The sequence below is a fragment of the Citrobacter sp. wls714 genome (assembly GCF_005281025.1).
In the GTDB taxonomy this organism is placed as follows: Bacteria; Pseudomonadota; Gammaproteobacteria; order Enterobacterales; family Enterobacteriaceae; genus Citrobacter; species Citrobacter werkmanii.
Genome location: NZ_SZWZ01000002.1, coordinates 1 through 56,835 on the forward strand (window position 1 = coordinate 1; position 56,835 = coordinate 56,835).

General features: G+C 49.1%; 57 protein-coding genes, 3 tRNA genes and 3 pseudogenes (1 of these 63 only partly in view). 31 read left to right on the forward strand and 32 right to left on the reverse strand.

Going from position 1 to position 56,835, the window contains the following annotated elements:
- Window positions 1-27: 27 nt before the first annotated feature.
- A pseudogene (locus FDX11_RS00010) lies at window positions 28-591 on the reverse strand (porin); the annotation flags it as partial.
- 440 nt (window positions 592-1,031) lie between these two features.
- On the opposite strand from FDX11_RS00010, the gene FDX11_RS00015 reads away from it, so the two are divergent.
- From FDX11_RS00015 to FDX11_RS00025, 3 genes are all read left to right on the forward strand, one after another.
- Window positions 1,032-1,724: a phosphohydrolase gene (locus FDX11_RS00015; RefSeq protein ID WP_137397244.1), complete on the forward strand. Its 693-nt coding sequence runs from the start codon at window positions 1,032-1,034 to the stop codon at window positions 1,722-1,724.
- A gap of 76 nt (window positions 1,725-1,800) precedes the next feature.
- The gene (locus FDX11_RS00020) at window positions 1,801-3,231 is read left to right on the forward strand and encodes a DNA cytosine methyltransferase (protein ID WP_137397245.1); all 1,431 of its coding nucleotides are present in this window, start codon (window positions 1,801-1,803) and stop codon (window positions 3,229-3,231) included.
- Window positions 3,212-3,679: a very short patch repair endonuclease gene (locus FDX11_RS00025; protein WP_061382611.1), complete on the forward strand. Its 468-nt coding sequence runs from the start codon at window positions 3,212-3,214 to the stop codon at window positions 3,677-3,679. The genes FDX11_RS00020 and FDX11_RS00025 overlap by 20 nt, the downstream gene beginning before the upstream one ends.
- Here FDX11_RS00025 and yedA read toward each other — a convergent pair.
- Window positions 3,671-4,591 carry a drug/metabolite exporter YedA gene (gene yedA, locus FDX11_RS00030; RefSeq protein ID WP_042307659.1) on the reverse strand — a complete coding sequence of 307 codons (921 nt, stop codon included), beginning with the start codon at window positions 4,589-4,591 and terminating at the stop codon, window positions 3,671-3,673. The two genes, FDX11_RS00025 and yedA, sit on opposite strands and share 9 nt — an antisense overlap.
- A gap of 175 nt (window positions 4,592-4,766) precedes the next feature.
- On the opposite strand from yedA, the gene FDX11_RS00035 reads away from it, so the two are divergent.
- Both FDX11_RS00035 and FDX11_RS00040 read left to right on the forward strand, forming a co-directional pair.
- The gene (locus FDX11_RS00035) at window positions 4,767-5,681 is read left to right on the forward strand and encodes a DUF808 domain-containing protein (protein ID WP_170975577.1); all 915 of its coding nucleotides are present in this window, start codon (window positions 4,767-4,769) and stop codon (window positions 5,679-5,681) included.
- Between the two features lie 77 nt (window positions 5,682-5,758).
- A complete protein-coding gene (locus tag FDX11_RS00040; RefSeq protein WP_137365960.1) occupies window positions 5,759-5,941 on the forward strand; it encodes a YodC family protein in 183 nt (60 codons plus the stop codon).
- A 205-nt stretch (window positions 5,942-6,146) separates the two neighbouring features.
- On the opposite strand, the gene yodD is transcribed toward FDX11_RS00040, so the two are convergent.
- Window positions 6,147-6,374 (reverse strand): YodD family peroxide/acid resistance protein, encoded by a 228-nt coding sequence (gene yodD / locus FDX11_RS00050; RefSeq protein WP_042307665.1) that lies wholly within the window; start codon window positions 6,372-6,374, stop codon window positions 6,147-6,149.
- 163 nt (window positions 6,375-6,537) lie between these two features.
- Here yodD and dsrB point away from each other — a divergent pair, with 163 nt between their 5' ends.
- Entirely contained in the window at window positions 6,538-6,726 is a 189-nt protein-coding gene (dsrB, locus tag FDX11_RS00055) for a protein DsrB (protein ID WP_038641589.1), read from the forward strand.
- A gap of 54 nt (window positions 6,727-6,780) precedes the next feature.
- Here dsrB and rcsA read toward each other — a convergent pair whose 3' ends face one another.
- From rcsA to fliF, 14 genes and pseudogenes are all read right to left on the reverse strand, one after another.
- Entirely contained in the window at window positions 6,781-7,404 is a 624-nt protein-coding gene (gene rcsA, locus FDX11_RS00060; RefSeq protein WP_137349992.1) for a transcriptional regulator RcsA, read from the reverse strand.
- Between the two features lie 287 nt (window positions 7,405-7,691).
- Window positions 7,692-8,477 carry a flagellar biosynthetic protein FliR gene (fliR, locus tag FDX11_RS00065; RefSeq protein ID WP_042307668.1) on the reverse strand — a complete coding sequence of 262 codons (786 nt, stop codon included), beginning with the start codon at window positions 8,475-8,477 and terminating at the stop codon, window positions 7,692-7,694.
- A gap of 8 nt (window positions 8,478-8,485) precedes the next feature.
- The gene (fliQ, locus tag FDX11_RS00070; protein WP_032939600.1) at window positions 8,486-8,755 is read right to left on the reverse strand and encodes a flagellar biosynthesis protein FliQ; all 270 of its coding nucleotides are present in this window, start codon (window positions 8,753-8,755) and stop codon (window positions 8,486-8,488) included.
- Between the two features lie 9 nt (window positions 8,756-8,764).
- Window positions 8,765-9,502 (reverse strand): flagellar type III secretion system pore protein FliP, encoded by a 738-nt coding sequence (gene fliP, locus FDX11_RS00075; protein ID WP_137397247.1) that lies wholly within the window; start codon window positions 9,500-9,502, stop codon window positions 8,765-8,767.
- Complete coding sequence (gene fliO / locus FDX11_RS00080; protein ID WP_094301050.1) at window positions 9,502-9,879, reverse strand: flagellar biosynthetic protein FliO; 378 nt, start codon at window positions 9,877-9,879, stop codon at window positions 9,502-9,504. Before fliO ends, fliP begins: the two co-directional genes overlap by 1 nt.
- Complete coding sequence (gene fliN / locus FDX11_RS00085; RefSeq protein WP_005127761.1) at window positions 9,879-10,292, reverse strand: flagellar motor switch protein FliN; 414 nt, start codon at window positions 10,290-10,292, stop codon at window positions 9,879-9,881. The genes fliO and fliN overlap by 1 nt, the downstream gene beginning before the upstream one ends.
- Window positions 10,289-11,293, reverse strand: coding sequence for a flagellar motor switch protein FliM (gene fliM, locus FDX11_RS00090; protein ID WP_038641580.1), 1,005 nt, complete (start codon window positions 11,291-11,293; stop codon window positions 10,289-10,291). Before fliM ends, fliN begins: the two co-directional genes overlap by 4 nt.
- Window positions 11,294-11,297: 4 nt before the next feature.
- Window positions 11,298-11,765 (reverse strand): flagellar basal body-associated protein FliL, encoded by a 468-nt coding sequence (gene fliL, locus FDX11_RS00095; protein ID WP_137397248.1) that lies wholly within the window; start codon window positions 11,763-11,765, stop codon window positions 11,298-11,300.
- Window positions 11,766-11,869: 104 nt separating this feature from the next.
- Window positions 11,870-13,084, reverse strand: coding sequence for a flagellar hook length control protein FliK (gene fliK, locus FDX11_RS00100; RefSeq protein ID WP_137397249.1), 1,215 nt, complete (start codon window positions 13,082-13,084; stop codon window positions 11,870-11,872).
- On the reverse strand, window positions 13,081-13,524 hold the full coding sequence (fliJ, locus tag FDX11_RS00105; RefSeq protein WP_003834052.1) for a flagellar export protein FliJ: 444 nt from the start codon (window positions 13,522-13,524) through the stop codon (window positions 13,081-13,083). The genes fliK and fliJ overlap by 4 nt, the downstream gene beginning before the upstream one ends.
- A 21-nt stretch (window positions 13,525-13,545) precedes the next feature.
- Window positions 13,546-14,916 (reverse strand): flagellar protein export ATPase FliI, encoded by a 1,371-nt coding sequence (fliI, locus tag FDX11_RS00110; protein WP_003030440.1) that lies wholly within the window; start codon window positions 14,914-14,916, stop codon window positions 13,546-13,548.
- Window positions 14,916-15,623 carry a flagellar assembly protein FliH gene (fliH, locus tag FDX11_RS00115; RefSeq protein ID WP_003834049.1) on the reverse strand — a complete coding sequence of 236 codons (708 nt, stop codon included), beginning with the start codon at window positions 15,621-15,623 and terminating at the stop codon, window positions 14,916-14,918. Before fliH ends, fliI begins: the two co-directional genes overlap by 1 nt.
- Window positions 15,616-16,611, reverse strand: coding sequence for a flagellar motor switch protein FliG (gene fliG / locus FDX11_RS00120; protein WP_079939972.1), 996 nt, complete (start codon window positions 16,609-16,611; stop codon window positions 15,616-15,618). The genes fliH and fliG overlap by 8 nt, the downstream gene beginning before the upstream one ends.
- Window positions 16,604-18,252: pseudogene (fliF, locus tag FDX11_RS00125) on the reverse strand (flagellar basal-body MS-ring/collar protein FliF). Before fliF ends, fliG begins: the two are co-directional and overlap by 8 nt.
- Window positions 18,253-18,468: 216 nt before the next feature.
- On the opposite strand from fliF, the gene fliE reads away from it, so the two are divergent.
- Window positions 18,469-18,783 (forward strand): flagellar hook-basal body complex protein FliE, encoded by a 315-nt coding sequence (fliE, locus tag FDX11_RS00130; RefSeq protein WP_003030448.1) that lies wholly within the window; start codon window positions 18,469-18,471, stop codon window positions 18,781-18,783.
- A 54-nt stretch (window positions 18,784-18,837) separates the two neighbouring features.
- On the opposite strand, the gene yedF is transcribed toward fliE, so the two are convergent.
- Together yedF and yedE are read right to left on the reverse strand one after the other, a co-directional pair.
- Complete coding sequence (yedF, locus tag FDX11_RS00135) at window positions 18,838-19,071, reverse strand: sulfurtransferase-like selenium metabolism protein YedF (RefSeq protein ID WP_000790504.1); 234 nt, start codon at window positions 19,069-19,071, stop codon at window positions 18,838-18,840.
- Window positions 19,068-20,273, reverse strand: a complete 1,206-nt coding sequence (yedE, locus tag FDX11_RS00140; protein ID WP_079939970.1) for a selenium metabolism membrane protein YedE/FdhT — start codon at window positions 20,271-20,273, stop codon at window positions 19,068-19,070. The genes yedF and yedE overlap by 4 nt, the downstream gene beginning before the upstream one ends.
- A gap of 185 nt (window positions 20,274-20,458) precedes the next feature.
- Here yedE and yedD point away from each other — a divergent pair, with 185 nt between their 5' ends.
- Entirely contained in the window at window positions 20,459-20,872 is a 414-nt protein-coding gene (yedD, locus tag FDX11_RS00145; RefSeq protein WP_003030454.1) for a lipoprotein YedD, read from the forward strand.
- Window positions 20,873-20,912: 40 nt separating this feature from the next.
- Here yedD and amyA read toward each other — a convergent pair whose 3' ends face one another.
- From amyA to fliD, 4 genes are all read right to left on the reverse strand, one after another.
- The gene (amyA, locus tag FDX11_RS00150; RefSeq protein ID WP_123267427.1) at window positions 20,913-22,400 is read right to left on the reverse strand and encodes an alpha-amylase; all 1,488 of its coding nucleotides are present in this window, start codon (window positions 22,398-22,400) and stop codon (window positions 20,913-20,915) included.
- 71 nt (window positions 22,401-22,471) lie between these two features.
- Window positions 22,472-22,840 carry a flagella biosynthesis regulatory protein FliT gene (fliT, locus tag FDX11_RS00155; RefSeq protein WP_123267426.1) on the reverse strand — a complete coding sequence of 123 codons (369 nt, stop codon included), beginning with the start codon at window positions 22,838-22,840 and terminating at the stop codon, window positions 22,472-22,474.
- Window positions 22,840-23,247, reverse strand: a complete 408-nt coding sequence (fliS, locus tag FDX11_RS00160) for a flagellar export chaperone FliS (RefSeq protein WP_137397250.1) — start codon at window positions 23,245-23,247, stop codon at window positions 22,840-22,842. Before fliS ends, fliT begins: the two co-directional genes overlap by 1 nt.
- Before the next feature lie 15 nt (window positions 23,248-23,262).
- The gene (fliD, locus tag FDX11_RS00165; protein ID WP_137397251.1) at window positions 23,263-24,669 is read right to left on the reverse strand and encodes a flagellar filament capping protein FliD; all 1,407 of its coding nucleotides are present in this window, start codon (window positions 24,667-24,669) and stop codon (window positions 23,263-23,265) included.
- Between the two features lie 255 nt (window positions 24,670-24,924).
- Here fliD and FDX11_RS25660 point away from each other — a divergent pair, with 255 nt between their 5' ends.
- The 8 genes and pseudogenes from FDX11_RS25660 to sdiA all read left to right on the forward strand — a co-directional run bounded on the left by FDX11_RS25660 (window position 24,925) and on the right by sdiA (window position 32,269).
- Complete coding sequence (locus FDX11_RS25660) at window positions 24,925-26,391, forward strand: flagellin (protein ID WP_137397252.1); 1,467 nt, start codon at window positions 24,925-24,927, stop codon at window positions 26,389-26,391.
- A 162-nt stretch (window positions 26,392-26,553) separates the two neighbouring features.
- Window positions 26,554-27,273 (forward strand): RNA polymerase sigma factor FliA, encoded by a 720-nt coding sequence (locus FDX11_RS00175; RefSeq protein WP_137397253.1) that lies wholly within the window; start codon window positions 26,554-26,556, stop codon window positions 27,271-27,273.
- A 57-nt stretch (window positions 27,274-27,330) separates the two neighbouring features.
- A complete protein-coding gene (fliZ, locus tag FDX11_RS00180) occupies window positions 27,331-27,882 on the forward strand; it encodes a flagella biosynthesis regulatory protein FliZ (RefSeq protein ID WP_137397254.1) in 552 nt (183 codons plus the stop codon).
- Window positions 27,883-27,982: 100 nt separating this feature from the next.
- Window positions 27,983-28,783 carry a cystine ABC transporter substrate-binding protein gene (gene tcyJ / locus FDX11_RS00185; RefSeq protein WP_003030469.1) on the forward strand — a complete coding sequence of 267 codons (801 nt, stop codon included), beginning with the start codon at window positions 27,983-27,985 and terminating at the stop codon, window positions 28,781-28,783.
- A gap of 107 nt (window positions 28,784-28,890) precedes the next feature.
- Window positions 28,891-29,877, forward strand: coding sequence for a D-cysteine desulfhydrase (gene dcyD / locus FDX11_RS00190; RefSeq protein ID WP_137397255.1), 987 nt, complete (start codon window positions 28,891-28,893; stop codon window positions 29,875-29,877).
- A gap of 21 nt (window positions 29,878-29,898) precedes the next feature.
- On the forward strand, window positions 29,899-30,567 hold the full coding sequence (gene tcyL / locus FDX11_RS00195) for a cystine ABC transporter permease (RefSeq protein WP_003030474.1): 669 nt from the start codon (window positions 29,899-29,901) through the stop codon (window positions 30,565-30,567).
- On the forward strand, window positions 30,564-31,316 hold the full coding sequence (gene tcyN, locus FDX11_RS00200; RefSeq protein WP_137397256.1) for an L-cystine ABC transporter ATP-binding protein TcyN: 753 nt from the start codon (window positions 30,564-30,566) through the stop codon (window positions 31,314-31,316). The genes tcyL and tcyN overlap by 4 nt, the downstream gene beginning before the upstream one ends.
- Window positions 31,317-31,546: 230 nt before the next feature.
- Window positions 31,547-32,269 (forward strand): annotated as a pseudogene (sdiA, locus tag FDX11_RS00205) (transcriptional regulator SdiA).
- Window positions 32,270-32,335: 66 nt separating this feature from the next.
- On the opposite strand, the gene FDX11_RS00210 reads toward sdiA, so the two are convergent.
- On the reverse strand, window positions 32,336-32,560 hold the full coding sequence (locus FDX11_RS00210) for a DUF2594 family protein (protein ID WP_003030482.1): 225 nt from the start codon (window positions 32,558-32,560) through the stop codon (window positions 32,336-32,338).
- A gap of 459 nt (window positions 32,561-33,019) precedes the next feature.
- Here FDX11_RS00210 and uvrY point away from each other — a divergent pair, with 459 nt between their 5' ends.
- From uvrY to FDX11_RS00240, 6 genes are all read left to right on the forward strand, one after another.
- Window positions 33,020-33,676: a UvrY/SirA/GacA family response regulator transcription factor gene (gene uvrY / locus FDX11_RS00215; RefSeq protein ID WP_003834023.1), complete on the forward strand. Its 657-nt coding sequence runs from the start codon at window positions 33,020-33,022 to the stop codon at window positions 33,674-33,676.
- Window positions 33,673-35,505, forward strand: a complete 1,833-nt coding sequence (uvrC, locus tag FDX11_RS00220; protein WP_003834021.1) for an excinuclease ABC subunit UvrC — start codon at window positions 33,673-33,675, stop codon at window positions 35,503-35,505. The genes uvrY and uvrC overlap by 4 nt, the downstream gene beginning before the upstream one ends.
- A gap of 55 nt (window positions 35,506-35,560) precedes the next feature.
- On the forward strand, window positions 35,561-36,109 hold the full coding sequence (pgsA, locus tag FDX11_RS00225) for a CDP-diacylglycerol--glycerol-3-phosphate 3-phosphatidyltransferase (protein WP_003030490.1): 549 nt from the start codon (window positions 35,561-35,563) through the stop codon (window positions 36,107-36,109).
- Between the two features lie 151 nt (window positions 36,110-36,260).
- A tRNA-Gly gene (locus FDX11_RS00230) sits at window positions 36,261-36,336 on the forward strand.
- Window positions 36,337-36,387: 51 nt separating this feature from the next.
- Window positions 36,388-36,461, forward strand: a tRNA-Cys gene (locus FDX11_RS00235).
- A 12-nt stretch (window positions 36,462-36,473) separates the two neighbouring features.
- A tRNA-Leu gene (locus FDX11_RS00240) sits at window positions 36,474-36,560 on the forward strand.
- 240 nt (window positions 36,561-36,800) lie between these two features.
- Here the strand turns inward: FDX11_RS00240 and FDX11_RS00250 are convergent.
- Complete coding sequence (locus tag FDX11_RS00250; protein ID WP_137397258.1) at window positions 36,801-37,541, reverse strand: hypothetical protein; 741 nt, start codon at window positions 37,539-37,541, stop codon at window positions 36,801-36,803.
- 80 nt (window positions 37,542-37,621) lie between these two features.
- Here FDX11_RS00250 and FDX11_RS00255 point away from each other — a divergent pair, with 80 nt between their 5' ends.
- From FDX11_RS00255 to FDX11_RS00275, 4 genes are all read left to right on the forward strand, one after another.
- The gene (locus tag FDX11_RS00255; protein WP_001721489.1) at window positions 37,622-38,824 is read left to right on the forward strand and encodes a site-specific integrase; all 1,203 of its coding nucleotides are present in this window, start codon (window positions 37,622-37,624) and stop codon (window positions 38,822-38,824) included.
- Window positions 38,825-39,200: 376 nt separating this feature from the next.
- Window positions 39,201-39,572 carry a hypothetical protein gene (locus FDX11_RS00265; RefSeq protein ID WP_249360703.1) on the forward strand — a complete coding sequence of 124 codons (372 nt, stop codon included), beginning with the start codon at window positions 39,201-39,203 and terminating at the stop codon, window positions 39,570-39,572.
- 25 nt (window positions 39,573-39,597) lie between these two features.
- Window positions 39,598-40,107, forward strand: coding sequence for a hypothetical protein (locus FDX11_RS00270; RefSeq protein WP_137397259.1), 510 nt, complete (start codon window positions 39,598-39,600; stop codon window positions 40,105-40,107).
- Window positions 40,108-40,200: 93 nt separating this feature from the next.
- Window positions 40,201-40,635 (forward strand): DUF2787 family protein, encoded by a 435-nt coding sequence (locus FDX11_RS00275; protein ID WP_047741667.1) that lies wholly within the window; start codon window positions 40,201-40,203, stop codon window positions 40,633-40,635.
- Window positions 40,636-41,245: 610 nt separating this feature from the next.
- On the opposite strand, the gene FDX11_RS00280 is transcribed toward FDX11_RS00275, so the two are convergent.
- Both FDX11_RS00280 and FDX11_RS00285 read right to left on the reverse strand, forming a co-directional pair.
- Window positions 41,246-42,064 (reverse strand): DUF726 domain-containing protein, encoded by an 819-nt coding sequence (locus tag FDX11_RS00280; RefSeq protein WP_000710655.1) that lies wholly within the window; start codon window positions 42,062-42,064, stop codon window positions 41,246-41,248.
- Window positions 42,065-42,125: 61 nt separating this feature from the next.
- Window positions 42,126-43,028, reverse strand: coding sequence for a YafY family protein (locus tag FDX11_RS00285; RefSeq protein WP_000515819.1), 903 nt, complete (start codon window positions 43,026-43,028; stop codon window positions 42,126-42,128).
- A 379-nt stretch (window positions 43,029-43,407) separates the two neighbouring features.
- Here FDX11_RS00285 and FDX11_RS25035 point away from each other — a divergent pair, with 379 nt between their 5' ends.
- Window positions 43,408-43,734, forward strand: coding sequence for a hypothetical protein (locus FDX11_RS25035; RefSeq protein ID WP_000280683.1), 327 nt, complete (start codon window positions 43,408-43,410; stop codon window positions 43,732-43,734).
- Between the two features lie 48 nt (window positions 43,735-43,782).
- Here FDX11_RS25035 and FDX11_RS00290 read toward each other — a convergent pair whose 3' ends face one another.
- From FDX11_RS00290 to FDX11_RS00310, 5 genes are all read right to left on the reverse strand, one after another.
- Complete coding sequence (locus tag FDX11_RS00290; protein ID WP_137397260.1) at window positions 43,783-46,383, reverse strand: hypothetical protein; 2,601 nt, start codon at window positions 46,381-46,383, stop codon at window positions 43,783-43,785.
- Window positions 46,384-46,434: 51 nt separating this feature from the next.
- Window positions 46,435-47,073, reverse strand: a complete 639-nt coding sequence (locus FDX11_RS00295; protein WP_000256735.1) for a hypothetical protein — start codon at window positions 47,071-47,073, stop codon at window positions 46,435-46,437.
- On the reverse strand, window positions 47,063-47,263 hold the full coding sequence (locus FDX11_RS00300; protein WP_072001266.1) for an AlpA family transcriptional regulator: 201 nt from the start codon (window positions 47,261-47,263) through the stop codon (window positions 47,063-47,065). The genes FDX11_RS00295 and FDX11_RS00300 overlap by 11 nt, the downstream gene beginning before the upstream one ends.
- 142 nt (window positions 47,264-47,405) lie before the next feature.
- Window positions 47,406-48,542 carry a site-specific integrase gene (locus FDX11_RS00305; RefSeq protein ID WP_088543193.1) on the reverse strand — a complete coding sequence of 379 codons (1,137 nt, stop codon included), beginning with the start codon at window positions 48,540-48,542 and terminating at the stop codon, window positions 47,406-47,408.
- Between the two features lie 148 nt (window positions 48,543-48,690).
- A complete protein-coding gene (locus FDX11_RS00310; RefSeq protein WP_034167528.1) occupies window positions 48,691-49,833 on the reverse strand; it encodes a hypothetical protein in 1,143 nt (380 codons plus the stop codon).
- 308 nt (window positions 49,834-50,141) lie between these two features.
- Here FDX11_RS00310 and FDX11_RS00315 point away from each other — a divergent pair, with 308 nt between their 5' ends.
- The 4 genes in view from FDX11_RS00315 to FDX11_RS00330 are tightly spaced (at most 52 nt apart) and all read left to right on the forward strand, a layout consistent with a single transcriptional unit that may run on beyond the window.
- Window positions 50,142-51,665, forward strand: coding sequence for a type I restriction-modification system subunit M (locus tag FDX11_RS00315; RefSeq protein WP_047630957.1), 1,524 nt, complete (start codon window positions 50,142-50,144; stop codon window positions 51,663-51,665).
- Window positions 51,655-52,878: a restriction endonuclease subunit S gene (locus FDX11_RS00320; protein WP_074480792.1), complete on the forward strand. Its 1,224-nt coding sequence runs from the start codon at window positions 51,655-51,657 to the stop codon at window positions 52,876-52,878. Before FDX11_RS00315 ends, FDX11_RS00320 begins: the two co-directional genes overlap by 11 nt.
- The gene (locus tag FDX11_RS00325) at window positions 52,875-53,558 is read left to right on the forward strand and encodes a YecA family protein (protein ID WP_061358901.1); all 684 of its coding nucleotides are present in this window, start codon (window positions 52,875-52,877) and stop codon (window positions 53,556-53,558) included. Before FDX11_RS00320 ends, FDX11_RS00325 begins: the two co-directional genes overlap by 4 nt.
- 52 nt (window positions 53,559-53,610) lie before the next feature.
- Window positions 53,611-56,835: the 5' portion of a type I restriction endonuclease subunit R gene (locus tag FDX11_RS00330; protein WP_137397295.1), read on the forward strand. Its footprint extends 60 nt past the window's final position; 3,225 of the gene's 3,285 nt are visible here — the first part of the coding sequence; its start codon is at window positions 53,611-53,613; its stop codon lies beyond the right edge, outside the window.

The window sequence follows — 56,835 nt, forward strand, 5'->3', positions numbered from 1 at the left end:
GGTGTCTGTTAAACCCGTGGCGATTCAGTTACCAGAACCTTCCTGACCTAAGCTGCTACCTTCGTTATTACCCTGATACTGCAGGGCGAAGTTCAGGCCATCAACCTGACCAAAGAAGCCTTTATTGCGATAGGTGGCCACGCCGTTGGTACGACCTAGCATATACACATCGGTCTGGGTGTAAGTATCGCCGCCAAATTCCGGCAGCATATCGGTCCAGGCTTCTACGTCGTAGACGACGCCATAGTTACGACCATAGTCAAAGGTACCGTTCTGGCCAAAACCTAAACCAGCGAAAGCCAGACGAGTCCATGAATCGCCTTTGTCACCTTCAGTACCGTTTGCCTGAATGTTATATTCCCACTGACCATAACCAGTCAGCATATCGTTGATCTGGGTTTCGCCTTTAAAGCCCACACGAGCATAGGTCTGATCGCCATCACTGCCAGCATCGTCAGAGAAATAACGCAGACCATCAACTTTACCGTACAGATCCAGTTTATTGCCGTTCTTATTATAAATTTCAGCCGCATTTACTGCGCCTGCAGCTAATAAAGCAGGGAGGAGAAGTGCCAGTACTTTTCTTTTCATTATGTATTCCCTTATGATAATAATTAATATGAATATGTAGTACTATCCGAAAGACTACATTTTGATACTATCTATGAAGTTCATTTTATTTAAAATATAACGTGTAACAAATATATTTAAAATATTTCAAATTGTTTCATGTTTGTCTTTTTATAACTATATGTGTATGTTTTTGATAAAGCCATTCATTGTATAAATTGATATTTATCAGTAAGTTATGGTTTTTGGTTTTTTATTTGCATTGTTTATTTTATTGCTGTCGATTATTTGTTATTCGATAACGAGTAATGACCGAGAGATATTCATTACACGAGATAATTAATTCCTTGGGGTTATGTAAATATAAAAATAATAATATATAGATATAAATCGCAGCGCTAGCAGTAGTCTGAAATGGAAATTGTTGTTAAGGTGGTTTTCTTTCTGCAAAGAGAGACCCTATGGAACTACAGGACTGGCAGTCAAAATTTGAAGCCTGGCTACGTGATAACCACTCCGGGCAGGATGCTGCCCATGATATCTCTCATTTTCGTCGCGTGTGGAAGACCTCGCAAAAGCTAAGTCCAGATGCGAGCGTAGACTGGCTGGTGGTGCTGACGGCGTGCTACTTCCATGATCTTGTTAGCTTACCGAAAAACCATCCGGATCGTCATCGCTCGTCAGTATTGGCAGCCAAGGAAACACGTCGTGTTTTGATGCGCGATTTTCCGGATTTTCCACAACAGCGGTTATCGGCAGTGTGTCATGCCATTGAGGCGCACAGTTTTAGCGCCAAAATCGCGCCAGAAACCCTTGAAGCGAAAATCGTGCAGGACGCAGACCGGCTTGAGGCGCTGGGTGCCATTGGGTTAGCGCGCGTGTTTGCCGTGTCTGGTGCGTTAGGCGTGGCGCTATTTGATGCGGAAGATCCGTTTGCCCGTCAGCGTGGTCTTGACGATAAACAGTACGCGCTCGATCACTTCCAGACCAAGTTATTGACGTTGCCATCGACGATGCAAACTGAACAAGGCCGCCATTTAGCGCAGCATAATGCTGACTTCTTACTGACGTACATGGCGAAGCTGAGTGCGGAGTTAAAAGGAGAGTATGAAAAGCTGGATCTTGACGCGATTCAACCCCTTAAAGCAGGTTAGCCGCCAGTACAGCCGCGACGTCAACCGCGCTGTTTTATGTTAATCTGTCGGTTATCCATTTCGGCCGGTTAAATGTATGCAGGATAATTTTTCAGTAGCAGGCTCCATGAACCCTATGACAGATGATAACAAGGCCACCGCGCAGGTGATTTTGGCTAAGTTGCTTGAAATATATGACGTGAAAACCCTGGTTGCTCATCTGAATGGTGTTGGCGAGAACCGCTGGAGTCCGGCCATTTTTAAGCGAGTGATGGTGAACGAAACATGGCATCGCCTCAGCGACAATGAGCTTACTCATCTGCATTCCTTACTGCCGACGCCACCTGCGCATCATCCGCATTATGCCTTTCGATTTATCGATCTGTTTGCCGGCATTGGCGGGATTCGTCGCGGCTTTGAAGCGATTGGCGGGCAGTGCGTGTTTACCAGCGAATGGAACAAGCATGCGGTGCGTACCTACAAAGCGAACAATTATTGCGATCCACTCCAGCATCACTTTAATGAAGATATTCGCGATGTCACGCTGAGTCATCATGATGGGGTGAGCGACCAGCAGGCGGCGGAACATATTCGTCAGCACATTCCAGAACATGATGTGCTGCTGGCGGGATTTCCTTGTCAGCCCTTCTCCCTGGCTGGGGTATCAAAGAAAAATGCGTTAGGGCGGGCCCACGGCTTTGCCTGTGATACACAAGGCACACTCTTTTTTGATGTGGTGCGCATTATCGACGCGCGTCGACCAGCCATATTTGTGCTCGAAAACGTTAAAAACCTGAAAAGTCACGACCAGGGTAAAACGTTTCGTATCATCATGCAGACGCTGGATGAGCTGGGTTATGACGTCGCGGATGCGGCGGATAATGGACCTGACGATCCGAAAATTATCGATGGACAACATTTTTTGCCGCAGCATCGCGAACGTATTGTGCTCGTCGGATTTCGACGCGATCTGCAATTGAAATCAGACTTCACGCTGCGCAATATTGTCACTCGCTATCCGCAGCGGCGTACGACGCTGGCGGAGTTGCTTGAGCCGACCGTCGATGCGAAATATGTGCTGACGCCGGTGTTGTGGAAATATCTCTATCGCTATGCGAAAAAGCACCAGGCGCGGGGCAATGGGTTTGGCTATGGCATGGTATACCCCGATAATCCCGATAGCGTAACCCGCACATTATCGGCACGCTATTATAAAGATGGCGCCGAGATCCTTATCGACCGCGGCTGGGATATGGCGCTGGGTGAAAAGGATTTTGACGATCCGTTGAACCAGCAGCACCGTCCGCGCCGGCTTACACCACGGGAGTGTGCGCGCCTGATGGGATTTGAATCACCACAGGGCTATCAATTCAGGATCCCGGTGTCAGATACTCAGGCTTATCGCCAGTTTGGTAATTCGGTGGTCGTTCCGGCATTCGCGGCGGTTGCCAGACTGTTGGAGCCGAAAATCAAACAGGCGGTTGCTATTCGCGAGAAAGAGAACCTGCATGGCAGACGTTCACGATAAAGCAACGCGTAGTAAAAATATGCGGGCGATAGCAACCCGCGATACTGCCATTGAAAAACGCCTTGCCAGCGTACTGACAGAGCAGGGCGTAACGTTTCGCGTGCAGGATGCGACGTTACCTGGTCGCCCCGATTTCGTGGTCGATGATTACCGTTGTGTGATCTTTACCCATGGCTGTTTCTGGCATCATCACAACTGCTACTTGTTTAAAGTCCCCGCAACACGGACGGAATTCTGGCTGGAAAAAATTGGCAAAAATGTCCAGCGTGACGTGCGGGACTGTGAAATGTTGCAGGCGCTGGGCTGGCGTATACTGATTGTCTGGGAATGCGCCCTGCGTGGGCGCGAAAAACTCGGCGATGACGCGTTATCTGAACGTGTCATCGAGTGGATCTGCGGCGGCGGTGCCAGCGCGCAGATCGACACTCTCGGTATTCATTTACTGTAACGTCTTTTCCGACGGGGTCGCAACGGCATCCGCTTTCATGGGGAATAAGTATTTACCCAAGGTGACCAATACCACCGCAAATACGATAACGCCGAGCGCCAGCCATTCGATGAGCGCCAGACTTTCTCCTCCCAGACCGGTACCTAGCAGCACGGCGACAACTGGATTAACGTAGGCATAGCTGGTGGCGAGCGCCGGACTGACGTTGCGGATCAGGTACATATACGCGTTAATGGCAATGATAGAGCCAAACAGGGCCAGGTACGCCACCGCCATAAATCCTGAAAATGTCGGCATAGTGGTCAGTTTTTCCCCGGAGACCAGTGACGCGCACATCAGCACAACTCCGGCGGCTAACATTTCAATGGCTCCGGCCATCATGCCAACGGGTAACGTTATGCGTGAGCCGTACACCGAGCCAAACGCCCAACTCATCGAACCTATCAGGATTAAAACAGCACCCCAAGGATTACCGCTTAAATTACCGCCGCTGTTCAGCATGATGATACCTGCCAACCCAATGGCTATTCCCATCCACTCCAGCTTACGCGTTTTAATACCAAAAAAGTGGCTAAAGCACAGCGTAAACAGCGGAACGGTAGCAACCACCACGGCGGCGATACCGGAAGGCACATTTTGATGCTCTGCGACGGTGACCAGCCCATTACCCACAGCCAGCAGCAGGATACCAATTAACGCGGCGTTCAGGAGCTGGCGTAGAGGCGGCAGTTTATGCCCGCGAATTAGTAAGAATGCGGTTAACAAAATGCCCGCGGAGAGAAAACGCACGCCAGCCATCATCAACGGCGGCCAGCTTTCAACGCCAATGCGAATAACGAAGTAGGTGGAACCCCAAATGATGTACAGCGCGAAAAGCGCACTGAAAAGCGGTAGCAATTGCCTGAAACGCATAATCCCTCACGGTGGAAATAAAAAGGTGCAACATAGTAAACGTCAAAACTATCGTGCTGGCGAGATTTATAATTGCATGCCATTGTTAAATATTTGTTGACCAGAAAGGCCAGTTTCCGCATGGCGTGTTTTACTTCATACTTAATACTGCAAAAAAATAATATTGAGGGTTAACATTTTGGCAGGAAGTAGCTTACTGACCTTACTCGATGATATCGCAACCTTATTGGACGATATCTCGGTCATGGGAAAACTGGCCGCGAAAAAAACCGCGGGTGTCTTGGGAGATGACTTATCGCTTAACGCGCAACAGGTGTCGGGCGTGCGGGCAAATCGCGAACTCCCGGTGGTCTGGAGCGTGGCTAAAGGGTCGTTTGTTAACAAAGTTATTCTTGTGCCGTTGGCGCTATTGATTAGCGCCTTCATTTCCTGGGCGATCACCCCCTTATTAATGGTAGGCGGGGCGTTTCTCTGTTTTGAAGGGGTGGAAAAAGTTCTTCACACCCTGGAAGCGCGTAAACACAAAGAGACCCCGAAAGAACGCCAGCAGCGTCTGGCATCTCTGGCGGAGCAGGATCCACTGACCTTTGAGAAAGATAAAATCAAAGGAGCGATACGTACCGACTTCATTTTATCTGCTGAGATTGTCGCCATCACCCTCGGCATTGTGGCGGATGCGCCGTTGTTGAATCAGGTGCTGGTGTTATCAGGCATCGCGTTAGTGGTGACCGTGGGCGTGTATGGCCTGGTGGGGATTATCGTTAAGCTTGATGATATCGGCTACTGGCTGGCAGAAAAGCGCAGCATGCTTGCTCAAACTCTGGGTAAAGGACTGCTGGTTGTTGCTCCCTGGCTGATGAAAACACTTTCGGTGGTTGGCACGCTGGCGATGTTTTTAGTGGGGGGCGGGATTGTTGTACATGGAATATCACCGCTGCATCATGCGATAGAACATTTTGCCCAGCAGCAAAGCTCATTGATTGCGCTAATGCTTCCAACCCTGCTTAATCTGGTGCTCGGCTTTATCATTGGTGGAATAGTCGTTCTGCTGGTAAAAACCGTTGCCAGACTGCGCGGAGTTTCGCACTAATTGTCGTCGGATTAATTACGCAAAAAGTCTCTTTGTCGTCTAAGGTGTAAAGGTTTCTCTTGATACAGGAGGCAGGTATGGTCTTTTCTGTCAGTGAGGAAGTCACCTCGAAAGAGGGTGGCCCACGCATGATCGTTACCGGGTATGCCAGCGGAATGGTGGAGTGTCGCTGGTACGACGGCTTTGGCGTTAAACGGGAAGCATTCCGTGAAGATGAACTGGTGCCCGGCGAGCAAAGATCGCGCTGCCAGGACGCCTGACATTGGGTATGATCGTAACCTGGTGAGCTCTCAACCATTAGTTATATTTATCATTTTGGTGAGAATTATTTACTTGTCAGGCAAAAAAATTGCAGATAAGGTTTGTTTCACATCAGATTTCCTGGTGTAACGAATTTTCAAGTGCTTCTTGCATAAGCAAGCTTGATCCCGGCCCGATGAGGGCCGGGATTTTTTTCGCCCTCAGTCAGCGATTGATTTCCGACACGCTAAAATCATGGATATCAAGCTCGAACGCGTCGGCCAGTTCATGCCATGTATGGAAATCACGCCCGTCGATGCTGACGCGTTCCGGATCGTCCTGACTGCGATGAATTTCACTCTCGCAGATTTCGTTGATTGCCTTCAGCAGAGCGTCTACATCGACGCTCACTTCACGTTTGGCCGTATCGCTGTACTCTTTCGCGGTTTTCATCCTCATACCTCTCAACCGTTAAGGATACCGGGGGAGCGCATCAAAACCTCAGATGCGCACCACTTAAGTATAGACCGTCGAGAAAACCCGCAATCGCATGCGCCGGACGCTGCCACATAAAGGAATTTGTTCTACACTGGCACAAAGCCACAGGAGGAAAACGATGAAGGTGAATGATCGGGTTACAGTCAAAACGGACGGCGGCCCACGTCGGCCGGGCGTGGTACTGGCAATCGAAGAGTTTAGTGAAGGCACCATGTACCTGGTTTCGCTGGAAGACTACCCGCTCGGTATCTGGTTCTTTAATGAATCAGGTCATCAGGATGGTATCTTTGTGGAAAAAATAGAGTGAGGTGAGTTCTTCTGCTTGATGCTGACTGGTGGTTCCGCCACCAGTCAGAACGTCTTAGCGCGTATTTACAAAGATACCATTGGTGACGTTATCCGTGAGTCGAACCACGTGATAGATAACTTGCTTATTATGCGTCTTAATCTTTCGTTTTATATTTCCCTTATGGGATGAGACGGTCTTGGCCTTGATATTCATTTGGTCTGAGATCTGTATTGTTCCCTGTCCCTCCATCCACATGCGTAGCATGCTGGATTCGGTACGGCTTAATGACAACGTCGGCAGATTAACATCGATAGCAATATTCACTTCCTTTTTCAGAATATCGCCAAGAAGTTCATCCAGTGAATCAGGCTTAATTGATTTAGAGCTGATCAATAAATTTTTTCTGACTAAAAGATACTCATCAAAATGCACATTGGCAATTGCCATAAATACAATAAATAATGTGCTGGGATGCTGATTAATGATTTGCTTGATTTGCTGACTGTTAGCTGGATCGTGGATAAAACAGTCCTCATTAATAAACACCACAGCGGGTTGCAGCGAAACACAGGCGAGACTGAGTTCACCAACGCTGGAAATATTGTTGATTTCCCTTTTTTTCACCCCCCGACTGACCAGATAACCGGTCAACCCTAGCCGGGTGTAACTGCATAAATCCATAATAATCGTTGACATGGCATACCCTCACTCAATGCGTAACGATAATTCCCCTTACCTGATTATTGCATCACAACTAAACGGAATAATAACGACCCAAGATGACGCTTTCGCTGTTTTCAGGCGAATTTACTATCCCGTAAAGTTGCGTATAATTTGCCAGGAAACATCTTAAAGTAAAGTAAATGTTGCGTTATGTGAGTGAGGCAAAAACAAATAAACCGCGACAGCGATATCCTGGTGGATGTTGTCGGTTTTTAAATTTAGGACAATCCTTAGTAAAACAGGATAAAAATTAAGGGTTATTATTTTCCGGGCATTTCGCTGACGATATCGGCCAACAAATTAAAAATTTCGCTGAACAAGCGCTCGCAGAATGGCGCAATTAATGGCATCAGCGCCGCCATTAATGAAATACCCACTGTCAGGGTGAGAGGAAAGCCAATGACAAAAATCGACAGTTGTGGCGCCATGCGGTTTAACAAACCAAGCGCAAGGTTCAGCGTCAGCAGCAGCGTCATAACCGGTAGGGCCAGCATGAGTCCGTTGAGGAAAATCAGGCTACCCGCCCGTGCCAGCGCGAGAAATGCATTGCTGTTAACCGGATTGCCGCCAATGGGCAAAGTATGAAACGTATCCACCAGTAGCGAAATCAGCCAAAGATGGCCATTAAAGGTGAGGAATAACAGCATGGCGAGCATGTCGATCAGTCGTGCCAGGACCGGCATATTCAGGCGGCTACCGGGGTCAAAAAATGTCGCAAAGGAAAGCCCCATTTGCAGGCCAATCAGTTCCCCGGCGGTACGCACGGCGGCAAACGCAAACTGCATGGTGAAGCCCAAGGCGATGCCGATCAAAATTTGTTGCATGGCCTGCCACAACGCGCCGATGGAAAAGATGGGGACGTCTGCAGGGGGAATCGATGGGGCGATAACGATGGTTATCATCAATCCCAGCCCCAGTTTTACCCGCTTGGGGATGGCGCGTTCGCTGAGAATTGGGGCCGTGGAGATGAGCGCCAGGATGCGCAGCAACGGCCAGAAGTAAAGATTCAGCCACTGCATCCACTCAACGCTGGTCACCTGCAACATAACGTTGTCTACCCGATGATATACGGTAAATTGCTGAACAGCGTACGCACGTAGTCGAGCAACAGGTTAAGCATCCACGGGCCGGCAACAATGATGGCAATAAAAACCGCAACAATTTTGGGAATGAAGGACAGCGTCATTTCGTTAATCTGGGTCGCCGCCTGCAAAATGCTGATGATAAGACCTGTGACGAGGGCCACCAACAGCAAAGGCGCAGCAAGGGCCAGAGCGACTTTCATCGCCTCTGTGCCCATCATCATGACCGATTCAGGTGTCATTTCGCGCCTCTAACTGTAAAAGCTTTGTGCCAGCGAGCCGACAAGCAACTGCCAACCGTCCACCAACACAAACAGCATCAGCTTAAACGGTAACGCGATCGTGGCGGGCGGCACCATCATCATCCCGAGCGCCATCAGCACGCTGGCGATAACCAGATCGATAATCAGAAACGGGATAAAAATGGTAAAGCCTATCTGGAAGGCGGTTTTCAATTCACTGGTGACATAAGCCGGAAGCAAAATTCGCATTGGTACGGCTTCGGGTCCCTGTAAGGGACCGCTGTTTGCAAGACGGGCGAACAGCGCCAGATCGGCTTCACGGGTTTGGCGCAACATAAACTCGCGCAACGGTTGGGCGCCTTTCTCCATGGCTTTCTGCATGGAGATCTTCTCTTCGCTGAACGGCTGATACGCGTCAACGTAGATTTTATCGATTACTGGCGACATGATGAAAAAGGTCAAAAATAGCGCCAGGCCCAGTAGCACCTGGTTGGGGGGCGCAGATGGCGTTCCCAACGCATTTCGCAACAAACCGAAAACGATGATGATGCGGGTGAAGCTGGTCATCATCAATAAAATGGCAGGCAGGAACGTCAGTGAGGTGATAAACACCAGCGTCTGTACAGGCAATGACCAGCTTTGTCCGCCGCCTGGCAGCGGTTGACTGACCAGACCCGGCAGTTGGGCGAGGGCGACTGGACTGAAAAGCCATAAGCCTGCCAGCGTGATGGAAAACAAACGGCGCATCAGGATCTCCCGGGACGCTTGAGCAAACTCTTCATCATGGCCTGGAAATCCGCAGGGGAGGCCGGTTTTTCTTCTGCATCGGCAGGTGCCGGGGGCAGGGTGTGCAATATGTTAATTTGCGAGGCCGTGACGCCCAGCACCAGGCGCGCATCTTCAACCTCAACAATCACCACGCGCTCACGTGGGCCCAGTGAGGTACTTGCCGCAACCTTCAGCCCTCGCGTACCGTTGCTTTTGGGGGCAAAGCCCAGGCGTTTAATGACCCAGGCTGCCGCCAGGATCAACACGATGATCCCAAGCAGCGCACCGCTTACCTGCACCAGCGGTGAGCCGGGGACGGCGGCTGGCTGAGAAACTGTTGCCTGGGTGTTCATGATTAACGGCTCAGACGACGCATACGTTCTGATGGAGTGATAATGTCGGTGATACGCACGCCGTATTTATCCGCGACCACCACCACTTCACCCTGGGCGATCAGATAACCGTTGATCAGGATATCCAGCGGTTCGCCCGCCAGACCATCCAGCGCGACAACGGAACCCTGCGTCAGACGCAGCAGCTCTTTGATGGTCATGCGGGTACGGCCCAGTTCAACGGTCAGTTTGACCGGAATGTCCATGATCAGGTCGATGTCCTGCAAAGCACCACTGACGTCGCCGCCGCCTAACTGCTGGAATACCGCATCGGCCGCACTTTTGGTGGTCGTGGTTTTTTGCTCGTTTAACGCGTCAGCCCACAGATCGTCCAATGCGCCAGTGTTCTCATCGGACGGATTATTCATATCACTCATTTGGGCTGTTCCTCATTCAGCGAATTCAAAATCGGGTTTATCAGATGTTCTACGCGTAACGCATACTGACCGTTCACGGTGCCATACTGGCTGGTCAGTACAGGCACGCCGTCCACATGAGCAATAATGCGGTCAGGTTTTTCAATCGGCAGTACATCGCCGGGTTTCAGCTTTAAAATCTGGGAAAGCCTCAGCGGAATGTCGGCAAAGTTTGCCACCAGCTCCAGCTCAGAATGCTGAACCTGACGCACCAGATTATTGCGCCAGTTCTGATCTTCATTACGTGAGTTTTCCAGCGGTGGATTCACCAGCAGCTCGCGCAATGGTTCAATCATGCTGAATGGCAGACAAATGTTAAATTCACCGGTCAGGTTGCCAATTTCAACGTGGAACGGGGTGTTCACCACAATGTCGTTAGGCGAGGTGGTGATATTGGTAAATTTCACCTGCATCTCGGAACGAACGTATTCCACTTCCAGCGGATTGATGGCCTTCCACGCGTCGCTGTAGCTTTCAAGCGCCAGCTTCAGCATGCGGTTGATCACGCGCTGTTCAGTATGCGTAAATTCGCGACCTTCCACTTTCGTCGGAAAGCGTCCATCGCCACCGAACAGGTTATCAACAGCGATAAATACCAGACTTGGTGAGAACACCACCAGACCCGTACCACGCAGTGGCTTGAGGTGGATTAAGTTCAGGTTGGTCGGCACCGGTAAGTTACGCGCAAATTCGTGATACGGCTGGATACGAATCGCCCCCACGGTAATATCCGGGCTACGGCGCAACAGGTTAAATAATCCCATACGGAACTGGCGCGCGAAGCGTTCGTTAATGATCTCCAGCGCCTGTAAACGCTCACGCACCACGCGGCGTTGGGTGTTGGGATCATAAGGACGAATATCGCTCTCTTTTGCGATACCGGTAATGGGTTCGTCTTTGGTTTCGCTATCGCCATTCAGCAATGCGTCGATTTCAGCCTGAGAAAGAATACTGTCGCCCATGTCTTTACCGCAGAATAAAAGCTGTATAAAGAACGTCGGTGACAACCTGTTTTGGCTGCCCGACAACGAGCGGAGTCGCGAGCGTCTCTTTGATGGCGGTAATCAGCTGTTGTTTACCTTCCTCGGTGGCGAGCGTAGCCGCATTTTGACGAGAAAACAGCAGCAGCAAGCGGCTGCGTACTTCCGGCAAATATTCATTCAGACGCGCACGTGTCGCCTCGTCTTTCATGCGCAACGTGATACCGATATACAGCACACGGTCCGCATCGCCCAGATTGACGGTAAAGGTATCCAGCGCAAAGAACACCGGGGCTGGCGGTGGAGGCGGTTCCGCTTTAACGCTGGCGGACGGCTGCTGCTGCATGCGCCAGTAGCTATAACCCGCAGTTGCGCAGGCGGCGAGGGTAATTAATACCAGCAGAGGGATCCAAATAGCGCGTTTACTTTTTTTGTTAATCGCGGAGTCAGTCATCAGATACGGGCTTCCTGTTTCGGTACAGCTTATGGGCTGATTATCCCGTGTCCTGTCCACGACAAAGCGTGGAAAAGACGCGGATAATCATGCTACCTCTGGCGTTAGGCGAAGATGTCTACTGCGCCATCGCCGCGGGCAGCGGCTTGCAGCGAGGCTGGGGTTGCCAGTATTGCGTCATCTTCAGCGGCAAAAATGTCTTGTCCTTGAGCGCGACCAGACTGCTGTTGCTGTCCGGAAGACTGCTGATGGCCAGCGAAGCTTTCACTGCTGATATTGCTTTGCCCCAGTTGGATCCCGCTTTCAGCCAACTGCGTACGTAGCATCGGTAATGCGGCTTCCAGTGCGGCGCGCACGTGACTGTGCGGTGATACCATTTGCAATTGCGCGAGGTTATCGTCCAGCTTGAGCGAAATATGTACCTGACCCAGGTCCTGCGGATGCAGACGCAGTTCTGCGCTTTGCTGGCCCTGGCGCGTGAACAATGTGACGTGCTGACTCAGCGATTGCTGCCATTCATGGCTACCTAACGGGGCACTTAACACTGGCGCGGCTGTCGGTAACGGTTGTGCGTGTGTTTGTGGACCACTTAGCGGGGCCGCAGTCATGCCAACGCTGGTCGGTGATGGGGTGCTGTCGATTTCAGCTCTGGCGTTCACCGCCGCCGTCAGCGGGGTTAATGTTGGATTGTTTGCCTGATTAGCACCACCGCCAGCAATCGTGACATCCGCTTTGCCTTTTTTGGCATCACCCGGCAGTAATTCGTCTGCATTATCAGTCACCGCGCCGTGTACAGTGCCACGTGATAACGCCGAAAGTGTGGCATCAACTGGGGCTGGTGCGCTGTCGACGGCAGGCGTAGCCGGCGGTTGTCCTGGTAGCATGGCGAACAACGCGCTGAGGTTGGCGAGATCGTCATCACTCAGCGTAGTATTTTTTTCGTCCTGCTGAGCGACTTTGCCCAGAGTCGTCAAAGCATTAGTTTTCAGTGAAGGCGTGAGGGCGGACAACAGTTGCTGAGCGTCTGTCATGTCGGTAAGAGAAGCCTCGGTTTGCAGCTCTTGTTGCGCCAGCAGATCGGTTAATTTGACCGACTGTGTGGCATCGCCATTTTTTTGCAGTGACCCTTTTTGCAGCTTACTGCTGGCCGCCTGTAAGTCGGCAAGCGACAGAGGAGCATCTTTACCCTGCGCGTCGCCCGCACCTAATGCACCAGCCAGCAGCGCTAAAAAATCCTCGGGTGAATCTACCGCTTTGCCTGACTGAAGACCTGCGGCTACATCGGTGTCGGTGGTAATCAGTTGGGGTAAAGTAATCATTCGGGTTTCCTCATAGCTGCGCGCTGAGCAAATTCATCCATTTTTTTCTGATCCAGACGGTTTTCGGCCAGTAACGCTGCCGAGGTTTGTCTGTCCTGCAACGTCTGCCACGCCTGTAATCGCTGTTTTTTGTCGCGCCAACTGTTCAACGCCATGTCCACTTTTTGCGTCCACTGATTGAGCTGTTGGCGGTGTTGCTCAATCGCTTTTTCCAGCGTCTGAATAAATTGCTGGTAGTTAATCCAGCGATTGCTGGTAATACCCTGGCCCATATCGGTATTCAGATTGTTGCGATACTCATGCTGATAATCGATCAGCATTTTTAACTGTTCTTCCGCCTGCTGACAGCCACGACGCATCTCTCCTAATAAGACAGCGGCGTCATCTACCTCTTTTTCAGCCAGGTCTTTCAGTGTTGCTAACGCACCATGTTGTGCCATGACCTATGCTCTCCTGCTTAATCACACACCAGGGAAAATCAGTTCCAAAGCTTGTAGAGAATCTTCCCAGTCAGCCCGTTCAAAAATGCCTTGCTGTAAGAATGCTTCCAGCTGTGGCCATAAGGCGATGGCTTTATCCAGCATCGGATCGCTGCCTTTAGCATACGCCCCCACGCTGACCAGATCGCGGTTACGCTGGAAGCTGGATAGCAACTGTTTAAAGTTGCGCACCCGTGCGTAGTGTTTTTCACTAATGAGCGCGGTCATGGCGCGGCTGATCGAGGCTTCAATATCGATGGCCGGATAGTGACCCGCCTCGGCTAAATGACGAGACAGCACAATGTGGCCGTCAAGAATCGCGCGCGCGGAATCGGCAATCGGGTCCTGCTGGTCGTCGCCCTCGGTCAGTACCGTATAAAACGCGGTGACTGAACCGCCGCCGTGAATACCGTTTCCGGCCCGTTCAACCAGCGCCGGTAATTTGGCAAATACTGAAGGCGGATAACCTTTGGTTGCCGGTGGCTCGCCGATCGCCAGGGCTATCTCACGTTGCGCCATCGCATAGCGGGTGAGGGAATCCATAATCAGCAATACGTGCTGCCCGCGATCGCGGAAATCTTCGGCGATGCGCGTGGCATAGGCCGCGCCTTGCATACGCAACAGCGGCGAGACGTCCGCCGGAGCGGCAATCACTACCGAGCGTGCGCGACCGTCAGCACCGAGAATGTTTTCGATAAAATCTTTAACTTCGCGGCCACGTTCGCCAATCAGGCCCACGACGATAACATCGGCCTGGGTATAGCGTGCCATCATGCCGAGCAGGACGCTTTTACCGACGCCGGAACCTGCGAAAAGTCCCATACGCTGGCCGCGACCTACGGTTAACAACGCGTTGATGGGACGTACGCCGGTATCCAGGACGTGTTCTATTGCGGTACGTTGCAGCGGGTTAAACGGCGGTGTAATCAGCGCACCGGTTTCGGTGGTATCCGGGGCGGGCAGTCCGTCGAGCGGTTTGCCGCTACCGTCCAGCACCCGACCCAGCAGAGCAGGGCCAAGCGGTAATTGCTTCCCGCTTTGCAGACCTTCTCCGGCGATGTTCTTTGCGTACACGCGCGCGCCGGGCAGAACGCCTTCGACCTCTTCGAGCGGCATCAGAAACAGACGTTGACCGTTAAAACCCACGACTTCGCTTTCAACTTCCTGGGTTTCGTTGCCATCCTGGCGTTCAATGACGCAGGTGGCACCCAGCGGCAGCTGTAATCCCGTAGCCTCCAGCACCAGCCCGGTTGCGCGGGTCAGGCGACCGTAACGACGCACTGCAGGCAGCAGCGACATTTTCTCTTCGAAGTTGTCCAGCGTATTGAGCCAGCGAGTCAGGCGAGTGGTCATTACACGACTCCCGGCGCTGCCAGACGGCAGAGTTCTTGCCAGCGTGTGGCGACGCTGGCATCCAGATCGCCTTCGTCGGCTGAGACTTTACAACCGCCGTGATGTAGCGTGGGATCGCCGCGCAGCCGCCAGCCGTGCAGGCTGAGAGTGGCACCGAGCATCTCCTCCACACGCTGGAGATCGTCCGGATGGACGCGTAGCTGTGGCTTACCGCTAAACAGCGGTTCCTGTTGCAATAACTGTTGGATCTGCTTAATCAGCGCAGCGTTATCCACGATAGGCGTCTGACCAATCACCTGACGCGCCGCCTCCAGCGCCATCTGCATCAGGCGCGAGGCAATGACGCTGTCCAGTGCGTCCAGCGTATTCTGAAACTCGCTCACCAGCTGCTGCATGCGGGCATGGATCGGCGCATGCTGCGCGCGCGCCTGGTTCTGGCCTTGTTCCAGCCCCTGACTCAGTCCTTCCTGATAACCTTGCTCGTGACCTTTTTGTCGACCTTCTGCCAGCCCCGCGTTATACCCTTGCTCATGGGCCTGCATTTGCAGCTGCGCAAGCTGTTGTTCAAGCTGTTGCTCTGCGGAAAGCTCGGGCTCTTCCGTCTCTTCTGACAGCGGCGTTTCGCTGTGGTCGGCCAGAACGAACTCTGCCATCGGTGGGGCGAGGTCGTCCGGGGTCCAGACTTTCCACGGCAGTTCGTTAGACATAGGTATCCTCGCCGCTGCCGATCACCATCTCGCCGGTTTCCGCCAGACGACGCACAATAAGCAGAATTGCTTTCTGTTCGTTTTCCACCTGCGACAAACGCACCGGGCCGCGGTTGGCAAGGTCGTCGCGCAGAATATCGGCAGCACGTTGCGACATGTTGCGCAGGAACTTCTCGCGTAGCGGCTGTTCGGCACCTTTCAGGGCAATCAGCAGCGATTCGGAATCCACTTCCTGCAGCAGGCGCTGGATACTGCGATCGTCGACGTCCACCAGGTTTTCGAACAGGAACATTTCGTCGATAATTTTCTGCGCCAGTTCGCCGTCGAATTCGCGTACGGCGGTAATAACTGCTTCTTCCTGCTGGGTTTTCATCAGGTTGATAATTTCGGCCGCCGTTCTCACGCCGCCCATTTTGCTGCGCTTGAGGTTCTGGCCATCGAGCAGGCCGTTCAGTACCTCGGTCAGTTCTGCCAGCGCGGCAGGCTGCACGCCGCCGAAGGTGGCGATACGCAGCATCACGTCGTGACGTAAACGCTCGTCGAACAGCGCCAGGATATCGGCAGCCTGGCCCCGTTTGAGGTGCACCAGAATGGTGGCGATAATCTGCGGATGCTCGTCGCGGATAAGGTCGGCGGCGCTTTGCGGTTCCATAAAGTTGAGCGTTTCAATACCGCTGGTGGTATCGCGGGTTTCCAGAATATCTTCCAGCAGGCTGGAGGCGCGTTCCTCGCCCAGCGCTTTCACCAGCACGGAGCGCAGATATTCGTTGGCGTTGATATTCAGCGCGGCAAACTGTTCTGCTTCTTGCTCAAACTCGGCCAGCACATCCGTCAACTGTTTGTTGGAGATCTGGCGTACGTTTGCCATCGCTGTACTGAGTAACTGGACTTCACGCGTGGAAAGGTGCTTAAACACCTCCGCCGCGCGATCCTCGCCAATGGTCATTAACAGGATGACGCTTTTATCGGTACCGCTAAGATTACTCATGTTCGTTACTCATCCACTGGCGAATGACCAGCGCCACGACGCGCGGATCGTTATCTGACATTTCACGAATACGCTGGCTCATCACTTCTGCACCCAGACGCTGATTCGTACGACGCTGCTGGGTCTGCTCGTCTTTGCTGAGGCGAACTTCTACCGCTTCTTCGGTTTCCTGACGGATACGCGTTTGTTCTTGTACCGCTTTTGCTTCTTCGCTGCGGCGAACCAACTGCGGGCGAACAGCCTTACGCCACAGGATCCAGGCAACAAGCAGAACCAGTAACCAACGGCCAGCGGTCATCAACTGTTCAATAAAGGCCTGCTGTTTCCAGAACGGCAGCTCGCCAATGGAATCGTCGGTCGCCGTGAAGGGTGAGTTCACCACGTTCAGGGTATCGCCACGTTTGTCGGAGAAGCCCATCGCTTCGCGGGTCAGGTCCTCAATCTGTTTCATCTGATCGGCGGTTAACGGCAGCGGTTTGCCGTCCGGCAACGTTTTATAGTTGACCACCACAGCCACCGAGAGACGCTGCACATCGCCGACGTTCATTTTGGTGTGGCGAATGGTACGGTCGACTTCATAGTTGCTGGTTTCATTGCGCTGCGTACTGCGCGGACCGGCATTATTGTTGTTATTTGCCGTCTGCGTGGTTTGCGCATTTTGCTGATTAGCCGGTGGGTTAGCGATTGGCGCGGTATTAGCCGGTGCTGGCTGATTGGACAACGCGCCCGGTACGCCGCCCGGCGCTCCGCTCCCGATCTGCTCGCTGACGTTTAACTGGCGTGAACGCAGTACGGCCTGGGAATCATCACCGTTTGGACGGTATTGTTCTTCGGTTTGCTCTTTATTAGCAAAATCCAGCTGCGCGGTGACCTGCGCATGTACGTTACCGTTGCCGACAATCGGCGACAGGATCGATTCGATACGACGTTGAACACGGCCTTCGACATCGCTGGCGTATTTCAACTGCGCATCGTTAAGATCGCGGCTGCTGGTGTTCGACTGAGTTAACAGATGACCCGCCTGGTCGACCAGCGTAACGTTGCCTGGAGGTAACCCGGCAACAGCGCTGGAAACCAGATGCGTGACCGCACTGATCTGACCTTCATCCAGTGCGCGACCCGGCTCAAGATTCACGGTCACAGAGGCAGAAGGCGCTTTTTGCTCACGCACAAACAGCGACGGTTTCGGCATTGCCAGATGCACGCGGGCGCGTTTTACCGGTCCCAGGGTTTCAATGGTACGGGCTAATTCACCTTCCAGCGCACGCTGGTAGTTGACCTGCTCGCTAAACTGGCTGATACCAAATTTTTCCTGATCCAGCAGTTCAAAACCTACGGCGCCGCCTTTCGGCAGGCCTTGTTGTGCCAGACGTAAGCGCAGTTCGTGGACTTTATCGGCAGGAACTTCTATAGCACCGCTTCCCTCAGTAAAACGATAGGGAACGTTCATCTGCGTCAGTTGGGTGACAATCGCGCCACCATCCTGATCGGAAAGATTGCTGAACAGCGTGCGATAGTCAGGCGCTTTGGCCCACAGGACCATCGCCACGATGATAGCGACGGCAGCGGCTCCCTCGCGCGCAGGCGGTTTAACCACTCGAGAGGTTTAAGCTGGGTTGCAGTCGATGCTGTCGCACTCATCTCGCACCTCGTGGCTTATCGTGGACGGCGTTTTTTGCAAAGTGGAACAAGACTCACTCCCGGGTCAGCAAACTCGAAAAATTGACGGTCTCATTATTTGCGGTTTCGAATTTTTCTATGCGTTAAAAACCGTGGTTTTTTATCGTTATTTAACGCCTTTATCTTATTGACTAACTGGTAATCTCAGCTACGTAAAAAATCATCCAGGGGATCAGAATGTCGGCAATACAGGGGATTGAAGGGGTCATCAGCCAGTTACAGGCCACGGCGATGTCAGCAAAAATGCAGGATATGCAGCCACAACCGACCGTGAGTTTTGCCGGACAACTGCATGCGGCGTTAGACAGGATTAGCGATGTGCAAACCGCGTCCCGTACCCAGGCTGAGAAATTTACCCTCGGTGAGCCGGGTATTGCGCTGAACGATGTGATGACCGATATGCAAAAAGCGTCGGTATCGATGCAGATGGGTATTCAGGTGCGTAACAAACTGGTGTCGGCGTATCAGGAAGTCATGTCGATGCAGGTGTAGGGACAACGTGCAGAGAATGTTTGCCGGATAAGCGTAGCGCCATCCGGCAACCAGTTACTTCTGAATCAAATAGCGGATCGTTGGGCCATCCTGCTGAATATCCAGCACCGTATAGCCGTGATTACGCGCATCCAGTGGAATATTGTTGATTGACTGCGGGCAATCGCTCACCACTTCCAGAATTTCACCTTTCTTCAATTGCGGCATCGCTTCCAGCGTGGCTACAGCCGGGTATGGACACGGTTCGCCGACCATATCGAGGCGATAATCAGGCACGATATTTTTCATACAGACTCCTTGGCAGGCGTCAGCCCTGCGCGACGGAAGAAACGTTTTTCCCAGCCGATAATCAGCATCAGCGCGGCAAACAACAGCACATAGGTCACCAGCAGACCGCCGAGCGGACCGAAGGTGTTGAGCAGATTTACTTTGTCCCAGTTGGTGGCAAGCGCGGGAGCAAAATCATCCCAGTAGTAAGCCAGAATGGTTGAGCCAATAACGTTGCCCAGACCAACCCACCAGTAATGCACCTGGCCTTCAACGGCGCGGTACATCCAGCCGGTTTCACATCCGCCCGCTAAAACGATGCCAAAGCCAAACAGCAAGCCACCGATCACCGCATTCGGACCCGCCCACATGATTTTAGGCTCGACACCCAGTTGCACATAGCTAAAGATACCGATGGCGCTGACCGCCATCCCGAAGATGATCGCTTTTGCCATGTGGGTGCGACCGGAAATCCACAGGTCGCGGAAGGCGGAGGTGAAGCAAATTTGCGCCCGTTCAATCAGCAGACCAAACCCGACGCCAAACAGCATCGCCAGACCGAGTTTGGGTTTATCCATCGCGGTGAGCAGCGCCCAGCCGATCATGCCGATAAACACCAGCATACCCAGGCGGAAACGTCGACGGGCCTGATCCGGCTTTTGCGTTAACGGCGAAGCGGCAGAGACTTTCTGCATTTTGACCGGAATACGAAACATCGGCAGCAGGGTAAAGCGTGCGCCAAACCATGAGCCAATAGCCGTAGCCAGCGCAAAAAACCAGGCGTGTAGTGAGAACTGCGGAATGCCGGTGAAGAATGCGGCCAGGTTACAGCCCATTGCCAGCCGGGCACCGAATCCGGCGATCGCCCCGCCGACTATCGCCTGCATAATGCGCACCCGACTGCGCGGCATGCGCAATTTAACGTTGTTGGCCCACAGAGCGGCAGCAAAACAGCCCCCGAACATACCGAGGATCATCATGCCGTCGATGCGGGTCAGGGGCGAGCCTTCGAGATGAATCAGCTTGTAGTATCCCCACTCTTCGGCGTGTACGCCAAACAGTTGCAGGATTTGACCACCCCAACGGGTGAATTCACCGGTAACGGCCCAGAAGGTTCCCGTAATGCCGAAATAATAAGTGGAGAGAATACCCGCTGCGATGACCGCAGGGGCGGGGGCCCAAAATTTAATTAACCAGGCCTGTTTGAAGTGTTGCCATGACATGCGTTGTGCCTCTGAACTCAGAAGGTATGTAACAAGAAGTGTGGATACTACACCGTTCAGAATTTTTGACTATGAGTAATAAGAGGTAACACCGCCTGGATCAATGTTTCTCAACGCTGCCGAAATGCTGGCGACATCAGGCCTTTAATGCCACAATCCCATTTTCTTCGCATGCAGGATGAATGATGAAAAAATTAGCAATCGTTGGTGTATTTCTGGCGCTTACCGGATGCGCCGAAGTAGAAAATTATAACGACGTGGTGAAAACGCCAGCGCCAGCCGGGCTGGAAGGATACTGGCAGTCAAAAGGTCCGCAACGCAGTCTGGTAAGCCCGGAAGCCATTGCCAGCCTGGTAATAACGAAAGAGGGCGATACGCTGGATTGCCGCCAGTGGCAGCGGGTGATTGCGCTGCCGGGGAAACTGACGATGCTCTCTGGCGATCTCACCAACGTGACGGTGAAACGCGAGCTATATGAGATCGAGCGCGAAGGCAATACGCTGGAATATGACGGTATGACGCTGCAACGGGTGGATCGCCCAACACAGGAATGTGCCGACGCGTTAAAGAAAACGCCTCTGGCCACACCGCTGCCATAAACCGTACGCCCCGGTAGCCACCGGCCACCGGGGTTGAACATTACAACACGTCTTCAATCACCCACACGCTGACGCTCCCGCCGTTACAATAAAACGTCGCTTCACCGTTTTCATCGGTGACCACACTTTCTGCACGATTTCCCAGATAGTCACGCCAGGTTTTATTGCCATAATTGGCGCCGAGATTGATGGTCTTTTCCCCGTCATCGCCGTTAGACAACACCACCACGCAGCCGGGATCTTCGTCCGTTCCGCTGCGACTAAAAGCGATACAGTTAGGGTGATCGAAAAAGAGCGTCTGTACCCCGTGCGCAAAGCGCTGACGCGCGAGGATCAGTTCATCAAGCTGTTCAATGATCGGCATGTCGATAGGATAAGTTTCGCCATCGCCGCCGGTGTCTTCGTAATGCGCTCCGTAGAGGTCGGGGTAAAACACCGACGGCACGCCGTTTTCGCGCAGCAGGATCAGTGCATAGGCCAGCGGCTTAAACCACGGCTCGACAGGGGCTTCGAGTGCCTGCAAGGGTTGGGTGTCGTGATTGGCCACCAGCGTGACGGCATGAAACGGATCGGCCTCCACTAACGTGTCGGTAAAAATCTGGCTCATGTCGTAATCGCGGCCCTGACGGGAGGCTTCGTGGAATTTCATCTGCAAAGGGGCGTCGAACAGCATGGTTTTCCCCTCCACCTGATTAATGTAGGTTTGCAGCTTATCGACTTCATGGGACCAGTATTCCGCAACGATAAACAGTGGCTTGGGGGCGACTTCCTGCACGTGTTCAATCCACTCTTTGTAAAACCATGCCGGAATATGTTTCACCGCATCTAAACGAAAACCGTCACACTGGGTTTGCTCCATTACCCAACGCGCCCAGTATTTGAGCTCCTCAGTCACCGCGTGATTGCGAAAATCGATATTTTCGCCCATCAGATAATCAAAATTACCCAACTCATCATCAACCTGATCGTTCCAGCCTTCGCCGGTGTAGTCGTTAACGATTTTGAAAATGCCGTCTTCGGTGGGATTCTCGATATGGTCAATGCCGCTGAAGCATTTAAAGTCCCAAATGAATTGCGAATACTGGCCAGCGCGGGCAGGGAAGGTATAGCGCGTCCAGCCCTCGCACTCGACAATCTCATCGTCTATTTGCGTACGATCCTCGGCGTTAACTCGCTGGACGCGAATCTTTTCTTTTTCATCTGCGCCCATTTTGTGGTTAACCACCACGTCCAGCAGTACGGCAATATCATTGTGTTTCAGCGCGTCAATCGCCGCCAGCAGCTGGTTTTTATCGCCGTATTTGGTGGCGACGGTTCCCTTTTGGTCGAATTCGCCCAAGTCAAACAGATCGTAGGAATCATAGCCGACGGAATAGCCGCCGGACGCGCCTTTATAGGCGGGAGGCAACCACACCATATTGATGCCGATATCATTGAGTCCGCCTGCGCGTTCGGCAAGTTCGGGCCAGAGTTGACCGCCATCAGGGTAATACCAGTGGAAGTACTGCAATAACGTGGGATTTTTCATCTTCCGTGCTCCAGAAGTCGTTTGGCCGACCTCTGGAGTATGGAAGATTATTCAGACGAGACGGGAAATTATTATGGGGCAGTGGGGGCGTCGGGGACTAACAGCATGCCGGAAAGACGGCCATAGGCGTTATTCAGCGTCTTTTGACGCGTCGACTGACCGATGAGGTTGCTGAGTTCATCCAGACGCTGCTGCAACAATGTTTTCAGTAACTGTTCGTTATCCAGCGTCTGTTTAATGTACCCGGCCACTAAGTCCTGAATACTTCGCGTAATGCCCGGTGGAGTTTGCTCTTCCATGACCACTTCAATACTTTGCAGATAGGTAACTTCCTGTTCCAGTAAAAGGTCCCATTCACCGCGCTGCGCCAGTTCCAGCAGTGAGTGACTGAGCAGCGCAATGCGCTGCCAACGGTTGATAAACTCCACGGCTGAGGTCATTAACGAGACTCCTGGGAAGATGCTTTCGGTGAGATCTGTTTCCAGGCATCTGCAATGTTGCCGAGTAATTCTTCGACTTCTTCAATGGCCTGACAATCATTACGCAAGTTAGCTTGCAGTAAACGGCGAATCATATAGTCATACAGCGAGGACAGGTTGGTGGCAATTTCACCGCCATTCTCCTGATCCAGGCCTGCTTTCAGACCATTGTCGATAATGTTAATGGCTTTGCTTAAGGCCTCGCCTTTGGCGACGATATCACCCTGTTGCATGAACAGGCGAGCGCGCACGAGGGCGCTGTTCGCGCCATCAAACAACATTTCAATCAGCTGATGCGGATTGGCGCTCATTACGCCACTCTCTATGCTGACCTGTGCATAGGCTTTGGTACCGCTCGCGGTATACATACTTACCTCGTGTTATCAGGAATTACTCATCGCCGTAAATTGCTGGCTCAGATAGTTACTGGTGTTATTCAGTTTGCTCATCATGGTATCAAGTTGGGTAAACTGAGCCGTATAACGTGCAACCGTGTCTTCAATACTGGCACTTACTGATAAATACTGCTTAGTCAGTTTTTTCAGCGTGGCGTTAATATTATCTTGTGCGCTGTCGATAACACCGTCATCGGCCAGATATCCTTTCACTTCAGTAGCAATTTTAGTGGTAATACCGGTTTCTTTACCGTCGCCAACCAATAGCTCACGTACTGAGGCGGTGTTTTCGTCCAGAGCTTTTTTTAGTTTAGTATCATCAATCTTGAGCTTGCCTGTCGTACCGTCTGAAGTAATACCGATTTCATTCAGGGTTTTAAAAACGCCTTCACTATTTGCGTTGGCAAACTGCGCACGGATACCTGTCTGAATCGTACGGACAACGCTATCGCCGACCAGTGCGCCGTTGTTTTTATCTTGTGCCTCTGCTCCAGGATCGACTTCAGTGTATTTGGTCAGAGTATTAAAGGTATCGATGAGTGAGTTATAGGCGTCTACCCAACCTTTAATAGCTTCGGTAGCTTTTTCATCGCTTTTGGTGACCGTTACTCGTGCGTCGGTGACTTCTTTGGTCAGTTCAAGCGTCACCCCCTGTGGCGCATCGGTAATTTTATTGCTCTGACGCTCAATTTTGATACCATTCATTGTTAATTGAGCGTTCTCTGCGCCAACCAATTGCTCCATCTTGCCATTGCCTGTCTTGCTGTCATAGGACAGCAGGTCATTCAGCTTGCTGTCACCGTCAACGGAAATAGACATTTTACTTTCCGTGCCTTCAGCCGCAGTCAGAACTAAGCGATATTCATCGTCTTTTACCTTGACGATACTGGCGGAAATACCGCTATCGGCATCGTTAATCGCCTTACTGATATCGTCGAGAGAGGTTTGATTGCTTTTAAGCTTAATTTCCAGCGGTTCTTTACGACCTGGTTGCTCAATTTTAATAGTGCGTGTTTCCGCGGAGGTATCACCTAAGGCATCTTTGGTTGATTTTATATCTGCGGTGGTACTCAACGATTGCGCTTTCGCCAATTGCGTTACGCTAATGGTGTAAATTCCTGGTGCCGCGCCCGCTTCTGTCGATACTTTTAGGTCTTCTGTACTGCTGGTAACGTTTGTACTTCTAAATAGTTCTGGTTTGTTTAATGCAGTGTTAGCTGTCTGAAATTTTTCCAGCGCACTTTTTAAGGTGCCGTAGGCGGTCAGACGTGCCGTATTAGCGCTTTGCTGTTGAGTAATCGGGTTTAAGCGCTTTTTTTCAGCGGTCGTCAGGTTTGTCAGCAATGTATCCAGCGGTAAGTTTGAGCCAACGCCCAGTGATGTAAATGAAGGCATGCCTAATTCCTTGTGATTGCAAACAGTAGTTAAGCGGGTTATCGGCAATCTGCACGCAAAGTTTAATAATAGTTTTGTAAAAATAATGCGCAGAATAGTGGCATATAAAGAGGGTATTTCACGGGCTAAGAAAAAAGAGGGCGGAAAGTGAAAATTTTCTAAAGTTCGAATTTAAGGTGCCGATACATGGGTTACGGTGAGAAACCGTGGGCAACAGCCCAATAACATCAAGTTGTAATTGATAAGGAAAAGATCATGGCACAAGTCATCAATACAAACAGCCTGTCGCTGTTGACCCAGAATAACCTGAACAAATCTCAGTCTTCCCTGAGCTCCGCTATCGAGCGTCTGTCTTCCGGTCTGCGTATCAACAGCGCGAAAGACGATGCTGCGGGTCAGGCGATTGCTAACCGCTTCACCTCTAACATCAAAGGCCTGACTCAGGCGTCCCGTAATGCTAACGATGGTATTTCTGTTGCGCAGACGACTGAAGGCGCGTTGAATGAAATCAACAACAATCTGCAGCGTGTTCGTGAACTGTCTGTACAGGCAACTAACGGTACTAACTCTGACAGCGATCTGTCTTCGATTCAGGCTGAAATTACTCAACGTCTTGAAGAAATTGATCGTGTTTCCGATCAGACTCAGTTCAACGGAGTGAAAGTGCTGGCTGAGAATAACGAGATGAAAATTCAAGTTGGTGCGAACGATGGAGAAACTATCACCATTAACCTTGCTAAAATTGATGCAAAAACGCTTGGGTTGGATGGTTTCAATATTAACGGTGCAACAAAAGCAACAGCTAGTGATTTAGTTTCTAAATTCAAAGCTACAGGTACTGATAACTATGATGTTGCCGGCGACGCTTATACAGTTAATATTGAAAGTGGTGCTGTTAAGGATGATACTGGTAATGCAATGTATATCAGCGCATTAGACGGCTCACTGACTACTTCTAAGGATACTAAAGTTTCTGGTAAAGGTGTTGATGCTACTAATTTAGCTGCAGCAGCTCAGGGTAAAGCTAAGGGCGATGTTTTCACCCTTAAAGGTGTTGAATATAAAGTAACCAGCGCCGCTACTACTGATGGTAACGGTACATACGAAGCTATGATCAACAGTGAAAAGGTAACCTTTACTATCACTGGTAGTACGGGTACATCTGGTGCAGATGCAAGTTTAGCTACAGATAAGCCTATCTATAAAACAGCGGCTGGAACGCTTACCACTGAAGAAGTAAGTAATAAAGCTGCGACAGTATCTGATCTGGATATTAAAAATGGTAAGAAAACAGGTAGCTCTTTAGTCGTTGACGGACAAGACTACAACGTAAGCAAGGACGGTGTAGTAACAAATGCTGTTGATAATAAAGTTATGTATGTAGGTAAGTCGCAAGGCGGTAGCCCGATCCTCGTCAATGCTGGCGCAGCTAAAACGATGCAATCTACCGAAAAACCGTTAGAAACCATTGATAAAGCATTAGCGAAAGTTGATGCCCTGCGTTCTGACTTGGGTGCTGTGCAGAACCGTTTCGATTCTGCTATCACCAATCTGGGTAACACCGTAAACAACCTGTCTTCTGCTCGTAGCCGTATCGAAGACGCTGACTACGCGACCGAAGTGTCCAACATGTCACGAGCGCAGATTCTGCAACAAGCAGGTACCTCTGTACTGGCACAGGCCAACCAGGTTCCGCAGAACGTACTGTCTCTGCTGCGTTAATTTACGCTTACTGCGCAAACCCCGCTCCGGCGGGGTTTTTTACATTCAGCTTTACCCGTAACCCCTAAATAACCCCCCATTTCACCCACTATTCACCCGATTAAAACCCCTGCAGAAACGGATAATCATGCCGATAACTCATTTAACGCAGGGCTGTTTATCGTGAATTCACTGTATACCCCTGAAGGTGTAATGGATAAACACTCGCTGTGGCAGCGTTATGTACCGTTGGTGCGTCACGAAGCATTGCGCCTTCAGGTGCGTTTGCCGGCGAGCGTAGAACTGGATGACCTGCTACAAGCGGGCGGCATCGGGTTATTGAATGCCGTTGACCGATATGACGCTTTGCAAGGAACGGCATTTACCACTTACGCAGTGCAGCGTATTCGTGGAGCAATGCTGGACGAACTACGTAGCCGGGATTGGGTGCCGCGTAGCGTTCGGCGCAATGCTCGCGAAGTGGCACAGGCGATGGGACAACTGGAGCAGGAATTAGGGCGCAACGCGACGGAAACAGAAGTGGCGGCGCGTCTGGCTATTCCTGTGCAAGAGTATCGTCAGATGTTGCTCGATACCAATAACAGCCAGCTCTTCTCTTATGACGAGTGGCGGGAAGAGCATGGCGATAGTATTGAGCTGGTGACGGAAGAACATCAGCAGGAAAACCCGTTACAACAGCTTCTTGAGGGTAACCTCCGCCAGCGCGTGATGGACGCGATCGAGGCGTTGCCGGAGCGTGAAAAGCTGGTGTTAACGCTGTACTACCAGGAAGAGCTCAATCTGAAAGAGATTGGCGCGGTACTGGAAGTCGGGGAGTCACGGGTCAGCCAGTTGCACAGTCAGGCCATCAAACGTCTACGCACCAAGCTGGGTAAGCTATAGGGGTACATCATTACCCCTGAACAATGCCGCATTACGAATTGACTACCAGGAGTTCTCATGACGGTGCAGCAATCAAAAAGACGGCCTCTAAGCCGCTACCTCAAAGATTTCAAACACAGCCAGACGCATTGCGCCCATTGTTTTAAGTTGCTCGACCGGATCACGCTGGTTCGTCGCGGGAAAATTGTGAATAAAATCGCCATCGCCCGCCTGGACACTTTGTTGGATGAAGCCGAGTGGGAGCAGGAGAAAAAAGAGTGGGTGGCACTGTGTCGTTTTTGCGGTGATTTGCATTGCAAAGAGCAGAGCGACTTTTTCGACATTATCGGTTTTAAACAATTTTTATTTGAGCAGACCGAAATGAGTCACGGCACGGTACGTGAATACGTTGTCCGCCTGCGTCGCCTTGGGAATCACCTGACCGAACAAAATATCTCTCACGATCTGCTGCAGGAAGGGTTCCTCGACGAAAACCTTGCCCCGTGGCTGCCGGAAACCAGCACCAACAATTACCGCATCGCCTTGCGTAAGTATGAGCAGTTTAAAGCCCATACGCATATGGGACATATGCAGAAATCCTCCTGGACAGCCAGTTCTGATATATATTAAAAAAGAATAAGGTGTAACAGAGTGGTGTTTGTGGATCACGACAAGCGCTCTACACTATGCTCATAAATAGCAGTCACTAATGACAATATTCGGGGTAACTATGAAATTAGCACTTCTGGGACGTCAGGCTCTGATGGGTGTAATGGCTGTTGCACTTGTCGCTGGAATGAGCGTAAAAACTTATGCAGATGAAGGTCTGTTAAATAAAGTTAAAGAGCGTGGCACGCTGCTGGTGGGCCTGGAAGGGACCTATCCCCCGTTTAGTTTTCAGGGCGATGACGGCAAGCTGACCGGTTTCGAAGTGGAGTTCGCTGAGGAACTGGCCAAGCACCTTGGGGTGAAAGCTAACCTGAAGCCGACCAAGTGGGATGGTATGCTGGCCTCTCTTGATTCCAAGCGCATTGACGTGGTCATCAACCAGGTGACCATCTCTGACGAACGTAAGAAAAAATACGATTTCTCCACCCCGTATACGGTTTCTGGTATTCAGGCGCTGGTGAAAAAAGGTAATGAAGGTGTTATTAAGACTGCTGCCGATCTGAAAGGTAAAAAAGTCGGCGTTGGCCTGGGCACCAACTATGAAGAGTGGCTGCGCCAGAACGTGCAGGGCGTGGATATTCGTACCTATGATGATGACCCGACTAAATACCAGGATCTGCGTGTAGGCCGTATCGACGCCATTCTGGTTGACCGTCTGGCGGCGCTGGATCTGGTCAAGAAAACCAAGGATACGCTGGCTGTAACCGGTGAAGCATTCTCCCGCCAGGAGTCCGGCGTGGCGCTGCGCAAAGGCAATGAAGATCTGCTGAAAGCGGTTGATGCGGCCATTGCTGAAATGCAAAAAGACGGTACGCTGAAAGCCCTGTCTGAAAAATGGTTTGGAGCGGATGTGACGAAATAATCGTCATCCGCTGAAAAAAGGCGCCTTTAACAGCGCCTTTTTTTATTTCATTGCGCCTGAGCGTGCATAATAAAAAGAACATCACAACAACGAATACCGGAGGCTGTATGCCGCTGCATAACTTAACGCGCTTTCCACGTCTGGAATTTATTGGCGCGCCAACGCCGCTCGAATATCTTCCACGCTTCTCCGACTACCTCGGGCGCGATATTTTCATCAAGCGCGATGACGTCACGCCGATGGCCATGGGCGGCAATAAGCTGCGTAAGCTGGAGTTCCTTGCCGCAGACGCACTGCGTGAAGGCGCTGATACGCTGATAACCGCGGGTGCGATTCAGTCTAACCACGTTCGTCAGACGGCGGCGGTAGCGGCTAAGCTTGGCCTGCACTGCGTGGCGCTGTTGGAAAATCCGATTGGCACCACGGCGGAAAACTATCTCACCAACGGCAACCGTCTGCTGCTGGACCTGTTTAATACGCAAATTGAAATGTGCGATGCACTGACCGACCCGAATGCGCAACTTCAGGAACTGGCGACGCGCATTGAAGCACAGGGCTTCCGCCCGTATGTGATCCCTGTTGGCGGTTCTAACGCGTTGGGCGCATTGGGTTATGTGGAAAGCGCGCTGGAAATTGCCCAGCAGTGTGAAGGGGCCGTTGCGCTTTCTTCCGTAGTAGTGGCGTCGGGCAGTGCGGGAACGCATGCCGGGCTGGCCGTGGGCCTGGAACAACTGATGCCAGACGTCGAGCTTATCGGCGTGACCGTCTCGCGCAGTGTCGCCGATCAAATGCCTAAAGTTGTAACGTTGCAGCAGAATATTGCCCGTGAACTGGAACTGACGGCCTCAGCGGATATTCTGTTATGGGACGATTATTTTGCGCCGGGCTACGGTACGCCAAACGAAGAAGGCATGGAGGCAGTAAAACTGCTGGCGCGCCTGGAAGGCATTTTGTTGGATCCGGTGTATACCGGTAAGGCGATGGCGGGTTTGATTGACGGTATCAGCCAGAAACGCTTCAAAGACGAAGGGCCAATCCTCTTTATTCATACCGGTGGGGCACCTGCACTGTTTGCCTACCATCCTCATGTGTAACAACCAGGTCGAAAAACGCTAATGCATGAAAGTATCCAACTGGTAATTGATTCTCTGCCGTATCTGCTCAAAGGCGCGGTTTTTACGCTGCAACTGAGTATCGGCGGGATGTTTTTTGGCCTCGTGCTGGGGTTTATCCTGGCGCTGATGCGTCTGTCGCCGCTGCTGCCTGTGCGCTGGCTGGCGCGTTTTTATATCTCTATTTTTCGCGGAACACCGCTGATTGCCCAACTGTTCATGATCTATTACGGTCTGCCGCAGTTTGGTATTGAGCTAGATCCCATCCCGGCAGCGATGATTGGCTTGTCGCTGAATACGGCAGCCTACGCTGCGGAAACCCTGCGTGCGGCAATCTCTTCCATCGACAAAGGGCAGTGGGAGGCGGGGGCCAGTATTGGTATGACTCGCTGGCAGACCATGCGCCGGGCAATTCTGCCGCAGGCTGCACGCGTTGCGCTACCGCCGTTGAGCAACAGCTTTATCAGTCTGGTGAAAGATACCTCTTTGGCCGCTACTATCCAGGTTCCGGAACTGTTCCGTCAGGCGCAGCTGATTACCTCGCGTACGCTGGAAGTCTTTACGATGTATCTGGCGGCCTCGTTGATTTACTGGGTGATGGCGACGGTGCTTTCTGCGCTGCAAAACTATTTTGAAGAACAACTGAACCGCCAGGAGAGAGAGCCGAAATGAGTGCTATCGAAGTCAGAAACCTGGTCAAAAAATTTCATGGGCAAACGGTGCTGCATGGGATCGATCTTGACGTCAAACCTGGTGAAGTAGTAGCCATTATCGGGCCGAGCGGATCGGGCAAAACCACGCTGCTGCGTAGCATTAATTTGCTGGAGCAACCGGAGGCGGGCACCATTAAAGTGGGTGAGATTACCATTGATACCGCGCGTTCGTTGACCCAGCAGAAAGGGCTGATTCGCCAGTTACGTCAGCACGTCGGTTTTGTGTTCCAGAACTTTAATTTGTTCCCTCATCGTACGGTGCTGGAAAACATTATTGAAGGGCCGGTGATAGTCAAAGGTGAACCAAAAGCTGAAGCGATAGCTCGTGCGCGTGAGCTGCTGGCGAAAGTCGGACTGGCAGGTAAAGAAACCAGCTATCCGCGGCGTTTATCGGGTGGACAGCAGCAGCGCGTAGCGATTGCCCGAGCGCTGGCGATGCGACCTGAGGTTATTCTTTTTGATGAACCGACCTCCGCGCTTGATCCTGAACTGGTTGGCGAGGTACTTAATACCATCCGCCAACTGGCGCAGGAAAAACGCACCATGGTAATTGTGACGCATGAAATGAGCTTTGCTCGCGATGTTGCCGATAGAGCGATATTTATGGATCAAGGACGGATTGTAGAGCAGGGACCAGCAAAATCCTTATTCACGCATCCGCAGCAGCCGCGTACCCGTCAGTTTCTTGAAAAGTTTTTGATGCAATAAATAGTGCATATAGCGCTCGCCGGGATTGTTTCTGACGAGTGCTCTTCGCATAACTATTTATAATTATTGCTTTATTATTAGCATTTGATTCTGTTACTTCCTTCCGCTGTTGAGTAATACTCAAGTAATTGTTCATTTGTCCGATAATTTGCATATATAAAATACATTTATGTGTTAGCTTGTTTCATATGTTTGGATGATTATCAATCTCAGGGGCATTACCACTTAGTATGCAGGATCATGATTTCTTCACCTGGCGACGGAGCATGCTGTTACGCTTTCAGGAAATGGCGACGGCAGAGGATGTCTATAATGAATTACAGCAACAGACGCAGCACTTAGAGTTTGATTTTTACGCGCTCTGTGTTCGTCATCCGGTACCTTTTACCCGACCTTAAACGTCACTTCATACGACCTATCCCAAAGCATGGGTGGCGCATTATCAGTCCGAAAATTATTTCGCCATTGATCCGGTGCTGAAACCTGAAAACTACAGTCAGGGGCATTTACCCTGGAACGATACATTGTTTCGCGATGCGCAACCTTTGTGGGATGCCGCGCGCAATCACGGTTTACGTAAAGGGATGACGCAATGCTTAATGTTGCCTAATCGCGCGTTGGGGTTTTTATCGGTATCGCGGGCGAGTATCCGTAATAGTCGCTTTGCAAACGATGAAGTGGAGCTCAGGATGCAGCTTCTGGTGCGGGAAAGTCTGTCTGTACTGACGCGGCTGGAAGATGACATGGTTATGGCGCCAGAGATGCGTTTTAGCAAGCGGGAAAAGGAAATATTGAAATGGACGGCAGAGGGGAAGACCTCTTCAGAGATAGCCATCATTCTGTCGATTTCCGAAAATACTGTGAACTTCCACCAGAAGAATATGCAAAAGAAATTCAATGCGCCAAACAAAACGCAGATCGCCTGTTATGCTGCGGCAACCGGGCTTATCTGAGTAAATTATCGTTCTGAGTGTCAGACGCAAAACCGGCTGAGAGCATTGCTATCAGCCGGTTTCTTATTACTGGCGGTAAGCTTGTTTAATTTGCTTAACCGTGTTGGAAAATACCGCAGCCTGTGATTGATCTTCAATCAGCGCGAGCTGTTTTTCCATTTTAAGAATCACGCGGCCTGCATCGGCTTGGCCCATTGCCTGCAGCATCAGCGTTAACATGGCTTTCAGGCAGGTGACTTCATTGGCCAGTTCCTGGTTATTCTCAGCAGTGGAAAAGTCAGGCGTACTCATTTATTTTCCTCGTTATGTTTCAATGAAAAAGTGCGATGTCAAATCTTAAGGCGGCGGAGTATACCATAAGCGAGGCTAAAAATATCTGTGGTTGTTTTTTGCGCGGACTAATGTTGTGGACATTAAAATAAACAACATGTTGCAGTGCATATATTTTCTTCACATGTTGTTTATTTCGAGTATTTTCCTCGTTAATTATTGTTACAACTTTGACTGCCAATTTTGCATTCAGCGGGAGAATATGAATTTTTTGTCACTATTCTGAAACAGCTATGCAGATATAACCGTGGCAGAAGGCTGTCAGGACTGAAAGTTTCCACTCGTCGTACAATCTAATTTCCAAAAACGAGAGCAAAATCGAAAGTCGGGCGTTTTTTACATTTCAAAGTTGAGATAAAACCCGTTAACATAGGACCGATTAACTATCGGTAGCGTTATCCCTATTCTGGAGATATTCCTTTGATCAACGTTTTTCTTGTTGATGACCACGAACTGGTGCGCGCAGGGATACGACGCATTCTGGAAGATATAAAAGGCATAAAAGTTGTCGGCGAAGCGTGCTGCGGTGAAGATGCGGTAAAATGGTGCCGCTCAAATTCCGTTGACGTTGTGCTGATGGATATGAATATGCCCGGTATTGGCGGTCTGGAAGCAACCCGCAAAATTGCGCGTTCCACGGCAGACATTAAAGTGATCATGCTGACGGTACACACTGAAAACCCATTACCTGCAAAAGTTATGCAGGCAGGGGCCGCAGGGTATCTCAGCAAAGGCGCCGCCCCCCAGGAAGTAGTGAGTGCGATTCGTTCGGTTTTTTCCGGGCAGCGTTATATTGCCTCCGATATCGCTCAGCAAATGGCGCTCAGCCAGATTGAGCCTGAGAAAACGGAAACCCCGTTTGCCAGTTTGTCTGAACGCGAGTTGCAGATTATGCTGATGATCACCAAAGGTCAGAAGGTCAATGAGATCTCAGAGCAACTGAATCTTAGTCCTAAAACGGTGAACAGCTATCGCTATCGAATGTTCAGTAAATTAAACATTCATGGCGATGTAGAGCTGACTCACCTGGCAATTCGCCATGGCCTGTGTAATGCGGAGACATTAACAAGCCAGTGACCGATCAGTTTGATGCCAAAGCGTTCCTGAAAACCGTGACCAGTCAGCCCGGCGTCTATCGTATGTATGATACCGCCGGGACGGTTATCTATGTCGGGAAAGCGAAAGACCTGAAAAAAAGGCTTTCCAGCTACTTCCGTAGTAATCTTGCGTCGCGCAAGACCGAAGCGCTGGTCGCGCAAATCCAGCAGATTGATGTCACGGTAACGCACACCGAAACCGAAGCGTTATTGCTTGAGCACAACTACATCAAGCTGTATCAGCCGCGCTATAACGTATTGCTGCGCGATGATAAATCCTACCCTTTTATATTCCTTAGCGGCGATACCCACCCGCGTCTGGCGATGCATCGTGGGGCAAAGCATGCCAAAGGCGAGTACTTTGGACCGTTCCCGAACGGTTATGCGGTGCGTGAAACGCTGGCGCTGTTGCAGAAAATATTCCCTATCCGCCAGTGCGAAAACAGCGTTTATCGCAACCGCTCTCGACCTTGTCTGCAATATCAGATTGGCCGCTGTCTCGGTCCGTGTGTTGCGGGTCTGGTGAGTGAGGAAGAGTATGCTCAGCAGGTCGAGTATGTTCGTCTGTTCCTGTCCGGAAAAGACGATCAGGTATTAACGCAGCTGATCGCCCGTATGGAAAAGGCCAGCCAAAATCTCGAATTTGAAGAGGCTGCGCGCATTCGTGACCAAATTCAGGCCGTACGCCGCGTGACAGAAAAACAGTTTGTCTCTAATACCGGAGACGATCTGGACGTCATCGGCGTGGCGTTTGACGCCGGTATGGCCTGTGTGCACGTTCTGTTTATTCGCCAGGGTAAAGTGCTGGGGAGTCGCAGCTATTTCCCGAAAGTACCCGGTGGCACGGAACTCGGTGAGGTCGTCGAAACCTTTGTCGGGCAGTTTTATCTGCAGGGGAGCCAGATGCGTACCTTACCCGGGGAGATCCTGCTCGATTTTAATCTTAGCGATAAAACCCTGCTGGCAGACTCTCTGTCTGAACTGGCCGGCAGGAAGATTAACGTGCAGACGAAACCGCGAGGGGACCGCGCGCGTTATCTGAAGCTGGCGCGAACCAACGCGGCAGTGGCACTCACCACGAAACTTTCTCAGCAGTCGACGATTACGCAACGTTTGACGGCGCTGGCCTCCGTATTGAAGTTACCTGCGGTGAAGCGTATGGAGTGCTTCGACATCAGCCATACGATGGGCGAGCAGACGGTAGCCTCCTGCGTGGTCTTTGATGCCAATGGCCCGCTGCGTGCAGAATATCGTCGCTACAACATTACCGGTATTACGCCGGGTGATGATTATGCGGCGATGAATCAGGTCTTACGTCGGCGTTACGGAAAGGCGATTGAAGAAAGTAAGATTCCGGACGTCATATTGATCGACGGCGGGAAAGGTCAGTTAGGGCAGGCGAAAGCCGTTTTTGCTGAGCTGGACGTTCCCTGGGACAAACAGCACCCACTCTTGCTGGGGGTGGCAAAAGGGGCCGATCGTAAAGCCGGTCTGGAAACGCTGTTCTTTGAGCCGGAAGGTGAGGGCTTTAGCCTGCCGCCGGATTCGCCTGCATTGCACGTTATCCAGCATATCCGCGATGAATCTCACGATCATGCGATTAGCGGACATCGTAAAAAACGAGCGAAGGTGAAAAGTACCAGCACGCTTGAGACCATCGAAGGTGTCGGGCCAAAGCGTCGCCAGATGTTGTTGAAATATATGGGAGGTTTGCAAGGTCTTCGTAACGCAAGTATCGAAGAAATTGCAAAAGTGCCGGGTATTTCGCAAGCTCTGGCAGAAAAGATCTTCTACTCGTTGAAACATTAGGCCCTCTGTAGCAACATAGGGGTAATTTCACTGACAACAGATAGTTATCCGTCATATGCAATTTAATATCCCTACGTTGCTCACGCTGTTTCGCGTCATCCTGATCCCATTCTTTGTATTGGCTTTTTACCTGCCATTCACCTGGGCTCCCTTTGTTTGTGCGCTGATCTTCTGTATCGCAGCGGTCACTGACTGGTTTGACGGTTTTCTGGCACGCCGCTGGAACCAAAGCACGCGTTTTGGCGCCTTCCTCGATCCGGTCGCTGATAAGGTGCTGGTGGCTATCGCGATGGTCCTGGTGACCGAGCATTACCACAGCTGGTGGGTGACGCTCCCTGCCGCAACAATGATTGCGCGTGAAATTATCATCTCTGCACTACGTGAATGGATGGCCGAACTGGGTAAACGCAGCAGCGTAGCCGTATCCTGGATCGGTAAAGTGAAAACCACATCGCAAATGGCTGCACTGGCCTGGCTGCTGTGGCGTCCAAATATCTGGGTAGAGTATGCTGGGATCGCACTTTTCTTCGTCGCTGCGATACTGACTTTGTGGTCAATGTTCCAGTATTTGAGCGCTGCACGTGGAGATTTGCTTGATCAGTGATCGTTTCGACGCAAATTTCAGCAAACGATCGTAAGTGGTGAAAAATATCGTTGACTCATTGCGTCAGGTAAGTAGAATGCAACGCATCGAACGGCAGCACTGATTGCCAGACGATAACAAAATCAAGTGATTAACAAAGTTACTTGGTGATGCGGGAATAGCTCAGTTGGTAGAGCACGACCTTGCCAAGGTCGGGGTCGCGAGTTCGAGTCTCGTTTCCCGCTCCAAATTTAAGACATCGGCAATAGCGGATGTTGGCTGTAAAGCCAGAAGATTTCGGCGCGTTAGCAAAGCGGTTATGTAGCGGATTGCAAATCCGTCTAGTCCGGTTCGACTCCGGAACGCGCCTCCAATTTCTTCCCGAGCCCGGATGGTGGAATCGGTAGACACAAGGGATTTAAAATCCCTCGGCGTTCGCGCTGTGTGGGTTCAAGTCCCACTCCGGGTACCATGGGAAAGTAAAGAATAATCAAAGCAATAAGCAGTGTCGTGAAACCACCTACGGGTGGTTTTTTTGTGCCTGAAATTCACGCCCTGTGCATATCCTGTGCTCACGGGGTGCAATGAGCTGCAATCTCCAGCCTGGCAATGCCGAATCGAACGTGTCGCCTCCAGCATAGAGAACCAGGTTGCTTTGCCTGTTTTCCGGTACTCTTCCGGGAAGGGGCCCTGTTGAGCAAGCTGTAATGCTCTAGCCACCCTGAGTACAAAGTTGCTTAATTCGTGCAATCACCTCATCTCTGTACTTCTGGTGTCCGCGCATAGCCCTTGGATGGGCAATTCTGAAACAGATTGTATTACCTGTTTTGAACTCCCATAGCTTCCCCGGAATGACTGAAGAAGTCTCATAGCCGCCCAGCTCAGTAAGCACCTGTTTTATGATGTAGTCTGTTCTCCGGGCTCCAGATGCAAAGATGATGAAATCAGGCTCAAGGTGTTTAATTTGTACCGCCAGTAGCTTCAGCGAGGCTAATATGACTTCCTGCAATTCATTTTGAGGGCGATTGAGAGGGGTCAGTCCGTCGTAATCCCACGCCAGTAGATTGGCATACACGATAGCCTGAGGAGGAATATTAAGCTCCCGGGCCAGCCTGAAATGATATTGCGTGAAGCGGCTACGTGATTTGAGGTTGGTGGTGCCATCATTTTGTACCGGAAGATGTTTCCTGTATCGATCTACAGCTTCTTCAACCACCTGCCCGATGGTAACGTCAGGCATAAGTCCCAACACCCGTGATATCGTATTCTTACCATTCAGCGTATTCCAGCCAGCGGTTTCACGTCCAACCAGCATGATTTTTACCGGTGAATGCCAGTATTCTTCAAACGGCACGGGTAAAAAGACGCCTGAGTATTTATCTTCATTCAGGTTAAATGACTGGGCGTCAACTTCCTGTAATATCCGTTTGTACGCGTCTAATAGCCTTTCCATTCTTCAATCCTGCCCCGTAATAAAAACACCTTCAGATATATATTATTTTCATGATATCAATCAGATATATGAGGATAAATATGCAAAAATCCTTCCGATTCACCAATTCATCCATCAAAGCCCTTCCGGCAAACACAGATACCCGATCTACAGAGCTTGAGGTATCTGATACCGAGGTCATTGGCCTCAAATGCCTCTCAGGTCGAACGGGTAACAAACGTTTCCTCCTGCGCTACACATTCCACGGTACCAAAAAAAGTATCAGTATTGGCAGATTCCCTGAAATTGATGTGGGGACAGCCCGTCAGATAGCTCGTCGTCACAAGGAGGCGATTGCACTGGGAAATGACCCTAAGGCAGAACGCGATAATTATCGTGCTATGCCAACGCTTAGTGAGTTTTTTCACCAGACCTATGTTCCGTTCATCAAGCGCCATAAAAAGTCCTGGGATAAGGATGTTCAGCGTTTCACGCAATACATTGAACCTCGTCTGGGGAAGATACGTTACTGCGACCTTCGGGCCCGGGAAATCCAGCAGGTGCTTTTCGACATGCTTGAGGGTCGTATTCACGGCCAGCAGTATGCACCGTCAACCTGTAACAGGGCACTGGCTATTCTGAAAACTATGGGGCGTTATGCGCTACGACAGGATGTCCTGGAGAAGAATGAAGCCGATAAGATCCCTTTGCTGAAGGAGAATAATCAGCGGACGCGCTTTTTTGACGCTGATGAGATCAGGAGGATCCTCGACGCTGCGGCACGATATCCCAATAAGGCTGCCGGGGGACTAATAGCCATGCTGTTGTTAACCGGTACCCGCAAATCAGAAATGCTTAACGTCATGCACAAACATATTGATCGGGATAACAGGTCGTTATTCATTCCTTATACTAAGAATGGTCGCAGCAGAACTGTGTATCTCAGTGATGTTGCATTATCCATTATTGATTCGATCCCACGGGCTGGCAGCAACCCCTATCTGTTTGCCGTAAAAGATAATGGAAAACCAATATCAGAACCCCGGTGGGCCTATGAAAAAATACTGGCAGAGTGCGGGATAGATAAAAGTGAAGTCTGTTTCCACACTACGCGCCATTCCGTCGCATCATTACTTGTCTCCAGTGGTCAGTACAGTCTGTATGACGTTAAAGCCCAGCTTGCGCATGCCAGTATTCAGAGTACGGAGCGCTACGCAAAACTGACACCAGAGCGAATGCGTCAGACCGGGCAGGGTGTTACCGACCTTCTTTTACCCCCCGTAGCTACCAGTAAAGAACAGTGATTTTTGCATCTCTTAAACGTGGAGAATGATTATGCCGTTAAAGTGCCCTAAGTGCGGTAGTCGGAATACAGTCACAGAAACTGCCGGAAATATAGCAAAGGTGACTCGCGATGACCGGTTTCTGACATCGACATCCGGTTATATTAGCCCGGAGCAATTACCAGAATTGCTTAAAGAAATCATCAGGGCGATACAGCGTCTATTTGGATTCCTTAAACAGCGTGAAAGAAATAATGCGCCAGTGCTTATCTGCAAGGATTGTGGATATTATGAAAGAATATAGATGACCACTGAAGGCAATTCCAGATTCTTTACCCTGTCTATGTAACCCCGATACTTAAAACGTATCGGGTTTTTTGTTTATGAGGATTATTCAATGAAATTTATCTCGAACTGGCAAGACCTGCCGTCGCTCCTTCTTCCCGATTCAGTTATGTCTGTTTTGAGAAAAGAACTGATACTCCCATTTGATGATGAACTTTCCGCAATGAATTTTTGGGGAGAGGTGGGTGTAACATTAATGTACATTGAACCCGGAGATGTTCCCGAAGATATTAAACGACACGTACTGAATGTAATTCATCATTTAATTGCTAACCCCGAGTTCGTGGTCCGTCTGACAGATGAATATTACTTGATGCTATCAATTACAGAAGATAATGGAAATGGTATTTATCTGTTGTTTCATCCCAATTGTCCTCTGGGCGGGATTGATAAATTAATGTCTATGGCGGAATCCCGTCTGTAAATCATATTAAAATCAGGAGATGAAAATGAGAAAGTCAAAGTCAGGAAAAAATAATAATGAACACGAGGGGCTGGAGTTAAATAATGATTTAAGTGATATTGAAAAAGGTATCACTGAAAACGGGCAAATATTACCTGAAGAGAGTTATAAGCTGCTCATTGAATCAGGACAGGCGGAAAAAATCAGCCCTAAAGCCAGTGGCATGCTGACATGGCAACTGGCAATGTCTGAAAAAGATAATGATCTCTATCTGCGCCTCCTGGCAAATGGCAGCGGCGGATTGTTTTCTAAAGACTGGATCCCTCTTTCTAAGATTGAAAGTGTGCTCGAAGTACAACCGACAACGGGCTTCAAATCTGGTGTATTCAGAACCCTTTTTAAAGGGGCAAGTGCCAATAATGCCGGTTTCCTGGCCGCTGTTTTACGGTCACCGGAGATATGTCTGCTTGAGGCGCACCCTGAGAAGTTGTTTACGCATGTTTTATATGCTGACTGGCGGGCGCGTCTTAAAACACTCGGTAAGGTTGGCGATTGAGAAAGGATTGCGAAGAATTAATTCTTTACCAGAACTGTTATACAACCAGAAACTACTACACACCTCTACTCACCTTTTACAGGAAAATCTATTATGCAAACCCAGTATGTCTTAAAACAGGCAGGATTAACGCTGCCTGTCACTAAATTATTTCAGCAGCACATCGTTACGCTTCTGGCAGAACAATCTCAGCAAACATCGGTCAGGGCAGTAGTCATTAATTTTCGTGACCCGGACTACAGTGCAGAATCCGGCGGATTTCATCCGGTTGAAATGCGGTTCATCCGCCAGGATAACGAATGGTATTTCGATTATGTCACAGACTTTAGTTACATGGGACGAGTCTATCCGGAGCTGGAAAAGGAAATGGACTTTTGTTGGTCAGGTCAATACGTCTTCCATTATCTGGCTGGGGATATTTCACTGGCGGCAGAGAGGAATGAACTCTGGTCCTTATGGGAGGGTAATTTTATGGATTACCTGTCTATGGGGATTTACCGGGTAACGGTAACTGTGGAAAGTTGTTGACCTGTTATGAACAGGAAGAAAACGGGCATCTTTGTAATCCTCTTCATGCGCAGTACATCGCAGCATGATGATGATACTGGTTGTACTGGACCGTTCGCATAAACATGTGCAGACACGGGGGATCTCAGATCCCTCGTGGTTTTTGCCCCCTATGGTGCATTCTCCAGTAGCAGGGTGATAACGGTTAATCCATTACCCCAACGACAGTATTACACCGGTAATAAATGTTCATGAATACAGTCAGTTATGTGGGTTTTGAGGTGGACTATGTCATCGTTGACGATAACTGAAGGTTTTACAGATGTATAAAACTCGCGGTGAAAGGATCGCAGAAAGGCTGTGCTGGATATTACTACAACTGTATACCGGTAATACGGTATCGGTTAATGATATATGTCAGCGTTTCGCGGTCAGTCGCCGAACCGGACAGCGTGATTTGTTGAGAGTTGAAATTGTAACGGAAACTATTTCACCTGGAAGGGTAAGGCTGGCAAATTTGATAAGGGAACGAGTTAGACGAAATTTTTAATCGAATCCATATCAATTCTATAAAATATGAAACTTAACGGGAGTAAATATACACTCCCGTTATAATGCAACCTTTTTTTAACTACTCAAATGATATTAATTTGGGTGCGACAGTGTTTTTATGACATGTTAAATTCGCAAGATCAATAATATCATAAAACAATTTTATGTCGTCGTCAGTGAGCTCTACGTCTGGATCAGCTAAATCGGCACAGGTAACATTTAACCAGTGTGTTAATGAATCAATCCTGTTTGAAGTAATATATTCAGTGTGACCAATATCCCACTTCCAGTTGATCACCCGAGCAGGTCTGAATCTCACCTCCCGAACCCCAATTGGCGTTACTGACTCTACGAGAGGGTATATCGTGTTAAGTACTTTATCATGTTCACTGTAGATATTTAAATGCCCCATTTTTGAACCGTAAGCCATTTTCATTATGTTCTCTGTATAACTTGTTATTGGGGTGGCTCCGGCCATAGAGATTGTTAAGAGAATATTATCATTTTTAATATAGGGTAATGTATTGTTTATTAATCGAGTCCCTAAAGAATGACCCATTATGATCACATTACGCTTTTCTTTAACGTATATCTCGTTTATTACGTGTGCTAATTTTTCTCTGTTATTAACTGCTGCTTTCGTTGCATTATACCAGGCCTGACGCGCTTTAAATGGAATGGAGATTGATGACAATAAAGGAGATGTTCTCAGGGGGAAGAGAGTATATAACACCCACTTGTTCGCTATGTCAGAACTTAATATGGATAGTAGATTTGCCGATTCCCATTTATAGTATCTGACATCAAGGCCACACCCTGCTTTAATTCGGTTAAACCATGATATATCATTTTCGGTCAGAAACCCTGATACAACAAGAAGAACGGGGCATTTTTTCATGGTAACTCCATTTTTTAGCTTACAAAAATAGCACTCAATGAAAATTATATTATCCGTGTCATTACGGGGCGTTACTTGGCTGGGTGTAACGTTTCAGTGCGGATTGTATATCTTCAGCAAGTTGTTGACGGATTGAGGCCGGTTGTATTACTTCGACATCCGGTATCCAGTATTTCATTAAAGGCATTATCTGATCTGTGTGTGTTACACGTGATATCACCAGTAAATCGCCAGACCGGGAAGTATGAATTATTTCCTGTCCTGGCAATAGATGACGGTGGGTAAACCACGGAGCAACATGTGCGGAAACTGAAATGAGAACTTCGATAAGGTCTTCGCTATACCAGATACCATCTGTCTTTTCTATTTTTTCATTAATTTCGGGGATTATCCTGAAAGAGATATTACTCATGCAAACGTCTTTGACAGATGAGATAACAAAGCTTTTTAATGTACTGTCATGGACGGCAGCGAGATACCACAATCCGTTGTCATTAACCAGTCTGTATGGCTCAACAGCCCGAAACTCTTTATCTTTGTAATTAAAATTTACTTTCTTCTGTGACAGGATGGCATCGGATAATACATTCAGAATTGACATGAATGATCCGCAGTTTTCGTATGGACGTTGTTTTATCAGAAACGGGTTGTTTTTCGTGTTACCTAACAAAATACTCAGTAGTCTGTCATCCCAGCGAGGGAACAGCCCTTCAATACCCAGGATGCGCGTGAAATGACGTAAATCAGCATTGCTGCGTTGACCGAGAACACCGTCAGACAGGCGATAGCGACCATTTTGTCGAATCAGATTAAGATAGGACAGGCGCTGAGTAAGATCACGACGGATAGTTTTTTCGCAAACGTTAAATTCCTCAGATAACTCCCGGACGGCTAGTGACTCACCATTGTTCAGGCGAGTTAATATCAATCCGAGTCGATATCCAAGTTTATCGTGCTTACCCATTCGTTTATCCGGTTAATGCCAGCGAAGAGGATATTTTCAGCAAAGTAACGGACAGGATGAGTCCACTTTTACTGTGACGGAGAAAAAAATTAACTCATTAATTATCAATATATTAAAACATTGCTGGAATCATCGAATAACATGTGGACTCATCCTGTCCATGTGTATTTTTACGTTCAGGGTGATAATTATTATCCTGACCTGTACATGACATGTTTTTGCTGCATATTTGACCATGCACTTTTGCCATCAAGTCGGAGAGGCAGGGGGGAACGTAAGATCCGAAGGTTAGAGAGGTTATCAGCAATTACAATGATGATTAATATTTTCATAATATCGGAGAACATCATATTAGTTGAAATAACATAAAGGTGGTTCTATGTATTTACATATCAGAAAGTATCAACTAGTAAATGCGAGATGGCGTGATGTCATTGATCTGACAGATTATGAAGAAACAATCAGGCAGGTTGTCGGTACATTATTTGGAAATGATTTTATTGAGGTCAGCGTTGAAACAAATTGTTTTACTCTGACAGTAAACAGTACAAGCAGTAAAATACCACACGGCATACTGGTGAATATGGGGAAAAGGCTGGCGGCTAATCTCCAGAGTATCACCTGTCATGCCATGCGGATCTATCATGTAAATGGCCATCCTGACGCGCGGCAGTTATTTCACTGTTTTGATGCCGATTGCCTGTGATTAAGCCCCCAACTTCTGTTAAAGGAGTTGGGGGAGATTTAACGGTTATCAGACTGGAAGACAGAATGTCGGATATTTACGGGCTATGATATCCATCAGTGACTTCATTCGCGGTGTTACAGAACTAAATTTCATTTGGGGTATTTTTGCTCTTACCGCATTTTTTACATCAGTCACCGTTACTGAATAGCCTTCTGACGTCAGCCATTCAGCAACCTCTTTACAGGAATAACTTTTTTTATCTTTCAGCATAAGCCCCCATTGGCACTGAGTCAGCGCCCGGAGAAATAGTCTGACTAAAATATCATCACTACGTTTGCTTCCGACTTTTAGTTTCATATCAGAAAACACCGTCCGGCAATAGAGAAAATCACACCAGTCATCCCAGTCAGCCAGGGTCTTCAGTGTATGCGTTTGCCGCCAGTCGTCGAAAAGAGAGCGTTGCTGCAGAGCCTCTTCCATATTATCCCACGGGCGGGAAAACATCAGTAAATGCCCTTCATTCATGGCGGGCTGTACGGGCTGGCGTTTGAAATCGAATTCCAGATTAAGACGGATATCCTGTTCCCGGGATACCAGATCGCTTTCCGACAGCCACATCTCACGCGTTGATATCAACGTACTTCGGGATAACGTCTGACCGGGTAAACGATTAAGGTAAAGATCTACCATATAGTCGTTATAGTCACTGCGTGGAATATCGGCAGGAGGTTTGACGCCAGCCCTGGCATGAACAACAGGTTTTCCCTGAATAGCTCTATAGGTTAACTGCCCCCGGGTTTTCATGGCGATAAGCTGGCTGACCTCATGCTTACATGTCAACATTGATGAACCCGGATCAACAATATCGCACAGCGACTGGAAGCGGGAAGACAGTGGACCGCTCATGTTTATCTTGTCAAGTGGGCAATTTGTCAAAAAGCCATCGGTTGTGACGCTGACAACCGATGAATCAGAAGGCAAAGCATTCATGAGTTCCCCGACAACGGCGCGGATAAATCCCGTCACATGCGCAGCAAAGAATGGCTGAGTAACCGATGATGGTGGGAGGGATCTGTTTAATCCACGGGCTGTATCAAAGGCGGTTTTGGCGCGAAGGCCCTGAGCAAGTTTACCATAAAGCGAGTTGCCAATTTCTTTCCAGAATTTCTCCTCCAGAGAACCTTTAATATGGTGATTACGGTTCTCACGGACCTGTTGAACAAAGGGAAGAAACACCGATGTTGATTCGCTGTTATGTGGGGAGGTGTCACAGATCCAGGGGACGATGATCCCATTATGGATCGTCATCTCTGCCCCGAGCGACAGAGCAAGTTCGATTTCAGGTGCCGTTGCCCATGATTCGCCACTTAATGGAAAGAATAACCCATATTGATCGGTCCGAACCGGCAGGCTGGGATAGGGAACTGATTCCGGGAACCGAAATGTGACAAGCGCAAATCCCATTACATGCCCACAGTAATCGTCCGGATTTTTACTGAGGCGGATGTTCCCGTAATCGGGTGTGAGGATATCTAATAGCCCGGTGGTATACGCTCCAGCCAGATCGTAGTCATACCAGTGATCAGACGGTGTAACCCCCATCATAAAACACTCATTGCGTCCGCCGTGGTAACAGTTGATCGGGAACGTTTCAAACAACTCTCTTGAAGGAACACTGGCGGGGTTTTTAATCGTCCGGAATGCCTGTTTCTCCGTGAGCCAGAGTTCACGGGTTTTAATGTGTGTCCCAAGGCAGACTTCAGGAGAAATATTGTTTTCTTTAAGTGTTTTGGTGAACCGTGAAACTGCCATCGCCCCGATGGTGGCGGGGACACGATCAATCATCAGCTCCCGGGCGCAAAAATTGCGAACCTGTAAAGCATAACGAACCGCAATCTCGGCATCCCGCAGAGCATAGGCTTCAAACCCTGCTCTGTCGCCCAGAAGATATTCACGCATATTGGTTATGGAATAAGGGGCAGGAATGGTGAGTTTGGGAAGACCCAGTAATTCACCACATTCAGCCAGACCCATACCCCCGGGAGTGATAAGCAGTGTATCGATGAAAGCTACGTTACTGCAACGCGGAGGGGAAGTTCGTTTGTCAAACATTATCTGTTCAGTCTTTACGCGACGTTCCTGCTGTTCATCAAAATCGATACCGTAACGATTTTTGAAGCTGCTGACAGTACCGCGTATTCCTTTCAGAAGAATTTTGTAGTCTGACCAGAAATTGGCAAAGGAGGCGATATCCGCACGAATGAAATGCGCATATATATTAATAATACCGGGCCATTTTGTAATCACACCCGTTTCAAGAAGCGGTGTAATCGTTTGACAGAGAAAGTCCTTAAAAGACAGCCGGGATTTTTTCTGTGAGTCAGGTGGATAGATAATGTTCGATATACCTGTATTATCGGGTAAGACAACATAACTCTGATATGACAGAATATCATTCTGTTGTGTTTCAGGATTGAAAACATATTCGGTATCAAAACCGATATGGAGTGTCAGGTCACTTGAAATCACAGACACTTTTTTTGATGCAGGTGGTATCACAGGATAATCATCAAGCGTTTTAGGTCTTTTACGATTGAGCGCTGGCTCTGAAGTCACGGACTGATACCCCGATGCGGCAGCGAGGATGTCCTGCAAATTATTGCTCATAGTTAACTCCGAAAAAACGCCGGGAGTTTGTCCCCCCCCCGGCATAATGAATCAGGATTTAATGACGTCTACTACAGCTTTGAAAATATCATTTTTGCGAGATTCATTATCTACATAGATAAAGGAAACGAGTTTCCTGCCTGCTTTAATCAGGATGCCACGTTGCGTCTTTTCCACAGACGGGGTAACGTGTGCAGATAACAGACAATGTTCATGTAAATGAAGAAACTTTTTTGAGGCGTAGCCGCCATGTAATCGTGCTTGAATGTCAAGATACATATCATCAAGAGAACCGGGTTCTCCTGATTCACTCAATACCGAATAACCCTTCTTATCAAAAAGGTTAAGGATAGATTTACTATCATGTTCGAACAGGGTAACACCGTAAATGTATTTCATTCGAAAGGTGAGGTAATCGGTGGTGTAGACCTCCTCCTGACGATTGAAATTTTTGAGACGCCTGGCTAATTCATTAAAAACAGCACGAGCAGTAGCCGTGTCCTGCAGGGTGTAGGTATAAAGAACGAAGCCATCTGTGCCGATGAGCTTTACTAAGTTGTCCATAATCGTGATAGCGAGAACTAATGCAAAGGACAGATATTTTTCATCGTTGTCTACAGCTGTGCTTGCTGATTCGGGAAGAATGTTCAGTGCATTATTAGCGTTATTTTCCGTGTTCTTAGTAACCATTTATATCACCTTTAAGTTTGTTTTGACGATGTACATTTTCCCACTCAACAATATCGTCAAGAGAGAATCGTATAGCCCGCCCAATTCTGATGAAGGGCGGGAGTTTTCCTGGGTTGCGCGATATATCTGACGCAACCGTGGATGCGGAAAGATTAAATCTTTCTGCAAACTGCTTAATGGTTAAATACATAAACCTCCGGTTTTAGAGAAGAAGAAGCCACGCGGATTTAATATCAATCCACATTCTTTGATGACTTAATGCAGGGCCCTGCAGAAGCATGCAATGACAATACCGTCCTTAAACGAGTGTTGCATCAATCACGAATCACAGATCACAGGTTCATTTTTGTGTCATAACTTTCTATGACCTGAGAAACCACTGCGTGCGATGTCGCTGCATTGTGAAAAGCGTAGCGACGGGTCGCCGTGAGTGAATGGTGATTTAGCAGATGGGAAGCGATTGCAATATCCCCGGTCGCCTGTAGTACCCGGGTGGCAAAGGTACGGCGCAGGTCATGCATCCGCAGGTTATCAATGTTGGCATCCCGACAAATACGGGCAAAGGTTGCACGCGGATATGCCAGAGGGCGGGCATTGTCGGTTAGTTGTGGAAAAATGTAAGTTTTGCTGAGCATCAGGTCTTGCTGGCACTGGACAACTGCAATGGCTGGAGGTGCAAGTGGGCAGGTGAAAGGGTGTCCGGACTTTGTATCAGGCAGTATGAGTTGATGCATATCCGGGTGCCAGTACTCCCATTTCAGGGTACATACCTCACCAATACGCATCCCCGTATAAAGAGCAAGCAATATAGAATCAGCTGCCGGTGTTTGCAGCGCTGTTGCCGCGTCAATAAAGCGCGGGATTTCTGTCGCTGATAGTGTGCGATAGCGAATGTTATTTTCTTTCAGATAGCGGACATGTGACATCGGGGAATGTGTGATCCATCCAGCACGTACTGCCAGAGAGCATATTTTGGACAATATTGCGAGAATACGGTTTACTGTTGACGGACGTAATTTTTCCCGTAAGCCAGCAGCATATTGTTCTAGTTCCCCTGCCGTGATGTCGCGAAGTTGCCGCTTGCCCCAGAACGGGCGAACGTAGAGGTTGAGTTTTGACAACTCTGACTGAGGACTCTTTTTATACAACTGCAAATCCGGTAGCCACAGGTCATTGATGGCCTGTTCCACAGTGAATCGACGGGACTGAACCGCAAGACGATTTTTATCAGCAAGCAGTTTCATCACATGCTGACGGGCATCCTCAACGCAGAGCTGAGGGAACTGACCCAGGGTTTCATATATACGCTGATTGTTTATAGTGGCACGAAAGGCCAGCGTGATCCGATTGGGATACACCAGAGCACGCAGGTTTTGGCAGTGAATATCACGGTATTCCTGACAGCCCGTGAGGGGATGGGGAAGTTGGTGAAGTGATTTGTTGCTGAAACGCAGTTCCAGAATAGGCATCGTATTTCTCCTGTAAAATAACACGGAAAAAATACGGTGCGAGATTACTGTATGCCAGTCTCAGTTTTCACAGTTCATCAGGTGAAAAATAATGAATGCAATGAAAAGTTATGCGTACAATTACTGGAAATATTTTCAAAAGCATGCGTTACATTTTTAATGGGTTATTCCTTCTGGCTAACTCCATAAATTTATCAAAGTATATTTCTTTACTGAGGAGTGTAACATTATTGATTTGAGAATTAAGACCAAGTGATGTGGATTTGAAGTCCATTAATCCTTTTATAGTTTGGTTCTTTCCTTCAAGGAAGGTGCGTACTTCTTTCGCAGAAGGGGACCATTCCGGGTGAAGTAATAGTGCTATATAAATGTATGTTTTTCGTATCAACTGCTCGGTTGTTTTTTTGTAACCTGTCAGATTCGCCTTTCCTGTCTGAAAAGTGTTCTTTACAATAAATTCATCTGGGGATGTGAGTTCAATATTATAGCCATTTTTTTTGTATATCTCACTCAGTACATCATAGGGCAACATTGAAAGTGTAATTATCGGAACCATTTTAGGGTGGTGGAGATAACCATTCGTAATTATTTGTGTTGTTTTCATGAAAGAAATAACATTGAAGATGTAATTGAAAAAATATTTTGAGCAAAAATATGTGAATACTAAAGTTGAAACATCGTCCTGTTCCAGATGACCTACTTTAGGCACTCTTTTCAACCACTCAGTCGATTGGAGATGATTAGTTACATACGTATTGTAACGCGTTAGCGTTCGTTGGAAGTGTCTGAAAGTTGCTACCCCATTTTGATAGTTTTCAACCGGGTTCATGAATTTTTCAGAGTGATACATATTATCTAAAAAAGAGTGTAGAAAAAGAGATAGAATGCCTTTCTTACAGCGTCCGGCGTTACCAATTTCTTGTAGAATAAATTCATCAAGTTGTTCAATTATAGCTTGAGGTATTTTGTTTTTTCGGGATGAATTCTTATAAATAAGTACTGCAGCCCTGTGGAACTCCTGCTGCTGCAATTCCCGCCATTTATACCAATACGAAGTGTCCTGGAAGAAATTGATTTGATTAGAATTAACACCACTTGAGGGAAGAACATAAAGTACCTCACGCGCGGATTTCATAAACACTGCATTTCCAGGGCCAGCCTGAGTCATCAGACTAAGCAAATCATCCTCAGAAAACATTGTGGATAACGCGTCAATGTCTGCTTGATATTTTTCGAGGATATGAGCGTTTTTAATGTTTCGCTTCGGATTGCCAAGGTAAGCTTCAAACATAGTCATGCCCTTTTAACATTTAAAGCCACATGAGAGGCTTTATGTAGTGATAGCGGGATATATCATTACCCCAACGGCAGTTTTACACCATAGCTAATATGGATGTTATCTTACTAAGATAATTGGTTTTTTGCGAGTGGCGAGACAGGTTGTGTCAGTTTATGGCATATCGATATGATGGGGACGATGCCAACCGGAATGCTGCGATATTGGCGTGTCAGGAGAGGCATCTTACGGTATCATTTACCGCAATTTTTTACGATGCAAAGCCCTGCATCGCTAGCTTTTTCTTCAGACCAGGATGATTCATGAACGACAAAATCAGTCAGGATACGATCAACAAAGCCCTGTGGGCCGCGTGTGATACGTTCCGTGGCACCATCAGTGCTGATACCTACAAAGACTTTATCCTTACAATGCTGTTCCTCAAGTACATTTCAGATGTCTGGCAGGATCACTATGACGAATATAAAGAGCAATATGGTGATGCGCCGGAACTGATTGAAGCGATGATGGCGAATGAACGTTTCGTGTTGCCGAAAAGCGCCAGCTTTTATGCGCTGTATGAGCGCCGTCATGAGCCAGGCAACGGTGAACGTATCGATCAGGCTCTGCATGCGATTGAAGAAGCTAATGGCACCAAACTGAAAGACGCCGGGAAAAGCGTGTTCCAGGATATTTCGTTTAACACCGATCGACTAGGTGAAGAAAAACAGAAGAACACCATCCTGCGTCAGCTGCTGGAAGACTTTGCCGGTCAAGATCTTAACCTGAAGCCGAGCCGTGTCGGTACGCTGGACGTTATCGGTAATGCCTACGAATATCTGATCAAAAACTTTGCGGCCAGCGGCGGGCAGAAAGCCGGGGAGTTCTATACTCCGCCGGAAGTATCAGACCTGATTGCTGAACTGCTCGACCCACAACCCGGTGATACCATCTGCGATCCGGCCTGTGGTTCCGGTTCGTTGTTGATGAAGTGCGGACGTAAAATTGTCTCCGGGCATGACAGCCGTAACTATGCCTTGTTCGGTCAGGAAGCGATTGGATCTACATGGTCGCTAGCGAAAATGAATATGTTCCTTCACGGCGAAGATAACCACAAAATCGAGTGGGGCGATACCATTCGTAACCCGAAACTGCTCGATAAAAATGGCGACCTGATGCTGTTTGATATCGTGACAGCTAACCCTCCCTTCAGCCTGGATAAGTGGGGCCATGACGAGGCTGAGAACGATAAATTTGGTCGTTTCCGTCGCGGTGTACCGCCGAAGACTAAAGGCGATTACGCCTTTATCTCGCATATGATCGAAACCCTGAAACCAGGAACGGGGCGTATGGGCGTAGTTGTGCCACACGGTGTGCTGTTCCGTGGTTCCAGCGAAGGTAAAATTCGCCAGAAACTGATCGACGAAAATCTGCTGGATGCCGTCATTGGCTTGCCGGAAAAACTGTTCTACGGTACAGGTATTCCTGCTGCGATTCTGATTTTCAAAAAACAGAAAGTGGATGACAAGGTACTGTTTATCGATGCCAGCCGTGAATATAAGGCGGGCAAAAACCAGAACCAGCTCAGCGCAGAAAATATCCAGAAGATCGTTAACACCTATCGTGAAGGCGATAACGTCGAGAAATACGCCTATCTCGCCAGCCTGAAAGAGATTCAGGACAACGACTATAACCTTAATATCCCGCGCTATGTCGATACCTTTGAGGAAGAAGGCGAGATCGACCTGCTGGCAGTGCGAGCAGAGCGTGAGCAACTGAAGGTGGAACTGGCGAAGCTGGAAACGGAGATGGTGGGGTATTTGGAGGAGCTGGGTTATGGTGCCTAAAGGATGGGAGTTAAGCTCTATAGGTAAAATATCTGATGTATCTTCAGGTGGAACCCCTAGTAGAAACAACGAAGCATATTGGAATGGTAATATCCCTTGGGTAACTACAGCGGAGGTTCAATTTAAGATTATTGAAGATACGGTCGAGAAGATTACTGAGGAAGGCCTTGCAAATTCTTCCGCCAAGTTATTTCCTGCGGGTACAATCCTTATGGCTATGTATGGGCAAGGGAAAACAAGAGGACAAGTTGCTAAGTTGGGTATAGATGCCTCAACTAATCAGGCATGTGCAGCGATAGTTTTACATACGGGTTATGAAGTGGATTTTTACTACCAGTTTCTCATAAGTCAATATGAAAACATTCGGGAAATGGCTAATAGCGGCGGTCAACAAAACTTGAGCGGAGGAATCGTAAAGTCAATTCCGGTTCCTGTTCCTCCACTTACCGAACAAAAGAAAATAGCCAAAATCTTGTCAACCTGGGATAACGCGATTTCAGTGACGGAAAAGCTTCTCACCAACAGTCAGCAGCAGAAAAAAGCCCTGATGCAGCAATTGCTTACCGGGAAAAAACGCTTGCTGGATGAGAATGGGGTGAGGTTTAGTGGGGAGTGGAAGAGAGTAAAACTGGGTGCGATAGCCGATATGAACAGTGGAGGTACTCCGAAATCAACGGTTGAAGAGTATTATGGCGGGAATATCCCATGGGTATCTATTTCTGATATGACATCTAATGGAAAGTGGATTGCTACAACTGAAAAATATCTGACTGAATTAGGATTGAACAGTTCATCCGCAAGAATATATCCAAAAAACTCGGTTCTTTATGCTATGTATGCTTCTATAGGTGAATGCAGCATTGCTGCTGTAAATTTAACATCTTCGCAGGCAATCTTGGGTATTAGACCAAAAGATTGTTTAAATTATGAGTTTTTATATTTCTATCTTACATCATTAAAAGAAAAAATAAAACTGCAAGGCCAGCAAGGTACACAGTCCAACCTAAACGCCGGAATGGTTAAAGAGTTTGAACTAGACTTACCCAGTATAAGAGAACAACAAAAAATCGCCGCCGTCCTTTCCGCTGCTGATGCTGAAATCTCCACACTTGAGAAAAAACTCGCCTGCCTGAGAGATGAGAAAAAAGCCCTGATGCAACAGCTACTGACTGGAAAACGTCGTGTTAAGGTCGATGAGGCGGTTGCCGAATGAAACTGACGAAAAGCGGGCCGCTGATTGACCGGGAAATCGACTGGCTGGAAGAGGTGTTGCTGAAATACGGCAATGATGACTCTGTACTCTGTTTCTCTGAGCTGGATGGCTTCCTGACGGCGGTTGTCTCTGGCCCGAATACGATTTCCCCTAATACCTGGCTCAGTGCTATCTGGGGGCGAGGTGATTACCACCCTCGCTGGACCACCGAAAAAGAGATGACGCGTTTTGTGGGGCTGTGTTTTCAGCATATGAACGATATCGCTGGCTGCCTGTATGAGGCCCCTGAACAGTTTGAACCGATTTTCAATGAGCGTGAGGTAAAGGGGGAAAAATATACCATTGTGGAAGAGTGGTGTTTTGGTTATATGAAAGGAAAGTCACTGGATGACTGGTCTGGTCTTCCCGGTGAGTTACGGCCTTCTCTGGAAGTGATCGCTCTTCATGGCGTGGAGAAGAATTTTCCTGTACTTGAGAAAATGACCGGAGAGCAGTTTGAGAAAAGTATTTCCCTTATTCAGCCTGCTGCACTGGCACTTTATCAGTACTGGTTGTCAGTGAGAATGTCAGAGGCATCATCCCGGCCTGTTCCAGTGAAGGGGGCAGAAAACATGCCCGGGCGAAATGACCCGTGTCCGTGTGGCAGCGGTAAAAAATTTAAGAAGTGCTGTCTGCATTGATGAATCTTCATGTGACCAGTAGCGAGTAGCGCCAGAAAGAAAAGGATTAATGATGAACCAGACGTACACGCCAAAATTCCAGGAAGAATACAGCGCCAAAATTCCGGCACTGACGTTACTGACCAGCCTCGGCTGGACGTTTTTATCTCCGAAACAGATTATGGATTACCGGGGCTATAAACAGGATGAGGTGGTGCTGCGTCCGGTTCTGCGTGAAGAGCTGTCGAAGCGTTCCTTTATGGCGGGTGGCAAAACCTGCCAGTTATCGGAAAAAGCACTGGATAACCTGATATCACAGGTCTGTTCTCCGGCGCTCAATGAAGGGCTGCTCAAAGCCAATGAACGGATGTATAACCATCTGCTCTACGGTATCGCCGTCACGGAGTTTGTCGATGGCAAGAAGGTGAACCCCACCATTGCGCTGATCGACTGGGAACATCCGGAAAATAACCAGTTCCATTTTACCGAAGAATTTACGGTATTGCGGTCAGGCGGTGTCGAAACCCGCAGACCGGATATTGTGTGTTTTGTGAATGGTATCCCGCTGGCCGTCATTGAAGCGAAAAGCCCGGCGGGTCACGGCAAGAAAGGGCCAACCATTGACGAAGGGATATCCCAGAGTATCCGCAATCAGCTCAACGACGAAATCCCGCAGCTGTTTGCTTACAGCCAGATATTACTGTCGATTAACGGGCATGACGGGCGCTACGGTACCTGTCATACACCAATGAAATTCTGGGCGGCATGGCGCGAAGAAGATATTACTTACGCGCAGATGTATGCGCTGCGCAACCATAAGTTATCGACTGAACAAATTCATGCGTTGTTTGATCATCGTCCTTCAGCCGATCTCGACTGGTACCAACAGTTAATCGCCGCCGGTGAACTGGCCGTCAGCGGGCAGGATAAGCTGCTCATCAGCCTGCTTTCACCGGAACGTCTGCTGGAGATGACCCGCTTTTTCACCCTGTTTGATAAAAAGACCGGGAAAATTGTCGCCCGCTATCAGCAGGTGTTCGGGATTAAAAGGCTGCTGGAACGCATAAGCACCCGCAGACCGGACGGGGGCAGAGAAGGTGGTGTGATCTGGCATACCACGGGCTCCGGTAAATCGTACACCATGGTGTTCCTCAGTAAGGCGCTGATTCTTCATGACAGCCTGAAGCAGTGTCGCATTGTGGTGGTGACGGACCGTGTCGATCTTGAAGGGCAGCTCAGCAGTACCTTTGCATCCGGCGGCGAGTTGGCCGGGAAAAAAGACAAAGCCAATGCAATGGCGACATCCGGGCAGATGCTGGCGAAACAGATTGGCTCCGGTAAAGAACGCATCATTTTCACCCTAATCCAGAAATTTAATTCAGCGACAAAACTTCCTGAATGCGTCAATACCAGCCCCGACATCATCGTACTGATTGATGAAGGACACCGTAGCCAGGGTGGTGAGAACCATGTGCGAATGAAACTGGCACTGCCGAACGCCGCCTTTGTTGCATTTACTGGTACGCCATTGCTAAAAGAAGATAAGACCACCAATAAATTCGGACCGATTGTCCACGCTTATACCATGCAGCGAGCGGTAGAAGATAAAGCCGTTACACCTTTGCTGTATGAAGAACGTATTCCCGACCTTGAGGTTAACGATCGGGCAATAGATGCCTGGTTTGATCGTATTACCGATGGGTTAAGCGAAGCGCAAAAAGCCGACCTTAAGCGTAAATATGCCCGTAAAGGTGAGGTTTATAGTGCAGATGATCGCATCCGTCTGATCGCACTCGATATCGCCACGCACTTCTCGAAGAATATTGATGAGGGACTGAAAGGCCAGCTTGCCTGCGACAGCAAGATTTCCGCCATCAAATATAAAAAGTATCTTGATGAAGCCGGGGTGTTTGAGTCAGCAGTAGTTATCAGCCCGCCGGATACCCGGGAAGGGAATACTGAGGTGGATGAAAGCAAACTGCCGGAAGTGACGAAATGGTGGAAAGATAACGTCGGCACGCAGGATGAGTCTGTGTATACCCGCAATATCATCAGTCGTTTCGATACTGATGATAAGCTCAAATTACTGATCGTCGTTGATAAACTGCTCACCGGATTTGATGAACCGAAGAATACCGTGCTGTATATCGACAAGCCGCTTAAGTCCCACAACCTTATCCAGGCGATTGCAAGGGTAAACCGTCTGCATCCACTGAAAAAGTTTGGCCTGCTGATTGATTATCGCGGTATTCTGGCTGAGCTGGACACGACTATCGGCAAATATCAGGACCTCGCCTCCCGAACTCAGGGCGGATACGATATCAAAGATATTGACGGGCTGTACAGCGCCATGAGCTCTGAATACAAGCGTCTACCGCATCTGTATAACCAGCTGTGGGCCATATTTGCCGGTGTTAAAAACAAAAATGATACTGAGCAGTTACGTGCGGTACTGGTGCCTAAAATGGAAGAACGTGACGGAGAGATGGTCGATATCCATCAGAAAACCCGTGATGATTTCTTCGAGGCGTTAACGGCCTTTGCCGGATGCCTGAAAGTGGCACTGCAGTCCGCTACCTTCTTCACCGACAAGAGCTTTACGGAACAAGACCGAAATCTCTATAAAGAAACCGTAAAACAGATGTCCAGCCTGCGCCAGTGGGCGATGCAGGTAAGTGGAGAGCAGGTCAATTATGACGACTACGCTGAGCAGGTGAAAAAACTGCTGGATAAGCATGTCACCGGCGTTGAGGTTCGTGAACCGGATGGCGTGTATGAAGTCGGTAAAATGGGCAAGAGCGAAAAGCCCGAAGAGTGGGACAACAATAAAACCCGCAATGAAACCGACATCATTAAAACCCGTGTGACAAAGATGATTGAGCAGGAGCTGCGTGATGACCCGTATGCTCAGGAAGCCTTTTCAAAACTCCTGCGTATGGCTATTGAAGAGGCTGAAAAACTGTTCGACCATCCGTTGAAACAGTATCTCTTGTTCCGTGAATTTGAAGAACAGGTTGAAGCCCGTAAGCTCAGCGATATCCCGGATGCACTGGCGGTAAACAAGCATGCTCAGGCGTATTACGGTGTATTTAAAAAAGAGCTACCTGAGGTTTTTGCGGTAAACGACGTTCAGGTGCAGGATAAGTGGACGAAGCTGGCTTTTGAAGTGGACAACATTATCGTCAAAGCGGTGGCAGAAAACTCCCTGAACCCCCAGGACATTGAGAAAGTCGTTAAGACAAGTCTGCTACCACTGCTGTTTACGGCCTGCCGGGAAATTGGTGCCGGAATGAATCAG

Coding starts and splice junctions, on each gene's coding strand:
- fliT (WP_123267426.1), bottom strand. CDS start 22,840: ATGACCTCAGCCGTGGAGTTTATCAACCGTTGGCAGCGCATTGCGCTG.
- dcyD (WP_137397255.1), top strand. CDS start 28,891: ATGCCGCTGCATAACTTAACGCGCTTTCCACGTCTGGAATTTATTGGC.
- fliQ (WP_032939600.1), bottom strand. CDS start 8,755: ATGACACCTGAATCGGTCATGATGATGGGCACAGAGGCGATGAAAGTC.
- pgsA (WP_003030490.1), top strand. CDS start 35,561: ATGCAATTTAATATCCCTACGTTGCTCACGCTGTTTCGCGTCATCCTG.
- fliI (WP_003030440.1), bottom strand. CDS start 14,916: ATGACCACTCGCCTGACTCGCTGGCTCAATACGCTGGACAACTTCGAA.
- FDX11_RS00255 (WP_001721489.1), top strand. CDS start 37,622: ATGCAAAAATCCTTCCGATTCACCAATTCATCCATCAAAGCCCTTCCG.
- FDX11_RS00040 (WP_137365960.1), top strand. CDS start 5,759: ATGGTCTTTTCTGTCAGTGAGGAAGTCACCTCGAAAGAGGGTGGCCCA.
- FDX11_RS25035 (WP_000280683.1), top strand. CDS start 43,408: ATGTATTTACATATCAGAAAGTATCAACTAGTAAATGCGAGATGGCGT.
- fliP (WP_137397247.1), bottom strand. CDS start 9,502: ATGCGCCGTTTGTTTTCCATCACGCTGGCAGGCTTATGGCTTTTCAGT.
- FDX11_RS00250 (WP_137397258.1), bottom strand. CDS start 37,541: ATGGAAAGGCTATTAGACGCGTACAAACGGATATTACAGGAAGTTGAC.
- FDX11_RS00290 (WP_137397260.1), bottom strand. CDS start 46,383: ATGAGCAATAATTTGCAGGACATCCTCGCTGCCGCATCGGGGTATCAG.
- fliG (WP_079939972.1), bottom strand. CDS start 16,611: ATGAGTAATCTTAGCGGTACCGATAAAAGCGTCATCCTGTTAATGACC.
- FDX11_RS25660 (WP_137397252.1), top strand. CDS start 24,925: ATGGCACAAGTCATCAATACAAACAGCCTGTCGCTGTTGACCCAGAAT.
- FDX11_RS00020 (WP_137397245.1), top strand. CDS start 1,801: ATGCAGGATAATTTTTCAGTAGCAGGCTCCATGAACCCTATGACAGAT.
- fliL (WP_137397248.1), bottom strand. CDS start 11,765: ATGACTGACTCCGCGATTAACAAAAAAAGTAAACGCGCTATTTGGATC.
- FDX11_RS00210 (WP_003030482.1), bottom strand. CDS start 32,560: ATGAGTACGCCTGACTTTTCCACTGCTGAGAATAACCAGGAACTGGCC.
- fliM (WP_038641580.1), bottom strand. CDS start 11,293: ATGGGCGACAGTATTCTTTCTCAGGCTGAAATCGACGCATTGCTGAAT.
- fliJ (WP_003834052.1), bottom strand. CDS start 13,524: ATGGCACAACATGGTGCGTTAGCAACACTGAAAGACCTGGCTGAAAAA.
- FDX11_RS00285 (WP_000515819.1), bottom strand. CDS start 43,028: ATGGGTAAGCACGATAAACTTGGATATCGACTCGGATTGATATTAACT.
- rcsA (WP_137349992.1), bottom strand. CDS start 7,404: ATGTCAACGATTATTATGGATTTATGCAGTTACACCCGGCTAGGGTTG.
- FDX11_RS00025 (WP_061382611.1), top strand. CDS start 3,212: ATGGCAGACGTTCACGATAAAGCAACGCGTAGTAAAAATATGCGGGCG.
- FDX11_RS00310 (WP_034167528.1), bottom strand. CDS start 49,833: ATGTTTGAAGCTTACCTTGGCAATCCGAAGCGAAACATTAAAAACGCT.
- fliK (WP_137397249.1), bottom strand. CDS start 13,084: ATGATTACTTTACCCCAACTGATTACCACCGACACCGATGTAGCCGCA.
- fliZ (WP_137397254.1), top strand. CDS start 27,331: ATGACGGTGCAGCAATCAAAAAGACGGCCTCTAAGCCGCTACCTCAAA.
- FDX11_RS00325 (WP_061358901.1), top strand. CDS start 52,875: ATGAAACTGACGAAAAGCGGGCCGCTGATTGACCGGGAAATCGACTGG.
- FDX11_RS00015 (WP_137397244.1), top strand. CDS start 1,032: ATGGAACTACAGGACTGGCAGTCAAAATTTGAAGCCTGGCTACGTGAT.
- fliS (WP_137397250.1), bottom strand. CDS start 23,247: ATGTATACCGCGAGCGGTACCAAAGCCTATGCACAGGTCAGCATAGAG.
- FDX11_RS00280 (WP_000710655.1), bottom strand. CDS start 42,064: ATGAAAAAATGCCCCGTTCTTCTTGTTGTATCAGGGTTTCTGACCGAA.
- yedA (WP_042307659.1), bottom strand. CDS start 4,591: ATGCGTTTCAGGCAATTGCTACCGCTTTTCAGTGCGCTTTTCGCGCTG.
- FDX11_RS00305 (WP_088543193.1), bottom strand. CDS start 48,542: ATGCCTATTCTGGAACTGCGTTTCAGCAACAAATCACTTCACCAACTT.
- fliE (WP_003030448.1), top strand. CDS start 18,469: ATGTCGGCAATACAGGGGATTGAAGGGGTCATCAGCCAGTTACAGGCC.
- dsrB (WP_038641589.1), top strand. CDS start 6,538: ATGAAGGTGAATGATCGGGTTACAGTCAAAACGGACGGCGGCCCACGT.
- tcyL (WP_003030474.1), top strand. CDS start 29,899: ATGCATGAAAGTATCCAACTGGTAATTGATTCTCTGCCGTATCTGCTC.
- fliR (WP_042307668.1), bottom strand. CDS start 8,477: ATGTTGCAGGTGACCAGCGTTGAGTGGATGCAGTGGCTGAATCTTTAC.
- yedF (WP_000790504.1), bottom strand. CDS start 19,071: ATGAAAAATATCGTGCCTGATTATCGCCTCGATATGGTCGGCGAACCG.
- FDX11_RS00315 (WP_047630957.1), top strand. CDS start 50,142: ATGAACGACAAAATCAGTCAGGATACGATCAACAAAGCCCTGTGGGCC.
- FDX11_RS00275 (WP_047741667.1), top strand. CDS start 40,201: ATGCAAACCCAGTATGTCTTAAAACAGGCAGGATTAACGCTGCCTGTC.
- FDX11_RS00320 (WP_074480792.1), top strand. CDS start 51,655: ATGGTGCCTAAAGGATGGGAGTTAAGCTCTATAGGTAAAATATCTGAT.
- yedD (WP_003030454.1), top strand. CDS start 20,459: ATGAAAAAATTAGCAATCGTTGGTGTATTTCTGGCGCTTACCGGATGC.
- FDX11_RS00270 (WP_137397259.1), top strand. CDS start 39,598: ATGAGAAAGTCAAAGTCAGGAAAAAATAATAATGAACACGAGGGGCTG.
- fliD (WP_137397251.1), bottom strand. CDS start 24,669: ATGCCTTCATTTACATCACTGGGCGTTGGCTCAAACTTACCGCTGGAT.
- tcyN (WP_137397256.1), top strand. CDS start 30,564: ATGAGTGCTATCGAAGTCAGAAACCTGGTCAAAAAATTTCATGGGCAA.
- fliH (WP_003834049.1), bottom strand. CDS start 15,623: ATGTCTAACGAACTGCCGTGGAAAGTCTGGACCCCGGACGACCTCGCC.
- FDX11_RS00265 (WP_249360703.1), top strand. CDS start 39,201: ATGAAATTTATCTCGAACTGGCAAGACCTGCCGTCGCTCCTTCTTCCC.
- amyA (WP_123267427.1), bottom strand. CDS start 22,400: ATGAAAAATCCCACGTTATTGCAGTACTTCCACTGGTATTACCCTGAT.
- tcyJ (WP_003030469.1), top strand. CDS start 27,983: ATGAAATTAGCACTTCTGGGACGTCAGGCTCTGATGGGTGTAATGGCT.
- yedE (WP_079939970.1), bottom strand. CDS start 20,273: ATGTCATGGCAACACTTCAAACAGGCCTGGTTAATTAAATTTTGGGCC.
- FDX11_RS00295 (WP_000256735.1), bottom strand. CDS start 47,073: ATGGTTACTAAGAACACGGAAAATAACGCTAATAATGCACTGAACATT.
- fliN (WP_005127761.1), bottom strand. CDS start 10,292: ATGAGTGATATGAATAATCCGTCCGATGAGAACACTGGCGCATTGGAC.
- yodD (WP_042307665.1), bottom strand. CDS start 6,374: ATGAAAACCGCGAAAGAGTACAGCGATACGGCCAAACGTGAAGTGAGC.
- FDX11_RS00300 (WP_072001266.1), bottom strand. CDS start 47,263: ATGTATTTAACCATTAAGCAGTTTGCAGAAAGATTTAATCTTTCCGCA.